The sequence below is a fragment of the Demequina sp. NBRC 110053 genome (genome assembly GCF_002090095.1).
Classification (GTDB): Bacteria; Actinomycetota; Actinomycetes; order Actinomycetales; family Demequinaceae; genus Demequina.
Genome location: NZ_BBRJ01000002.1, coordinates 1,231,380 through 1,287,730 on the forward strand (window position 1 = coordinate 1,231,380; position 56,351 = coordinate 1,287,730).

The 56,351-nt window shown below is 70.3% G+C and carries 53 protein-coding genes, 3 tRNA genes and 1 riboswitch (2 of these 57 cut by a window edge); of the genes, 26 read left to right on the forward strand and 30 right to left on the reverse strand.

The features are described from left to right. From B7K22_RS05845 to B7K22_RS05855, 3 genes are all read left to right on the forward strand, one after another. Positions 1-280 carry the 3' portion of a Fur family transcriptional regulator gene (locus B7K22_RS05845; RefSeq protein WP_084039818.1) on the forward strand. 143 nt of this gene lie to the left of the window's left edge, so 280 of the gene's 423 nt are visible here — the last part of the coding sequence; the start codon falls outside the window, past its left edge; it ends in the stop codon at positions 278-280. Then, positions 258-1,829 carry a catalase gene (locus tag B7K22_RS05850; protein ID WP_084039030.1) on the forward strand — a complete coding sequence of 524 codons (1,572 nt, stop codon included), beginning with the start codon at positions 258-260 and terminating at the stop codon, positions 1,827-1,829. The genes B7K22_RS05845 and B7K22_RS05850 overlap by 23 nt, the downstream gene beginning before the upstream one ends. Before the next feature lie 435 nt (positions 1,830-2,264). Continuing rightward, positions 2,265-3,818 carry a SulP family inorganic anion transporter gene (locus B7K22_RS05855; RefSeq protein WP_084039031.1) on the forward strand — a complete coding sequence of 518 codons (1,554 nt, stop codon included), beginning with the start codon at positions 2,265-2,267 and terminating at the stop codon, positions 3,816-3,818. A gap of 135 nt (positions 3,819-3,953) precedes the next feature. Here B7K22_RS05855 and B7K22_RS05860 read toward each other — a convergent pair whose 3' ends face one another. Then, positions 3,954-6,320 carry a bifunctional lysylphosphatidylglycerol flippase/synthetase MprF gene (locus B7K22_RS05860; protein WP_084039032.1) on the reverse strand — a complete coding sequence of 789 codons (2,367 nt, stop codon included), beginning with the start codon at positions 6,318-6,320 and terminating at the stop codon, positions 3,954-3,956. Between the two features lie 204 nt (positions 6,321-6,524). Here B7K22_RS05860 and B7K22_RS12210 point away from each other — a divergent pair, with 204 nt between their 5' ends. The 7 genes from B7K22_RS12210 to B7K22_RS05895 all read left to right on the forward strand — a co-directional run bounded on the left by B7K22_RS12210 (position 6,525) and on the right by B7K22_RS05895 (position 14,560). Beyond that, positions 6,525-7,457, forward strand: a complete 933-nt coding sequence (locus B7K22_RS12210; protein WP_234983329.1) for a DUF3566 domain-containing protein — start codon at positions 6,525-6,527, stop codon at positions 7,455-7,457. A gap of 88 nt (positions 7,458-7,545) precedes the next feature. Further along, a tRNA-Ile gene (locus tag B7K22_RS05870) sits at positions 7,546-7,619 on the forward strand. 151 nt (positions 7,620-7,770) lie between these two features. Beyond that, positions 7,771-7,846 (forward strand) — tRNA-Ala (locus B7K22_RS05875). A gap of 116 nt (positions 7,847-7,962) precedes the next feature. Further along, positions 7,963-9,114 carry a 3-oxoacyl-[acyl-carrier-protein] synthase III C-terminal domain-containing protein gene (locus B7K22_RS05880; protein WP_159448778.1) on the forward strand — a complete coding sequence of 384 codons (1,152 nt, stop codon included), beginning with the start codon at positions 7,963-7,965 and terminating at the stop codon, positions 9,112-9,114. 1 nt (position 9,115) lies between these two features. Further along, positions 9,116-9,784 carry an iron-containing redox enzyme family protein gene (locus B7K22_RS05885; RefSeq protein WP_084039034.1) on the forward strand — a complete coding sequence of 223 codons (669 nt, stop codon included), beginning with the start codon at positions 9,116-9,118 and terminating at the stop codon, positions 9,782-9,784. 1 nt (position 9,785) lies between these two features. Further along, positions 9,786-10,637 carry a hypothetical protein gene (locus tag B7K22_RS05890; protein ID WP_084039035.1) on the forward strand — a complete coding sequence of 284 codons (852 nt, stop codon included), beginning with the start codon at positions 9,786-9,788 and terminating at the stop codon, positions 10,635-10,637. Between the two features lie 236 nt (positions 10,638-10,873). Next, positions 10,874-14,560, forward strand: a complete 3,687-nt coding sequence (locus B7K22_RS05895; protein WP_084039036.1) for a metallophosphoesterase — start codon at positions 10,874-10,876, stop codon at positions 14,558-14,560. 93 nt (positions 14,561-14,653) lie between these two features. On the opposite strand, the gene B7K22_RS05900 is transcribed toward B7K22_RS05895, so the two are convergent. Then, positions 14,654-15,700 (reverse strand): hypothetical protein, encoded by a 1,047-nt coding sequence (locus B7K22_RS05900; RefSeq protein WP_084039037.1) that lies wholly within the window; start codon positions 15,698-15,700, stop codon positions 14,654-14,656. A 93-nt stretch (positions 15,701-15,793) separates the two neighbouring features. Here B7K22_RS05900 and B7K22_RS05905 point away from each other — a divergent pair, with 93 nt between their 5' ends. Then, on the forward strand, positions 15,794-16,330 hold the full coding sequence (locus tag B7K22_RS05905) for a peptidylprolyl isomerase (protein WP_084039822.1): 537 nt from the start codon (positions 15,794-15,796) through the stop codon (positions 16,328-16,330). A 130-nt stretch (positions 16,331-16,460) separates the two neighbouring features. After that, positions 16,461-17,168 (forward strand): rhomboid family intramembrane serine protease, encoded by a 708-nt coding sequence (locus tag B7K22_RS05910; protein ID WP_144276259.1) that lies wholly within the window; start codon positions 16,461-16,463, stop codon positions 17,166-17,168. Positions 17,169-17,471: 303 nt separating this feature from the next. Here B7K22_RS05910 and B7K22_RS05915 read toward each other — a convergent pair whose 3' ends face one another. Continuing rightward, the gene (locus B7K22_RS05915; protein WP_234983330.1) at positions 17,472-17,723 is read right to left on the reverse strand and encodes a cell division protein CrgA; all 252 of its coding nucleotides are present in this window, start codon (positions 17,721-17,723) and stop codon (positions 17,472-17,474) included. Between the two features lie 141 nt (positions 17,724-17,864). Here B7K22_RS05915 and B7K22_RS05920 point away from each other — a divergent pair, with 141 nt between their 5' ends. Genes B7K22_RS05920 through B7K22_RS05925 form a run of 3 tightly spaced genes read left to right on the forward strand, consistent with a single transcriptional unit; the run spans position 17,865 to position 19,437 of the window. Then, positions 17,865-18,653, forward strand: a complete 789-nt coding sequence (locus tag B7K22_RS05920; protein ID WP_084039040.1) for a class E sortase — start codon at positions 17,865-17,867, stop codon at positions 18,651-18,653. Next, positions 18,650-18,814 (forward strand): hypothetical protein, encoded by a 165-nt coding sequence (locus B7K22_RS12060; RefSeq protein WP_159448779.1) that lies wholly within the window; start codon positions 18,650-18,652, stop codon positions 18,812-18,814. The genes B7K22_RS05920 and B7K22_RS12060 overlap by 4 nt, the downstream gene beginning before the upstream one ends. Beyond that, positions 18,811-19,437 (forward strand): aminodeoxychorismate/anthranilate synthase component II, encoded by a 627-nt coding sequence (locus B7K22_RS05925; protein WP_084039041.1) that lies wholly within the window; start codon positions 18,811-18,813, stop codon positions 19,435-19,437. The genes B7K22_RS12060 and B7K22_RS05925 overlap by 4 nt, the downstream gene beginning before the upstream one ends. Positions 19,438-19,583: 146 nt before the next feature. On the opposite strand, the gene B7K22_RS05930 is transcribed toward B7K22_RS05925, so the two are convergent. From B7K22_RS05930 to B7K22_RS05950, 6 genes are read right to left on the reverse strand one after another with little or no spacing between them, the layout of a single operon-like run. Beyond that, entirely contained in the window at positions 19,584-20,462 is an 879-nt protein-coding gene (locus tag B7K22_RS05930; RefSeq protein WP_371327656.1) for a prenyltransferase, read from the reverse strand. After that, complete coding sequence (locus B7K22_RS12335) at positions 20,459-20,761, reverse strand: lycopene cyclase domain-containing protein (RefSeq protein WP_144276260.1); 303 nt, start codon at positions 20,759-20,761, stop codon at positions 20,459-20,461. The genes B7K22_RS05930 and B7K22_RS12335 overlap by 4 nt, the downstream gene beginning before the upstream one ends. Next, entirely contained in the window at positions 20,758-21,111 is a 354-nt protein-coding gene (locus B7K22_RS05935) for a lycopene cyclase domain-containing protein (protein WP_234983331.1), read from the reverse strand. Before B7K22_RS05935 ends, B7K22_RS12335 begins: the two co-directional genes overlap by 4 nt. Then, positions 21,108-22,763 (reverse strand): phytoene desaturase family protein, encoded by a 1,656-nt coding sequence (gene crtI, locus B7K22_RS05940; RefSeq protein ID WP_084039043.1) that lies wholly within the window; start codon positions 22,761-22,763, stop codon positions 21,108-21,110. The genes B7K22_RS05935 and crtI overlap by 4 nt, the downstream gene beginning before the upstream one ends. Continuing rightward, the gene (locus B7K22_RS05945) at positions 22,760-23,650 is read right to left on the reverse strand and encodes a phytoene/squalene synthase family protein (RefSeq protein WP_084039044.1); all 891 of its coding nucleotides are present in this window, start codon (positions 23,648-23,650) and stop codon (positions 22,760-22,762) included. Before B7K22_RS05945 ends, crtI begins: the two co-directional genes overlap by 4 nt. Next, positions 23,647-24,729 carry a polyprenyl synthetase family protein gene (locus tag B7K22_RS05950; protein ID WP_159448780.1) on the reverse strand — a complete coding sequence of 361 codons (1,083 nt, stop codon included), beginning with the start codon at positions 24,727-24,729 and terminating at the stop codon, positions 23,647-23,649. The genes B7K22_RS05945 and B7K22_RS05950 overlap by 4 nt, the downstream gene beginning before the upstream one ends. 337 nt (positions 24,730-25,066) lie before the next feature. On the opposite strand from B7K22_RS05950, the gene B7K22_RS05955 reads away from it, so the two are divergent. From B7K22_RS05955 to B7K22_RS05970, 4 genes are all read left to right on the forward strand, one after another. Then, entirely contained in the window at positions 25,067-25,879 is an 813-nt protein-coding gene (locus B7K22_RS05955; protein WP_084039046.1) for a DUF4397 domain-containing protein, read from the forward strand. A gap of 89 nt (positions 25,880-25,968) precedes the next feature. Beyond that, positions 25,969-26,643, forward strand: a complete 675-nt coding sequence (locus B7K22_RS05960; protein ID WP_084039047.1) for a class F sortase — start codon at positions 25,969-25,971, stop codon at positions 26,641-26,643. Between the two features lie 35 nt (positions 26,644-26,678). Then, a complete protein-coding gene (locus B7K22_RS05965) occupies positions 26,679-27,233 on the forward strand; it encodes an RNA polymerase sigma factor (protein ID WP_084039048.1) in 555 nt (184 codons plus the stop codon). Next, positions 27,220-28,017 carry an anti-sigma factor gene (locus B7K22_RS05970; RefSeq protein WP_084039049.1) on the forward strand — a complete coding sequence of 266 codons (798 nt, stop codon included), beginning with the start codon at positions 27,220-27,222 and terminating at the stop codon, positions 28,015-28,017. Before B7K22_RS05965 ends, B7K22_RS05970 begins: the two co-directional genes overlap by 14 nt. A gap of 180 nt (positions 28,018-28,197) precedes the next feature. Here B7K22_RS05970 and pknB read toward each other — a convergent pair whose 3' ends face one another. Genes pknB through B7K22_RS06005 form a run of 7 tightly spaced genes read right to left on the reverse strand, consistent with a single transcriptional unit; the run spans position 28,198 to position 36,664 of the window. Further along, a complete protein-coding gene (pknB, locus tag B7K22_RS05975) occupies positions 28,198-30,366 on the reverse strand; it encodes a Stk1 family PASTA domain-containing Ser/Thr kinase (protein ID WP_200807369.1) in 2,169 nt (722 codons plus the stop codon). A gap of 40 nt (positions 30,367-30,406) precedes the next feature. After that, complete coding sequence (locus B7K22_RS05980; protein ID WP_144276261.1) at positions 30,407-31,417, reverse strand: serine/threonine-protein kinase; 1,011 nt, start codon at positions 31,415-31,417, stop codon at positions 30,407-30,409. After that, the gene (locus tag B7K22_RS05985; RefSeq protein WP_084039050.1) at positions 31,414-32,880 is read right to left on the reverse strand and encodes a penicillin-binding protein 2; all 1,467 of its coding nucleotides are present in this window, start codon (positions 32,878-32,880) and stop codon (positions 31,414-31,416) included. Before B7K22_RS05985 ends, B7K22_RS05980 begins: the two co-directional genes overlap by 4 nt. Then, on the reverse strand, positions 32,877-34,226 hold the full coding sequence (locus B7K22_RS05990; protein WP_084039051.1) for an FtsW/RodA/SpoVE family cell cycle protein: 1,350 nt from the start codon (positions 34,224-34,226) through the stop codon (positions 32,877-32,879). Before B7K22_RS05990 ends, B7K22_RS05985 begins: the two co-directional genes overlap by 4 nt. Then, the gene (locus tag B7K22_RS05995) at positions 34,227-35,432 is read right to left on the reverse strand and encodes a PP2C family serine/threonine-protein phosphatase (protein ID WP_084039052.1); all 1,206 of its coding nucleotides are present in this window, start codon (positions 35,430-35,432) and stop codon (positions 34,227-34,229) included. 1 nt (position 35,433) lies between these two features. Beyond that, positions 35,434-35,952: an FHA domain-containing protein gene (locus tag B7K22_RS06000; RefSeq protein ID WP_084039053.1), complete on the reverse strand. Its 519-nt coding sequence runs from the start codon at positions 35,950-35,952 to the stop codon at positions 35,434-35,436. A gap of 4 nt (positions 35,953-35,956) precedes the next feature. Then, complete coding sequence (locus B7K22_RS06005) at positions 35,957-36,664, reverse strand: DUF3662 and FHA domain-containing protein (protein WP_084039054.1); 708 nt, start codon at positions 36,662-36,664, stop codon at positions 35,957-35,959. Positions 36,665-36,712: 48 nt separating this feature from the next. Between B7K22_RS06005 and B7K22_RS06010 the strand changes: the two genes are divergently transcribed. After that, positions 36,713-36,795: transfer RNA gene (locus tag B7K22_RS06010), tRNA-Leu, on the forward strand. 167 nt (positions 36,796-36,962) lie between these two features. On the opposite strand, the gene B7K22_RS06015 is transcribed toward B7K22_RS06010, so the two are convergent. After that, positions 36,963-37,496 (reverse strand): type 1 glutamine amidotransferase domain-containing protein, encoded by a 534-nt coding sequence (locus B7K22_RS06015; RefSeq protein WP_084039055.1) that lies wholly within the window; start codon positions 37,494-37,496, stop codon positions 36,963-36,965. A 150-nt stretch (positions 37,497-37,646) separates the two neighbouring features. Beyond that, positions 37,647-38,714 (reverse strand): LacI family DNA-binding transcriptional regulator, encoded by a 1,068-nt coding sequence (locus B7K22_RS06020; protein WP_144276262.1) that lies wholly within the window; start codon positions 38,712-38,714, stop codon positions 37,647-37,649. A gap of 193 nt (positions 38,715-38,907) precedes the next feature. Between B7K22_RS06020 and B7K22_RS06025 the strand changes: the two genes are divergently transcribed. Genes B7K22_RS06025 through gtfA form a run of 5 tightly spaced genes read left to right on the forward strand, consistent with a single transcriptional unit; the run spans position 38,908 to position 44,563 of the window. After that, positions 38,908-40,305: an ABC transporter substrate-binding protein gene (locus B7K22_RS06025; protein WP_084039056.1), complete on the forward strand. Its 1,398-nt coding sequence runs from the start codon at positions 38,908-38,910 to the stop codon at positions 40,303-40,305. 7 nt (positions 40,306-40,312) lie between these two features. Then, a complete protein-coding gene (locus tag B7K22_RS06030) occupies positions 40,313-41,281 on the forward strand; it encodes a carbohydrate ABC transporter permease (protein WP_084039057.1) in 969 nt (322 codons plus the stop codon). After that, positions 41,278-42,102, forward strand: a complete 825-nt coding sequence (locus B7K22_RS06035) for a carbohydrate ABC transporter permease (protein ID WP_084039058.1) — start codon at positions 41,278-41,280, stop codon at positions 42,100-42,102. The genes B7K22_RS06030 and B7K22_RS06035 overlap by 4 nt, the downstream gene beginning before the upstream one ends. Before the next feature lie 5 nt (positions 42,103-42,107). Further along, the gene (locus B7K22_RS06040; protein WP_234983332.1) at positions 42,108-43,058 is read left to right on the forward strand and encodes an alpha/beta hydrolase; all 951 of its coding nucleotides are present in this window, start codon (positions 42,108-42,110) and stop codon (positions 43,056-43,058) included. Between the two features lie 17 nt (positions 43,059-43,075). After that, on the forward strand, positions 43,076-44,563 hold the full coding sequence (gtfA, locus tag B7K22_RS06045) for a sucrose phosphorylase (protein ID WP_084039060.1): 1,488 nt from the start codon (positions 43,076-43,078) through the stop codon (positions 44,561-44,563). A 143-nt stretch (positions 44,564-44,706) separates the two neighbouring features. On the opposite strand, the gene B7K22_RS06050 is transcribed toward gtfA, so the two are convergent. From B7K22_RS06050 to B7K22_RS06070, 5 genes are read right to left on the reverse strand one after another with little or no spacing between them, the layout of a single operon-like run. Then, positions 44,707-44,943, reverse strand: coding sequence for a hypothetical protein (locus tag B7K22_RS06050; protein ID WP_084039061.1), 237 nt, complete (start codon positions 44,941-44,943; stop codon positions 44,707-44,709). 6 nt (positions 44,944-44,949) lie between these two features. After that, positions 44,950-46,299, reverse strand: a complete 1,350-nt coding sequence (locus B7K22_RS06055; RefSeq protein WP_084039062.1) for an inorganic phosphate transporter — start codon at positions 46,297-46,299, stop codon at positions 44,950-44,952. 49 nt (positions 46,300-46,348) lie between these two features. Continuing rightward, positions 46,349-46,729, reverse strand: a complete 381-nt coding sequence (locus B7K22_RS06060; protein WP_084039063.1) for a YchJ family protein — start codon at positions 46,727-46,729, stop codon at positions 46,349-46,351. A gap of 5 nt (positions 46,730-46,734) precedes the next feature. Further along, positions 46,735-47,835, reverse strand: a complete 1,101-nt coding sequence (locus B7K22_RS06065; RefSeq protein ID WP_084039830.1) for a low specificity L-threonine aldolase — start codon at positions 47,833-47,835, stop codon at positions 46,735-46,737. Between the two features lie 20 nt (positions 47,836-47,855). Beyond that, a complete protein-coding gene (locus tag B7K22_RS06070; protein WP_084039064.1) occupies positions 47,856-48,506 on the reverse strand; it encodes a hypothetical protein in 651 nt (216 codons plus the stop codon). 140 nt (positions 48,507-48,646) lie between these two features. Here B7K22_RS06070 and B7K22_RS06075 point away from each other — a divergent pair, with 140 nt between their 5' ends. Next, a complete protein-coding gene (locus B7K22_RS06075; protein WP_084039065.1) occupies positions 48,647-49,042 on the forward strand; it encodes an RNA-binding S4 domain-containing protein in 396 nt (131 codons plus the stop codon). A gap of 138 nt (positions 49,043-49,180) precedes the next feature. On the opposite strand, the gene B7K22_RS06080 is transcribed toward B7K22_RS06075, so the two are convergent. From B7K22_RS06080 to B7K22_RS06110, 7 genes are all read right to left on the reverse strand, one after another. Next, on the reverse strand, positions 49,181-50,017 hold the full coding sequence (locus B7K22_RS06080; RefSeq protein ID WP_084039066.1) for an ABC transporter ATP-binding protein: 837 nt from the start codon (positions 50,015-50,017) through the stop codon (positions 49,181-49,183). Then, positions 50,014-51,021: an ABC transporter substrate-binding protein gene (locus tag B7K22_RS06085; RefSeq protein WP_084039067.1), complete on the reverse strand. Its 1,008-nt coding sequence runs from the start codon at positions 51,019-51,021 to the stop codon at positions 50,014-50,016. Before B7K22_RS06085 ends, B7K22_RS06080 begins: the two co-directional genes overlap by 4 nt. A gap of 15 nt (positions 51,022-51,036) precedes the next feature. Beyond that, on the reverse strand, positions 51,037-51,810 hold the full coding sequence (locus tag B7K22_RS06090; protein WP_084039068.1) for an ABC transporter permease: 774 nt from the start codon (positions 51,808-51,810) through the stop codon (positions 51,037-51,039). Beyond that, a complete protein-coding gene (locus B7K22_RS06095; protein ID WP_084039069.1) occupies positions 51,807-52,100 on the reverse strand; it encodes a thiamine-binding protein in 294 nt (97 codons plus the stop codon). The genes B7K22_RS06090 and B7K22_RS06095 overlap by 4 nt, the downstream gene beginning before the upstream one ends. Before the next feature lie 144 nt (positions 52,101-52,244). Next, positions 52,245-52,337: riboswitch (TPP riboswitch) on the reverse strand. A gap of 156 nt (positions 52,338-52,493) precedes the next feature. Further along, positions 52,494-54,968: a glycogen/starch/alpha-glucan phosphorylase gene (locus tag B7K22_RS06100; protein ID WP_084039832.1), complete on the reverse strand. Its 2,475-nt coding sequence runs from the start codon at positions 54,966-54,968 to the stop codon at positions 52,494-52,496. Positions 54,969-55,131: 163 nt separating this feature from the next. Next, positions 55,132-56,166 carry a glycosyltransferase family 2 protein gene (locus B7K22_RS06105; RefSeq protein WP_084039070.1) on the reverse strand — a complete coding sequence of 345 codons (1,035 nt, stop codon included), beginning with the start codon at positions 56,164-56,166 and terminating at the stop codon, positions 55,132-55,134. A gap of 141 nt (positions 56,167-56,307) precedes the next feature. After that, positions 56,308-56,351, reverse strand: partial view of a hypothetical protein gene (locus tag B7K22_RS06110; protein ID WP_084039071.1) — the end only. It continues 229 nt past the right edge of the window; only the last 44 of its 273 coding nucleotides appear in the window; the start codon falls outside the window, past its right edge — the gene reads right to left on this strand; the stop codon is at positions 56,308-56,310.

A 56,351-nucleotide genomic window follows, 5' to 3' on the forward strand; every position in this document is an offset into this window, starting at 1 on the left:
CAACGTCCTGAACGACCTCGCCGCCGCTGGACTCGCCCGCCGCATCGAGCCGGCCGGCCAGCCCGGCCTCTATGAGCTTCGTGTGGGCGACAACCACCACCACATCGTGTGCCAGCGATGCGGTGCGGTCGCCGACATCGACTGCGTCACGGGCCACGCGCCCTGCCTGACGCCCAGCCAGACCAGTGGCTTCGACCTCCTCGAGGCGGAAGTCACCTTCTGGGGAGTCTGCTCCGACTGCAAGGCCCTCACGGCCGATGCGGTCGTCGCCGTTCCCTGATACGTCCCCTCTGTCAACCAAGGAGTTCGAAGTGACCGAGAAGTTCACCACCACCAACGCCGGCGCCCCCGTCGCGTCCGACCAGCACTCGCAGACGGTCGGCAACGACGGTGTCACCGCGCTGACCGACCACTACCTGGTCGAGAAGCTCGCGCAGTTCAACCGCGAGCGCGTGCCAGAGCGCGTGGTGCACGCCAAGGGCGGCGGAGCGTTCGGCACCTTCACGGTCACCAACCCCGACATCGCGAACTACACCCGCGCCGCGCTCTTCCAGCCTGGGGTCGAGACCGAGATGCTCGCGCGCTTCAGCTCGGTCGCCGGCGAGAACGGCTCCCCCGACACGTGGCGCGACCCCCGCGGCTTCGCCCTCAAGTTCTACACCTCCGAGGGCAACTATGACCTCGTGGGCAACAACACTCCCGTGTTCTTCATCCGCGACGGCATCAAGTTCCCCGACTTCATCCGCTCGCAGAAGCGCCTGCCGGGCACCCACCTGCGCGACAACGACATGCAGTGGGACTTCTGGACCCTCCAGCCCGAGTCCGCCCACCAGGTGACCTGGCTCATGGGAGAGCGTGGCCTGCCGCGCTCGTGGCGCGAGATGCAGGGCTACGGCTCGCACACCTACCAGTGGATCAACGCCGCCGGCGAGCGGTTCTGGGTCAAGTACCACTTCAAGAGCCAGCAGGGCGTGCACGGCCTGTCGATCGACGAGGCTGCTCAGCTCGCGGGCTCGGACGCCGACCACCACATCCGCGATCTCTACGAGCACATCGACGCGGGCGACTTCCCGCGCTGGGACCTCAAGGTGCAGATCATGCCCTACGAGGACGCGAAGACCTACCGCTTCAACCCGTTCGACCTCACCAAGGTATGGCCGCACGGCGACTACCCGCTGATCGACGTGGGCGTCATGGAGCTCAACAAGAACCCCGAGAACTACTTCGCGCAGATCGAGCAGGCGACGTTCGCCCCGTCGAACTTCGTCCCCGGCATCGGCGCGAGCCCGGACAAGATGCTGATGGCGCGCATCTTCTCCTACGCGGACGCGCACCGCTACCGCGTGGGCACCAACCACGCCGACCTGCCCGTCAACTCGCCGCACGCTGCGAGCGAGCACGGGCACTCGTACGCGAAGGATGGCGCGATGCGCTACTCGTTCGCGTCGGCGGACACCCCGGTGTACGCCCCCAACTCGCGCGGCGGCGCACACGCCGATGCCGAGCGGGCCGGCGATGCGGGCAACTGGGAGTCCGACGGCGAGATGGTGCGCGCGGCGGCCACGCTGCACGCCGAGGACGACGACTTCGGCCAGGCAGGCACGCTCTACCGCGAGGTGTTCGACGACCAGCAGAAGGCGCACATCCTCGAGCAGATCACCGGCCACGTGGGCGCGGTCAAGTCCGACGACATCCGCGAGCGCGCGATCCAGTACTGGACCAACGTGGACGCAGACCTGGGGGCCAGCCTGCGCGCCAACCTCGAGGCGGAGAACGCACCGGTCGAGGCAGGCGAGCCCGGCACCGGCTGGGAGCCCGCCAACGTCTGACGACATCTTGTCGCGATGAGGTCGCACGAGGCGCCGAGTCCTGGCACAATGTCTCCAGGACCTCGACGGCGCGTGCCGGCGAGCGACACATAAGCCACCGGCTGCCGCTCAGCGGCACCACCGGTCATCGACCATCGGCCGGGCCGCCCCACCCCCCTAGGACGGTCCGGCCGATGCATGTCCACCCCCGCCTTGTTGCGCGAATTGGGCCCAACTGGTGCACCTAAGCCCTTAGATGAGCGAGTTGGGCCCAACTCGCGCACGTGTGGTGCGCGGGGCGGGGCGGGGCGGGGCGGGGCGCCTGCAGATCGGCCAAGAGGGCCGATGCGCCGGTCGGCTACCCTGGACCGCGGCCGTCGACGGCCACTCACCACCTTCGCCTGACTCCGAGCCCGGGCAACCGCCCGGGCTCTCGCCATGCCTGCCGAGGACACCATGACTGACGCACAGACAACCGATTCCGCCCACGCATCGGCCGCCCGCACTGCCACGGGAGTCCCCGACGTCACCCACGGCGGCGAGCTGTGGCGACTGTCGTCGTGGCGGATGCCGCTCGCGCGCTATCGCACCGAGCTCATCTCGGGCCTGATGGTCGCGCTCGCCCTGATCCCCGAGGCGATCTCCTTCTCGATCATCGCGGGCGTGGACCCGCGCGTAGGCCTGTTCGCGTCCTTCACCATGGCCGTGGCCATCGCGTTCCTGGGCGGCCGTCCGGCGATGATCTCCGCGGCCACTGCCGCCGTCGCGCTGGTCGTGGCGCCGCTCGCCCGCGAGCACGGCCTGGACTACCTGATCGCGGCCGTGATCCTCGGTGGGATCCTTCAGGTGCTGCTCGCGGTGCTGGGGATCGCGAAGCTCATGCGGTTCATCCCCCGGTCGGTGATGATCGGCTTCGTCAATGCGCTCGCGATCCTCATCTTCATGGCGCAGTTGCCGCACCTGACGGACGTGCCATGGGTGGTGTACGCCCTGGTCGCGGCCGGCCTCACGATCATCGCGTTCCTGCCGCGCCTGACCCAGGTGGTGCCGGCGCCGCTGGTCGCGATCGTGCTGCTGACTCTCGTGACCGTGACGTTCGCAGTCGCCGTCCCCGACGTCGGCGACGAGGGCGCGCTCCCCGAGGGCCTGCCCACGCTGTTCTTCCCCGACGTGCCGCTGACCATGGAGACCCTGCGCATCGTCTTCCCGTACGCGCTCGGCGTCGCGCTGGTGGGCCTGCTCGAGTCGCTCATGACCGCCAAGCTCGTCGACGACATCACGGACACACACTCGGACAAGACCCGCGAGGCGTGGGGCCAGGGCGCGGCCAACCTCATCACCGGGTTCTTCGGCGGCATGGGCGGCTGCGCGATGATCGGCCAGACCATGATCAACGTGAAGGCCGGCCGTGCGCGCACTCGCCTGTCCACCCTGGCAGCGGGCATCTTCCTGCTGATCCTGATCCTCGCGCTCGGCGATGTGGTCGCCATGATCCCGATGGCGGCGCTCGTCGCGGTGATGATCTACGTGTCGTGGGCGACGTTCGACTGGCACTCGATCCGGCTGTCCACGCTGCGCAGGATGCCGCGCTCGGAGACCGCCGTGATGCTGACGACCGTCGCCGTCGTGGTCGCGACCCACAACCTCGCGTACGGCGTGGTCGCCGGCGTGCTGCTCGCGTCGGTGCTGTTCGCGCGTCGCGTGGCGCACCTCGCGACCGTGACGGGCGCCGAGCCCGTCGACGGCGAGCGCCGCTACCAGGTGTCGGGCGAGCTGTTCTTCGCCTCGTCGAACGACCTGTACTCACAGTTCGACTATGCCGGCGACCCCGAGCGTGTGGTGATCGACATGAGCGGCTCGCACGTGTGGGACGCCTCGACGGTCGCGGCTCTCGACTCCGTGGTCTTCAAGTACGCCCAGCACGGCAAGGAGGCCCGGATCGAGGGTCTCAACGAGGCGTCCGAGCAGTTCCATGGACGGATGTCGGGCCACCTGGGCGCGGGTCACTGAACTTCGCCGTGGCGGTCGATTCTCGTCGCTCAACGCCCCCAGACCAGCGAAATGGATCCCTTTCGGTGGTTGAAGGGCCTGGGGCAGCGACGATGAACCGCCAGGAGCGCCGATGGGCGTGCTGGGTGCTATGCGTCAGTCGCCCGGGTGCGCGGCGGCGCGGATGAGGTCCGTGACGGTCGCGTCCGGCAGGTAGGCACGCAGGATGGCGACGGTGATGGCTGGAAGGCGCGCCTCGTCGCGGTACAGGAGGAACATGGGCACGTGCTCGGGCTTGAACTTGGCCTTGAAGCGCTCGAGGCTCGTGAAGCCGTAGTAGGGCTCCATCCGGTCGGCCAGGATGTCGAGCATGCGCTCGACGCTCGACTCGACGTCGCCGGAGTACGACAGCGGCGCGCATGACAGCGAGATGAACTCGTAGCCCGCCTCCTTGAAGTCGAGAGCGGTCTGCGCGATCAGGAACTCCATCACTCCGCCCATGACGCCGTCATCGAGCCGGCGCTTCATGATGTCGATGGTCCACCCGACCACGTCGCCGTCGCGGTAGACCGGCATCCAGCTGGTCATCCCGTGCACGGTTCCGTCCTCGTCGACGGCGAGATGCATGACGACGTTGGGATCGGCGGCCTCCTCGAGGCCGCCGAGCGTGAACCCCATCTCGGGGAGTGACTTGTCGCCCGCCCACTGCGCCTCGATCGCCTCGAGCTGGTCCTTCAGGCCGCGGGGTGCCTGCGCGAGCGGGACCGCACGCATGGTGACCCCCTCGCGCTTGGCGCGATTGAGGGCAGAGCGCACGTCCTGCCACGACTTGCCCGTGAAGGCCAGGTCTGGCAGATGGATGACGGTGTCCTCGGCCACCTGGATCGACTTGTAGTCGAGCTCCGCCAGAGCGTCCCGCAGCGCCGGACCGATGGCGAAGTACGCCTCCCGCCACCCTCGCGCACGACAGTGCTCGGCGAACTCGGTCGCACGGGCCGCCACCGCATCGGTGCCGCCAGCGGGGTCTCCCAGCACCACCGCCGTGTTGCCGACGAGCTTGAAGCCCCACGCCGCCTCGCCGTCCTCGCTCACCCAGTGGGTGATCCCGGGCCAGCGAGCCATGTAGCCGATGCTCGTCATGCCGGCGCGGTCGTTCTGCAGCTCGATGAACCTGTCGCGGGCTTCGGCGGCATCGTCAGGGCGGCGCGAGGTCAGCAGCAGCCCGGCAACGGAGACCGCGATGATCGCGTACCAGAGGAGGCCGATGACCGTGAGGAGGACCCGCGCGGCCGTGGTCTCTGGCTGCAGGCCATCCTCCGAGTCGCCCAGGATGCGAAGGAAGGACGTGGAGAGGGCCTCGTGCCAGGTCGGTTGATGGTCGAACGACGAGCCGAGCGCCATGATCGCGGCGGTCGTGCCCACCATCACGGCCGCCGCCGCGACGCCGATGCGCCTCCAGATGCGCGCTCGCACGCCCCTGGCTCCGCGCACCGCGAAGTGGCGCCGCCCGGCCACGAGGATGACCAGGAGCGCGATGTCGAGCCCGTAGTCCACCCAGAAGCTCGCGCCGGGACGCTGACCGATCAGGAATGCTCCTGCGACCACGGCGACGCCATTCGTGATCATGACGAACCACCACGCGAGACGGCTGCCCCGATGCACCGCGAAGGCGACGATGAGCTGCAGGACGGCGATGCCGACCTCGCCCAGGATCGTCGCGTCGGAGCGCTCGGGGTGCCCGAACTCCAACAGCCCGCCCTCGCCCGGCCAGATGCGCGCGAGCAGCGCGTGGAGGGCGTTGAACACGAGGATGATCGCCGCGACGTCCCGCGTCTCCTGGCCACCCCAGTGAAGACGCGGCCGCTCATACGCGCGCCGCACCGCCCACGGGCCGACCGCGAGACCCACCGCGAACGACACCGCGTGGGTGAGGTCCCAGATCTCTCCGGCCCACAGGATCATCGCGATCGAGTAGAGGATGCCGATGAGCCTCAGGCGGCGCCGCCACAGCAGCGGCATGGCCGCGGTCATGGCGCCGATGGCCCCGAAGGCCATGTTCGAGGCGCCCACGTCCAGCACATCGCCAAGGTCCTGCGCCCACTCCAGTGAGGAGTCCTGGAGCGCCCAGAGGATCGCGGCGACGGTCAGCACGGCGACGACGTGACATCCGACGGTGACCGCGGCCATGCGCAGGAACCCGTATCGGCTCTCCAGGTACCCGGCGCCCACCACGAAAAGGACGATGATCAGCGGATACATCCACGGCGTGGGGCTGATCAGCACGCCGCCGAGGATGGTCCACCAACGCCCATCCTCGAACGCCGGAAGGCCCCAGCCCCAGGTGTCGAGCAGCCCGCTGGTCTCCGCTGGCGTCCACAGTGCGCCGGACACGATGCCGCCGACGAGGATGACCGCGGCGAGCGCGACGGTGCCCGGGGCGGAACGAATCAGCGTCCACGCTCGTCTAGGAACGGAGGGCCCGGTGTCAGCAGCGATGTCAGCGCCGGTCGAAGGCTTGTGCATACGGTCAACCTACTCACGTGAGGACCCGACGGTCGGGGTTTCGCGCATCGGCTGCCACGACTCTCGCGTTCCGCACGCGACTCGGGTACCGTTGTCCGAACCCTCGGCCTGCCCGGCACCAGTGCGCCCGGCGAACCCAGTTCACGGGCCTCAAGTACCCTGGACGCATTGTCCGCGCACGCGCGTGGGCGAGGAGGAGATGTCATGAACGCGGATCACCGCGCCCCGTCGGGCACGCGCCCGACCTTCGCGCCTCAGCACCCTGAAGGCGCCGCGCCCGCGGGCCGCCCCCAGCGCTCATCCCTGCGTCCGATCACCGGCGAGATGCCGGCGTCGGGACAGCAGCCCACCTCCCCTTACACGGCTCCCGCGTCAGGTCAGCAGGCCACCTCCGCGCGGCAGCCCACGTCGAGCCCGCAGCCGAGCGCCGCGGCCGCCCCCCAGGCCCGGGCACGGTCGCCCTTCGCGCCCGTCAACGAGCCCGCGCCCGCAGCTGCGCCGACCACCGGCTCCCAGCCGACGACGACGACTCCCCCGACCGCCGCGACACCCCCGACCACGGGCACCCAGCCGATCACCGCGACGTCCCCCACCACGGGCACCCAGCCGACCACGGGCACTCAGGCCTCGGGCGGCGAGCAGCACTCGTTCCTGGGTGGAGCATCGGTGGGCGCGACCGTGGGCGCCGGGTTCGACAAGCTCAAGGGCTTCGCCATCAAGGCCAAGGACGACCTCACCGCGGGCGACGACATCGCGGCGTCGAGCCGTAGCGGCGGCCCGCGCAGGGCGCGCGTGCTGGTGTCGCGCATCGACCCGTGGTCGGCCCTCAAGATGGGCTTCCTGCTCTCGGTCGCGCTGGGCATCATGCTCGTGGTCGCCGTGTACGTCATCTGGGAGACGATGGACAGCCTGCTGCTGTTCGCGCTCGCTCAGGACTGGGTCGACACCCTCTTCACCGGCGAGGCTCAGGTCGACATCATGCCGGCCTTCGAGCTCAACAAGTGGGTCGCGGGCGCGACTCTGGTCGCCGTCGTCAACGTGGTGCTCCTCACGGCGCTGGCCACGCTCGGCGCACTGCTGTACAACACGGTGTCGAAGGTCGTGGGCGGCGTGTACGTCACCCTCACCGACGACTGACCCCAGCCACTCGCTCACGGCGCATCCCCCGGTTTTGTCGCGTGTGCGCGCGTGGGGTATCGTAGGTCGCCGCGGCTTTCGCCGCACCGGGCCCATAGCTCAGGCGGTTAGAGCGCTTCGCTGATAACGAAGAGGTCGGAGGTTCAAGTCCTCCTGGGCCCACCGAGGTGGTCGAATGAAGAAGATCGTCATCCTTGCCGCAGTGGTCGCGGCGACCGTGCTCGTCTACGGCTCGCTCGCCCGTGACGCTCGGCGCGACATCTGGGATGATGTGCATCACGAGTTCTGACTCTCGAGCGCGGAATCCGCGCACGGGGCCTTGGCGCAATTGGTAGCGCACCTGCTTTGCAAGCAGGGGGTTAGGGGTTCGAGTCCCCTAGGCTCCACCACTGCACGACCCGCCTGCCTCCAGGTCGGGGTCGAACCCATCATGGCTCCGCGTCGTGAGCAGATCGAACTGTGGAGAACCCGGACGGCCCTCGGCGCCCCGGCTATGGTCATCACCATGAGCTCGCAGGCGACCGCATATCTCACCGGATTCGGCCGCTATCTCCCAGGTCCTCCGGTCGACAACGACGGCATCGCCCCGCGCCTGGGGGGCGACGACCGCGTCACCGACCGGATCCGTCGCCGCGTGCTCGAGGAGAACGGCATCCGCACGCGCCACTACGCGCTCGACGAGCATGGCGAGCCCACCGAGCTCAACGAGGAGCTCGCCGTCAAGGCGCTGCGCACGGCGCTCGACGATCGCGGCATCGATGCCGAGGACCTGCGGATGCTCGCGTGCGCGACGACCATGGGCGACGCGCTCGTGCCTGGCTTCGGATCCATGGTGCACGGCCGCCTCGGCGGCGGTCCCATGCAGGTGCTCACCGCGCAGGGCGTCTGCGCCTCGAGCCTCGCAGCGCTGGACGCCGCTGCGGCCAAGATCCGTCTGGGCGATCATCCGCGCGCCGCCGTCGTGGGCTCGGAGCTGCCGAGCCGCAGCCTGCGGCAGAGCCGGTTCGACGGCGCGAGCGCTCGCATGGACGCCCACTTCCTGCGATGGATGCTCTCGGACGGTGCCGGCGCCGTGGTGCTCGAGTTCCAGCCTCACCCGACCAAGCCCTCCCTGCGCCTCGACTGGGTGCAGCACGTGTCCCTGGCGCACGATCATCCGGTGGTGATGCGGTCGGGCATGGAGGGTCTCGACCCGGTGGTCGGTCGCACGTGGCAGGACGTCGACATCGCCACGGCCGCGGCGGAGGGAATGTTCGTCCTCCGCCAGGACATCTCCGTGCTCGACGCCCTCGCGGAGGCGGGCATCCGGCAGTTCGAGCACCTCGTGGACACGGGAATGATCGACATGAGGCGACTCGATCACGTGGTGTGCCACTACAGCACCAACCGGTTTCGCGACCTCGCGTTCGATGGCATCCGCAGGCGCATCCCGACCCTCGACACCGACCGCTGGTACTCGAACCTCGAGACCCGCGGCAACACGGGCACCGCGAGCATCTTCATCGCGCTCGAGGAGGCGTGGCACGACGGCCGCTTCGCGCCCGGGGAGACGGTGCTGCTCGCCGTGCCGGAGTCCGCGAGGTTCTCGTTCGCGTTCGCGCACCTCACCGTCGTCGCACCGCCGTCCATGCAAGCCACTCCTACCGAAGGATCGTGACGTGACCACAACCGAGCAAGCCACCCTCGCCGACCGCCTCGCCGCCGTGTGGGCCGACTTCGACGCGCGGCTCGAGCAGGTCCCTGTGCTCCACCGGCTGGCTCAGGGGACGGTGACGCTCGACGACTACAAGCGGCTGCTGTTCAACCTGCGTCAGCAGGTCGTCGACGGGTCGCCGTGGATCTCCCGCGCGGCCTCGAACTTCGACATCGCGCACTTCGAGCTGCGCACGGCAGCGATCAGCCACGCCCAGGAGGAGCACCGCGACTATCTGATGATCGAGCGCGACTACGTGGCCGTGGGCGGCACCCTCGAGGAGCTGCGCGCAGGCCGGAAGAACATCGGCTCCGAGGCGCTGTCGGGCTACATGTTCACGTACGCCGACCGCCCCAATCCCGTGGGGCTGCTGGGGGCGATGTTCATCATCGAGGGCCTGGGGGCGCAAAGAGCCGCCGGGTGGGCCAGGCGCTTCCAGGAGGTGCTGGGCCTCGCGGACAGCCAGGTGCGGTTCATGATCTACCACCAGGAGGCCGACGCCGAGCACACGGGCAACCTCGAGGCGATCCTGAGCTCAGGGCTCATCGACGAGGAGGCCGCGGACGAGATCGTGCGCTGCGCCGAGGTGGTGGCCCGCCTGTACGTGCTGCAGCTCGAGGAGCTGGATCGCTGACATGGCCCCGCCACCCCGCTCCGACCCGAGCATGTGGGACGCGATCCACGCCGATCCGTCGGTGCCGCTCGACAGGTCGGTCGTGCGCCAGATCATCGACGACCAGCGCCGACCGTCACGCCGCTGGCTCTATCCCGTGGTGCGCATCCTGTCCCGGGTCGCGATCGCGCTGATCTCCGTCGTCAAGCGCGTGCTGCCGTTCCGGTGGATGCCACTCAGGATGATGGACTGGCTGTGCGTGTGGTTCCTGCGCCGCGGCGTCTCGCCCGACGCCGTCGAGCTGCTCGTGCGCCACTTCGTGGTCGAGACCAACCTCGTGAACTTCATCATCCGCAACACCCCGGTCGCGATGGAGCCCGTGACGCTGCGACCCACGGCCCTCGCCGGCCTCGGCGACCAGGCCGTGGTGGAGCACGACGTCAACGTCTACGACGTGCTGATCGCGCTCGACCATGTGGAGCTCTCCCGGCCCTCGCGGCTCGACTTCGCTCAGCTCGACGTCCCGCCGCTCGACGCGGAACGCGGCCGGCGGCGACTGCTGCGCCTCGACATCCAGACCGCGCTGTGCCTCATGAACATCCCGTTCTCCATGGCGCTCACGCTCGAGGAGTACCGTCGCGCCGTGCACTCGATCCGGTTCGACGACTCATTCCTCGAGATCCTGTCGGTGGTGACGGGCGACAGCACCTTCCGCCACTGGAAGATGGGCGGGATGAGCCTGTGGATGGACTCCAACGTGGACGTCCCCCAGATGGTGTACCGCCACGCGCTCATCTGCGAGTACGCGCACGCCCATCTGGTGAAGCTGGCGGGTGGCTCCTACCCGCGCGAGACCGCGGTCGCATTCGACTGACCCCCCAGTCGTCGAGGAACGTGCGCGACCGCCTGCGACGAGCCCCCTCACCTGCGCGTGGCGTCGCTCACCACGGGTGAACGAGACCGCCCGTGCATGACCACCCGCTGAACGTCTCGTGAACCTTCCGCAGACGCGCCCCGCGGCGCATTGATCGGCGCCCGGCGTCACGCTGACATGGGACCGAACGGCGCCGGCAGAGACGCTGCCGGGGCCGCCGAGGAGCTGCTGCGACCGTGCCCCGTCTCATCGCCCGCCTGACGTCGACCGCCGCCATCACCGTCCTCGCCTGCGCAGGGGCGACCGTGCTCTCGGAGCCGGCCGGCGCATCGGCCCTTCCCCTGCGGCCCCTCGCCGAGCCGGAGCGGTACGCGCCCATCATCCAGGTCACCGAGATCGCGGCGGACAGCCCCAACATCGCCGGCACCGACGCCTACGAGTTCATCGAGGTGGTCAACGCCTCTGATGCGCCGCTCGCCTGGGACGACTTCGCCGTGCGATACGTGACTCCGCTCGCCAACCTGTCGACGCGCACGCACCACCATTGGCCCACCGTCGGGCCTGCGCCCGTTCTCGAGCCAGGCGACGCGCTCGTGCTGTGGGTGCGCACACCGGCGAACGCGCACCTCACCGTCGCGGACTTCAACGCGGCGTACGGCACCGCTCTCAAGGAGGGCGACACGCTCGTGCGCGTCGAGGGACCTGGCATGGCGAACGCGGCGATGCGCGGCATCGAGGTGGTCACGCAGGCGGGGCTGTCGGTGTCGAGGGCGTACTACAACGTCGACTCGGACAGGGATACGGGAAGCGGGCTTGGCATGCACTTTGGCCACACGGCCGATGCGCACGCGGCCCAGCCGCCGCGAGGACTCGGCGCGGCTTCCCCCGGCGTGGTGGAGTCAGCGCAGACCGGCCGGGTGGTCGCGGCGCCGGCAGCCGGCGACGCCCCCATGCTCGCGCACGAGCCGCGCTCCGCGTTCGTGCCGGGCAGGCCCGTCAACCTCGAGGTATGGGCGGAGGACGACGGGCTGCTGATGACGCTCGGCATCGAGTGGTGGAGCGATCGGGATCCCGAGCCCCGCGTGCGCCGCCTCGAGACGGACGAGCTGGGCCTCGCGCACGTGACCCTGGGCGCGACCGAGACGATCGCGCGCGAGCGGATCCACTACCGGATCGCTGCGACCGACGGGTTCTCCTCGACGGAGACCGACGTCCACACGATCACCAGCGCGGTCGCACCGGCGCCCGTCACGGTGCGCCACGTCGACTCGTCCCCGGTTGAGGCGGAGCCGTGGGTCGCCTCCGAAGCCCTGCAGCCCGTGGCTGTGCGTGATCCGTCGAGAGCGGGCGACGCCGTGACGGGCCAGACTCTCGTGGTCGCCGCGGCAGCTGACCAGGGCGACGTCGCGATCGCGATCGACGGAGAGCGCGCAGCGAGCCAGCCGTCGCTCGCGCACGAGCCCGTGCTCGCGTTCGAGGCGACGCTCACCGACGACTACTTCCGCAACGGCGTGATGCTCGGCGACCAGGTGCTCAGCGTGTTCGACGTCGGCACCTACGGGGACCAGGCGACCATCGAGACGCTCGTGCCCCTGAGGGCGGTGCGGCCCGGCGAACCGGTGACGCTGACCATCATGTCGGGCACGAAGGCCCTCACCGGGCCCGACCCGCAGGAGGGCAACGACGACTTCGCGGTGAGCGACGTGCGACTCGTGCTGCCCGACGGCTCCGCGCTGCGACCGTTGGAGGATCGCCACCCGGAGGCCTGGGCCGCGGTGGGTGACGGCGCCCGTGCGGCGGCAACGGTGGACGCGACGTTCGTCGTGCCGCCCGCGGCATTCACGGCGGCTGCCCACCGCTGGGACACGACGCGTGCCGGGGACGGCCCACACTCGGTCACGGCCACCGCATCCTCCGGCCGCGCCGAGGTGGAGCTGCTGGTCGACACCACCGCACCCCAGCTCACGCCAAGCATCGAGCCCGGCGCCGTCGTTCGCGGCGAGGTCACCGTCGATGTCGCGGCGACCGACGCTGGAGCGGGCGTGGCCGCGGTCGAGGCGACGCTTGACGGCCGCGCCGTCACGCTGCCCATCACCATGTCCTCGCTCGCCGATGCGCCAGGTGAGCGCCGCCTCGTCGTGACGGCGCGCGACCGCGAGGGCAACGCCAATACGGCCACCGTGCCGTTCATGATCCCGGACGAGCACCCGACCATCGAGGTCGGGGTCGACGGCGCAGACCTGCAGGCGACGGCACGCGATGGCGCGGGCGACGCGCTCGAGGTCACGATGGCGCTCGGAGCGTCCCTGGCGATCGGGTCAGACGTGTCCGTCGCGAGTGGCGCAACGAGTGACTCGGCGGCGGTCGATCGCGTCGACGCACGCCCGGCGAGCGCGAGCGAGAGCACGGCGCTGACGGCGATCGACGGCGACGTGGTCGCCGTCGAGCCGGGCGACGGACTGCCATACCAGCTGATCGAGGCGTCAATTCCCGAGGGAGCCGAGGACGCGAGCCTGCGGCTGAGATGGGATGGGGAGGCGAACGGCGATGCCAGGCTGATGCTGCGCGTGCTCTCCCCCGGACGGGGCGGCAGCGCCGATGCGTGGGTCGAGGTGGACTCCGTCGTGACCCCCTCTGGCGAGGGCGCGCACCCCGTCGCGCTCGACGCCGTCGTCCCCGTCGAGCAGTACGCCGTCGACGGCATCATGACGGCGCTCGTGCAGCACACCGACGGGTACGCGGGCGAGGACCTCTCCACGCGCGCGAGCACGGTGGCACCGCACCACCCGGACGACACGCCGCGCCCCGAGTACGACTTCACGATCGCGTGGGAGTCCGATACGCAGTACTACAACGCGCGGCCCGACATCCATGACCGGCAGCTGTCGATCCACGACTTCCTGCTGAGCCGGCGCGAGCAGCTGAACCTGCAGTACGTGGTCCACACCGGAGACATCGTCGACCTGTCCTCCGACGAGCCGCAGTGGCTGCGCGCCGAGGAGGCATACGCCGCCTTCGACCGTGCAAACCTGCCCTATGGAGTGCTGGCCGGCAACCACGACGTGGATCAGCAGTCCGGCGACTACTCCGACTTCTCCCGATGGTTCGGCGACCAACGATTCCAGCACCGCCCCTGGTACGGCGGGAATCACGAGGGCAATCGCGGGCACTACGACCTCATCACCGTCGGCGGCGTCGACCTGATGTTCGTGTACATGGGCTGGGGCGCGGGCGACGAGCAGATCGCCTGGCTGAATGAGGTGCTCGCCCGGCATCCTGAGCGTGTGGCGGTGCTCGCGCTGCACGAGTACATGCTCACCACGGGCGGCCTCGGGATCGTCCCCCAGCGCATCCACGACGAGGTGGTCGCGACCAACCCCAATGTGCGCATGGTGATGAGCGGTCACTATCACGACGCGTTCACGAGGACCGATCGGTTCGACGATGACGGCGACGGCACGGACGACCGCACCGTCACGTCCATGCTGTTCGACTATCAGGACCTGCCGAACGGCGGCGAGGGCTACCTGCGCCTGCTCCACTTCGATCACGACGGTGGCCGCATCCTGGTGCGCACCTACTCGGACTTCCTCGCCGACTACTCGGCGGTCCACCCGTCGCTGTCCGATGAGCACCAGGAGTTCGAGATCTCGTACGCCGACGCGGGCATCGCCGTGGAGCCCACCTTGCTGCGCGCGGACGCGGTGCGCGCGGACATCCTGACCGACTCGGTGATCGCGCGGTTCGATGAGGTGACGTCAGGTGAATCGGTCACCGCCCGCCGCCAGGACTCATCCTGGTACGCCCGCGCGGTCGACCCTCACGGCGCTGTCGCGATCAGCGACGTCGTCGCTGGCGATGAATCGGAGGCGCCGCCCGCACTGCGCGCGCTGCGGGCCGCCAGCGCACACGGGTCCTCCTGAGCCCCAGCCCAACGGCCGAGCGGACGACGAACCTCTCCGCGACGCACGAACGCCCCGCGCCGCATGTGGCCGGGGCGTTCGTGGTGAGTCGGTCTACTTCTTGGCGCTGCCGCCCGTCCTCTTGGTGGCCGACGACGCGGTCGACTTCGCGGCGGACTTGGCGGTGCCCGTCGTCTTCTTGGCCTCGGTCGCGGTGGTCTTCGCGGCCTCGCTCGCGGCCTCCTGCGCGTCCTCCCAGACGTCCTCGGCGTCATCGATGGTGCTGGTGGCTGCGGCGGAGGCGCGCTCGCGAGCCTCGTCGACCGAGCCGCGCAGCTTCGCCACCTCGCTGTTCGCCGAGTCGCGCACCTTCGAGGCGGATGAGCCAGCCTGGTCGGCGAGCCTCTTGCCCTGCTCGACGGCGGTGTCCTTGACGCGCTCGTAGGCGGGCCCGGCCTGCTCCTTCACCTTGTCGACGTAGGGTCCGGCCTGGTCCTTGACCTTGTCGTACGTGGGACCGGCCTGCTCCTTGACGGCCGCGGCCGCGGTCGCCGCCGCGCCACCCGCCTTCTTGGCGGCCTCGACCGCTGCATCCGTCGCCTTGTTGACGTTGTCGCGCAGCTGCTGCTTGAAGTCACCCTCGCCGGTGAGCTCCCACTCGTCGTCCTCGCCCGCCCACTCATCTCGGCCGGGGTCGCGGCGCGCCCACACCACGAGCGCGGCGGCGGCGGCGCCAGCGAGCACGATCGGGATGAGCACCTTGCCGACCGAGCGGCCCTTGGGCTCGTCCTCGTGCGCGGCGTTCTCGACCGCTCCGATGGCAGCGGGGATCGCCGCGCCCACGATGGCGGCGTGAGCGATGTCCACCCACTGGGTCGCCTTGTCGCCGGCCTTGCGCACGTACGGCTCCGCCTTGAGCGCGCCTTGGTGGTAGGCCCGCTTGGCGCGAGGCTTGGCCCACGCCTTGGCCTTGTCGTACTGAGGCCCCGCCCAGTCCTTGGCCTTGTCGTACTGGGGGCCGGCCCAGGCCTGCGCCTTCGCTGCGGCGTCCTTGGCGTGGTGCGCGGCCTGCTCGGCGGCGGCCTTGGCACTTGCGGCGGCCTCCTCGGCCTGCGCGCGGTACTTGTCGACGTCCTTGCTCAGGTCCTTCTTCCGTCCCACTGGTCTACCTCCATCGGTGTGCACGGGCGTTCCTGATCCTTCATCTTGTCACCTACGAGGTAGGAACACCACTGGCGTGGGAGAATGTTCCGCATGATCGCAACAGTAGAGACCACCGCAGGCGAAATCCGCATCGAACTGCTCCCGAACGACGCCCCCGCCACCGTCAAGAACTTCGTCGGTCTCGCGACCGGCGAGAAGGAGTGGACGGACCCCGAGACCGGCGAGAAGAGCACGGAGCCCTTCTACAACGGCCTGGTGTTCCACCGCGTGATCGCGGGCTTTATGATCCAGGGCGGCTGCCCCGAGGGCACCGGCACCGGCGGCCCCGGCTACACCTTCGACGACGAGATCCACCCCAACAACCAGTTCTCCGAGCCCTACCTGCTCGCTATGGCCAATGCGGGGAAGCGCCTCAACCCCATCACCGGGAAGCCCGGCGGCACCAACGGCTCGCAGTTCTTCATCACTGTCGCTCAGACGCCCCACCTGAACCAGGGCCACACAATCTTCGGCAAGGTCGCTGACGACGAGTCCAAGGCCGTGGTCGACAAGATCGCCTCCACGCCGGTCGACGGCCGCGACCGTCCGCTCGAGGACGTCATGATCACGGGCGTCACCGTCTCCTGAGGCTCGTGTGACCGATCAGCCGGGGGCGCCCGCCGCCCCCACGTGCCCGCGCCACCCCGACCGCGTCTCCTACGTACGGTGCCAGCGCTGCGAGCGCCCCGCGTGTCCGGAGTGCCAGCGGCCGGCGGCGGTGGGAGTGCTGTGCGTCGACTGCCTCAAGCAGGCGCAGTCGCAGGCTCGCCCGGTGCGCTCCCGGCTGGGCTTCACGGCGACGGCCGGCCCGCCGCTGGCTACGTACGCGCTGATCGCGATCAACGTGGCGGTGTACCTGCTGGGTCCGGTCCTGCTCGGGGATGCGTTCCCCGGCTCGTGGGCGCTCTGGCCGGACGCGACGCAGATGGACGCCGCGCGCTACATCGACGTGGGCACGGAGTGGTACCGGTGGGTCACCGCCGGCTTCATCCACTTCAGCCTGCTGCACATCGGCATGAACATGCTCGCGCTGTGGCAGCTGGGCCAGGTTCTCGAGCCAGCGCTCGGCCGGTGGCGGTTCGTGGGCCTGTACGCGGGCTCCCTGCTGGGCAGCTCAGCGGCGGTCGAGATCATCGGCACCGGCGGGACGCTGACGGCTGTCGGGGGCGCTTCGGGCGCGATCTTCGGCCTGCTCGCGGCCTACGGCATCATCCTCAAGCGCCTGCGCCTGCCCTACACGCAGATCCTGGTGATCGCCGCGATCTTCATCGGCGCCCCGCTCGTCTCCGACCTCATCCCCGGATTCGGGTTCTTCGCGGGCCTGTCCTGGCAGGGGCACCTGGGCGGCGCCATCGCGGGCGCCATCATCATGCTGGTGATGTTCCGCGGCGTCGACCGCCGCGAGAAGGCCGCACCACCTAGCTGACACGGCCGCGTTCACCCCGCCCGCGCATCGGCGCTGCGCTCCTCATTCCGCGCTGCCCCGTACCGCTCAACACACACCCGTGAATGAAGTGCCGGGAGCGACGGGTGCGCTTGCCCACCCGTCACGGCTGCCCCACCCGTCACCGCTGTGTGTTGAGCGGTACGCCGCCGAGGGCCCAATCGGCCGATGCGGTCGCGGCGCTGTCCCCAGCGTCATCCCCACTGTGAATGACACGGGTGTAGTTATCCCCAGCGCTGTCCACAACGGGGGATAACTACAGGGGTGTAACTCCGGGGCGGCGCGCTACTTCCAGCGCGTGAACAGCACCATCGCGGCGGCCATGAACGCGAATCCCACGAGGAGGTTCGCGTCGCCGATGGGCGCCGGCCACTGGCCCTTCGAGATGTAGTAGACGACGATCCACACGGGGCCGATGACCAGCAGCGTCACCGCCGTCGGCAGCAGCCACCTGGGGTTGTCCGACTCAGGCTTGCCCACGTTGCGGGGTGCCTTGTAGGCCTGATTGTCGTCGTCACGCTTCTTCTTGAGGGCCACGCTGCTGCTCCATGCTCTGCCGATGCCCGTCGCGCGGGCCTTCCTGGTGACCAGCGTACCTATGCGGGCCCATGGATCGTCGCAGTGGCGCACCGCGGCCGACCACTGTGCTCATGCGTGCTCGCGTACGCTTGAGACACCATGAGCGCCTCGACCGCGACCCCCGCGCCCGCCGACGAGCGGCCCCCCGCGCGCGCTCGCGTGAGCGTGGTGGGAGTGCTGGGCGAGCTGCTCATCCTCGCCGGCGTGCTGCTGGGGTTGTTCGTGGTGTGGCAGCTGTTCTATACGGACGTGCAAGGCGAACGCGCCCAGCGCGAGGTGGTCGAGAGCCTCGAGTGGGCTGACTCCGACGTGGTCGACGGCATCTCTGCGGCCGAGGCGAGCGACCAGGAGACCATTCCGGACGACCTGAAGCGCACCGACGATCCGCCTGCGATGGACTACCCCGCGTTCACCGAGACGTTCGCGACCATGATGGTCCCCCGGTGGGGCGAGGACTACGTGAAGCCGGTGTCGGAGGGCACGACGCGCGCGGACGTGCTCGACCCGCTGGGGATCGGGCACTATACGGATACGGCGCTGCCCGGAGAGATCGGCAACTTCGCCATCTCGGGCCACCGCACCACGTACGGCAAGCCCTTCGCCGACGTCTCGGAGCTCGAGGCCGGCGATTCGCTGATCTTCCAGACAGAGGACGCCTGGTTCGTGTATCACGTGGAGTCGTGGGAGATCGTGCAGCCCACGCAGGTCGAGGTCATCGCCCCCACGCCGAACGAGCCCGGGGTCGCGCCCACCGAACGGTCGATCACCATGACGACCTGCCACCCCAAGTTCTCCGCGGCGCAGCGGTGGGTCGTGCACGGCTCTTTCGACTACTGGGCGCCCGTGGGCCACGGCGTCCCCGAGGAGCTGCTGGAGGTGCCCGCATGATCTCGTCGTGGCTCTGGAACTCTCTGCCGGGGCCAGCGCTCGTGAGGCTGCTGATCCTGCTGGTGGTGATCGCCGCCGTGGTGCTGGCACTGTTCGAGTACGTCTTCCCCTGGGTCTCCGAGGCCCTCGGCGTGCAGGAGACCACCGTGGAGGAGTCATGACGCGCATTCTGGTGATCGACAACTACGACTCGTTCGTCTACACGATCGTCGGGTACCTGCGGCAGATGGGCGCGGAGACCGTGGTGGTCCGCAACGACGCGGTGGCGGACGCCGGCGACATCGATGAATACGACGGCGTGCTGGTGTCTCCTGGACCGGGCACGCCCGCGGAGGCGGGATCGTCGAACGACGTCATCCGCGAGTGCGCGCGCACGGGCACGCCGATGCTCGGCATCTGCCTGGGCCACCAGGCGCTCGCGGAGGTCTACGGCGGGGTCGTCTCCCACGCGCCCGAGCTGATGCACGGCAAGACCTCGACGGTGTCCCACGAGGGTGACTCCGTGCTGGCGGGCCTGCCCTCGCCCTTCACCGCGACGCGGTATCACTCGCTGGCCGTCGAGGAGGGAACGGTGCCGGCAGAGCTCGAGGTCACCGCCACCACGGCCAACGGCATCATCATGGGGCTCAAGCACCGCGACCTGCCGCTGCATGGCGTGCAGTTCCACCCCGAGTCCGTCCTCACCGAAGGCGGGCACCGGCTGCTCGCCAACTGGCTCGAGGTGTGCGGCATGCCTGACGCGGAGGGCCGCTCGGCAGGACTGTCGCCGCTCGTGCGTCAGTAGGGGGCTCAAGCTCAAAGCCGGCCCGCGCATCGGCCAGGGGCACTTCGCTTGAGGTTGACGAGGGTGTGCGACCGGCTGGCCCTCGGCATGCCACGTGCGGGCGCTCCCGCGGGGCCGGCGTCAGGCTCGCCCTCGGGAAGGCTCGCCTAGAGCCACCCGTTCCACTCCACGATCAGCAGCACGGTGACCAGGAACCCCACCGGCTGATTGAGCCACAGGAACGTGCGCCAGCCGCGGTTCGCGTCCTCGCAGGTCGCGTCCGTGACGTTCCAGAACCGTGCGGCCGATGCGGCGTACGCGAGCGGCAGTGCGGCGGCGAGCAGGCTCGGCCACGGCAGGAGCAGCAGCAGCGCCGATGCGCCCAGGTAGAGGCCGACGGACAGCCGGGCGGTCGCCCGCGCGCCGACGACGGTCGCCACCGAGCCGATGCCGCCAGCCCGGTCGGCCCGCACATCCTGCACGGCGCCGAACGCGTGGGAGGCCATGCCCCACAGGATGAACGCCGCCCAGATGGGCCACACGTCGGCGTCGACGAGCGAGACCCCAGCGAGCACCAGCGCGTACAGGAGCGGTCCCACGAAGTGCAGCGCGGACGTGAGGGAGTCGAGGAACGGTCTCTCCTTGAACCGCAGCCCTGGAGCGGAGTACGCCACCACCCCGAAGATGACGAGCGCGAGCGTGACGCCCGCCGCGAACGAGCCCTGGAGCAGCAGCCACGCGGCCAGCGGCACCACCGTCGCGCCGCTGGCGACGAGGATCCCGCGATGGATGCGCCCGGCGGCCTCCCGGTCGCGGACCACGTCCCCCTCGACGCCACCCTTGCGAGGGTTGGCGAGGTCGGACTCGTAGTCGAACACGTCGTTCACGCCGTACATCAGCAGGTTGTACGGGATGAGGAAGAACAGCGTGCCGACAATGAGGACGGCATCGACCTCGCGCGTGGCCATGAGATAGCCCGCCGCGAATGGATACGCGGTGTTGATCCACGAGATGGGACGCGACGCGCGCAGGATCGCGCCGATCACGTCGGTTCCTCGGCCCGTCGCCGCCCCAGCAGCTCCCACAGCGTGGGCACGAGCATGACCGCGCCGAGCGTGTAGGCGAGATCCTCGATGGGAGCGACGGGCATCAGCACGCCGGAGATGAGCGACTCGTCGTAGTCGACGATTCCGAGTCCCACGATGAGGTTGTCGAACACCACCGTGAGCGCGATCAGGCACAGCGCCGTGAGCGCCAGGGGTCGGAAGGGGAGGCGGCGCAGGACGGGCGCGCATGCGAGGGCGAGCAGCGCGAGGACGGCCACGGACAGCACGACGTAGGTCATGGCGCCTCCGTGGTTGGCATGCCGCGAACGGTGCGGCGGCGCTCGCGGCGGCGGGACAGTGCGAGCCACACCAGCAGCGTGTTGTACGTGAGCAGGGTGAGGAACGCGACCTCCTCGACCGGCACCTCAGGCGCGACCGTCCAGCCCGTCAGATAGGGCGCGTCTCCGATGAAGAAGATCCCGAGGCCCACCCCGATGAGGTCCCACACCAGGAAGATCGCGACCGCGACCGCGACGGTGAGGAGGGTGCGCCGGGCGTCCGCGAACAGCGCGAGGCGGTACCGCCAGTCGAGCGTGCCGAGACCCAGCAGGCTGACCATGAGGGCGATCAGGTAGAGGGAGGAGGTCACGTCCCCGGCTCCCGGGCATGGGCCGATGCGCGGGCTGGCTCGGGCGGCGCCGCGAGGGTTCGCGCGAGGTCGCCCAGGTGGTCGCGCCGGCGGCTGCGAGCCAGGAAGTCCTGGGGCAGCGGGGCGGGAAGCGGCTTGACGCCGCTAGCGCCGAGCAGGCGCTTGGCGACCAGCTCGGCGGAGATGAGGCAGATGGGGACGCCGATCCCCGGCGCCGTCGACGCCCCTGCGTAGAGGAGGTTGTGGACCTTGCCGGAGACGTTCCGCGGCCGGAACATCGCGGACTGTCGGAGGGTGTGCTCGAGCCCGAGCGCGCCGCCCTGGAACGCCGACAGCGAGGTGGCGAAGTGCGAGGGGGTGAGCATGGCCTTCACGGTGGTGCGCTCCCGCAGGCGCGGCACGCCTGCCCACGCCCCGACCTGGTCCAGGTAGCGCGCCGCGTGGTGCTCGAGGTCGGCGCGCGACGTCGCCGTGCCGCCGAGCGTCGGGTCCGCCGGGAAGGGCACGAGCATGACGAGGTTCTCGTGGCCGGCCGGAGCCGTGGACGGATCGGTCGCGGAGGTGCGCGAGACATACACCGACGCGGGGTGCGGGACGCTCTGGTCGGTCATGATCGCGCGGAAGTTGGCATCCCAGTCGCGTGTGAAGAACAGTGAATGGTGGGCGAGCTCGGATAGCTCCCCTTCGACGCCGGCCATCACCAGCAGCGCGCTCACGCCGGGTCGCATGCGCGCCCAGGAGCGGTCGGGCCGGCTCTGCCAGCGCGGGTCGAGCAGCGCGGTCTCCGTGTGGTGCAGGTCCGCGCTCGAGACCACGGCGTCCGCCTCGACGGTGACGCCCGAGCGCAGCCGCACGCCTGTGGCGCGGCCGCGGTCGACGACGATGCGGGTGGCGTCGGCACCGGTGACGATCCGCACCCCCTCGGAGCGCGCCGCGCGCTCGAGCGCCTCCACGACGGCGTAGAGGCCACCACGCGGGTACCGCACGCCATCGACGAGGTCCAGGTGGCTCATGAGCTGGAACAGCGATGGGACCCGGTCGGGAGAGGATCCGAGGAACACGGCGTGATAGCCCAGGAGCTGGCGCAGGCGCGGATCGCGCACCTTCGCGGCGATGCTGGAGCCGAGCGAGCGGGCGAGGAGGGGGGCGAGAGCGGGCAGTCGCCTCGCGAGGGCGCTGTCGGCCAGAGACAGGGGGTTCTCGAAGGTCGTGTAGAGGAAGCGATCGAGCGCGAGGCGGTAGAGCTCGCTTGCGTCACGGGCATAGTCAGCGACCGCGCTACCATCGCCGGGGCTCATGGCTTCGAACGCCGCCCAGTTGTCCTCCGGCGAGGAGGTGACGTCGAGCGATTCGGCCTTGTGCGCATCGGCCGTCTCGAAGAAGATCCGGTAGCGCGGGTCGAGGTCGATGAGGTCGAGCTCGTCCTCCACCCTGCGTCCCAGCAGCGAGAAGAAGTGCTCGAAGGCCTCCGGCATGAGGTACCACGAGGGACCGGTGTCGAAGGTGAACCCGTCCGCCTCAAGGCGGCCTGCACGCCCGCCCACCCGCGCGTGGCGTTCGAGCAGCGTGACCGCTGCGCCGCCGCGAGCGAGCAGGGCGGCCGTGGCGAGCCCGCTGACGCCACCGCCGATCACGACCACGCGGTCGCTCATGCGCCCGCCCGCCCGGCGATGAGATTGCGCGCAGCGAGCACCAGCTTGGTCTGGTTGGGGACCCGAATCCGGCGGTCGCCGAGCGAGCGAGCGGGCGTGGCGGCGATCCGCTCCAGGAGCCGCTCGTAGATGTCGAGCGTGGTGCGCACGGCCACCTGCGCACGGCGCGGCAGAGCAGCCATCGGTCCCCGTGCGGCGTCGAGGTCACGCCGGCACTCGGCGACGAGCGCGGCGAGCTGCTCGTCGTCCAGGTTCTCGGCCGTGACCCCGGGGAAGTAGCTGCGGCCCAGCGAGCGGCTGTCCGCGCCGAGGTCCCGCAGGAAGTTCACCTTCTGGTACGCCGCGCCCAGCCGCCGGGCGCCCTCGCGGAGCTCCGGGTCGACTGGTCGCGGCCCTTCGTCCGTGTTGACGAACACGGCGAGGCACATCTCGCCGACCACCTCGGCCGAGCCGTGGATGTAGCGCGCGAGCGATGCCTGGTCGTGCTCGGTGCGCTCCAGGTCCATGCGCATGGACGCGAAGAAGGGATCGACGAGCTCACGGTCGATCCCTACCGCGCGCGCCGTCATGCCGAACGCGTGCGCGATGAGGTTGGTCGAGAAAGCGCCGCCCATCGCCGCATGCACCTCGGACTCGAATCCGTCGAGCAGAGTTCCCGCATCCGGGCCACCATAGGTGTCCGCGATCTCGTCGGCGACGCGCACCATGCCGTAGACGCATTCGACGTGCTGGCGTTGGCGACGCGGCAGCAACCGTGCGCCGAGCGTGAAGGACGTCGAGTAGGCGCCGAGAACGTCGGCGGCAGCGGCCCTGGCCGCCCGGTCGTAGAGCTCGAGATCAGGGTGCCTCCCGCGGTCGTCAGGTCCCGGAAGTGGGTCACCCTTCATGACGCGCGGCCGTCGAGCCAGTCGACCAGATCGAGCAGGTAGCCACTGAGGGGAGCGGGCACGCGCTCGCGGGCGATGCGCGAGGCCTGGCGGGCGTGGCGGCGCGCGATCGCGAGGGTACGGCCGCGCGCGCCTGACTCCTCGAGAATCTCGCGTACGGCGGCGGCGCCGTCGTCGTCCAGATCCGCGTCGCCCACGTGGCGGTCGAGGACGCCGAGCTGGGCCGGAGTCGCGGCCGCGTACGCCTGACGCATCAGCTCGGTGCGCTTGCCCGCGCGCAGGTCCGACAGGTTGGACTTGCCGGTCACGTCGGGGTCGCCGAACACGCCCAGGTCGTCGTCGACGAGCTGAAAGCTGAGGCCCAGAGAGGTGCCGATGCGCTCCAGGTGCCCGATCATCGTCGGGTCGGCGCCCGCGATGGTCGCGCCTGCGAGCAGCGGCACCACGCACGAGTATGTGGCCGTCTTCAGCTCGGCGACGTTGAGGGCATCGGCCTCGCCGATGGGCGTCAGGTCGCCGCTCATGTCCAGCAGCTCGCCCGCGATGGTCGCGCGGATGCCGCGCGTGAGCAGGTTGAGGCATGCGAGGCGATGGTGAGCGGGCAGGGCTGACCGAGCGATCAGGTCGTAGGCGCTCGACAGCGCCAGGTCGCCGCTCAGGAGGGCGGCCGTGAGCACGTGATCGTCCGTGCGGTCGCGAGGCAGGCGCTCCTGCGCGAGCTCTGCGCGACGGGCGCCCGCGATGTTGGGCCTGCCCCGGCGCACCTCGTCGTGGTCCAGGATGTCGTCATGCACGAGCATGGCCGTGTGCATCATCTCCATGGCCGCGGCCACGGGCACGACCGCCTCGGTGTCCTCGCCACTGAGGCCGAAGTACGCGGCGAGGGTGAGGGCGGGCCTCAGATTCTTGCCTCCCACGAACTGCTCGCCGATGCGCTGCCACATCCTCCTGTACTCCGACCCCGCGTTGGGAAGCTCGTGGGGCGTGCCCGTGACGTGCTCCCTCAGCGCGGCCTCGACGAGCGGCAGGCGTGCGTCGACGGAGGCCTGAAGGTCCTGAGAGGTCATCAGCGGCGTCATGATGCCTCCGTCAACAGGGAGGCGCGCAGCGAGCATTCCGCTGGCGCCCGGGTAGTGCGGTGAGTTGCGTTCACGCCAATCCTGTCAGGGTGCTCGACGGTGCCGCCCCCATGGCGGTCCTGGCTCGACTCTCGCACAGATGCGCTCCTTCACGGTATCTCGGCGCGCTGGTCGCCACGCCCCTCACCCGTTACTTCTCTGCGAGCACCCCGTTTGGATGCACTCGAATCCACGGAAGAAAATCTGCCGCGCGGTGCATCCGTGCAGCGAGCCCGGCCGGAAGTAGGGGTGAAGGGCATCGCAGCCAGTGAGGCCCCGAACCGCTAGGAGAAGGATCATGCGCAAGTCAGCAATCGCCGGCGCAGCAGCCGGAACCCTCATCGCCGCGGGCATCGCCGCCCCCGCCCTCGCCGTCGAGGACGGCATGGCCGAGCTGTCGGTCCTGCACGGCATCCCGGACACGCCCGTCGACGTCTACGTCAACGGCGAGAACACCGTGGACGACTTCCAGCCTGGCGACCTCGCCGGCCCGCTCGATCTCGCGCCGGGGACCTACTCGGTCGCGCTGACCGCGGCCGACGCGGAGGACGACTCGGCGCCCGTGCTCGGGCCGATCGACCTCACCCTCGAGGAGGGCACGAGCTATACCGCGGTGGCCCACCTCGACGCCGACGGCGAGCCGACCGCCAACCTCTTCACCAACGACATCTCGGAGACCGCCGCCGGCGAGGGCAGGCTGACCGTCCGTCACACGGCCGCGGCGCCGGCGGTCGACGTGTGGGTCGACGGCGACGTGCTGTTCGAGAACCTCTCCAACCCTGACGAGGTCATGGGCGACGTGCCCGCCGGAACCTACGAGGCCGCCGTGTCGCTGACCGGCGAGACCGACCCGGTGATCGGCCCCACGGACGTGGAGATCTCCGACGGCGTCAACACCATCGTGTACGCGTGGGGCTCGGCCGAGGCCGGCAACCTCGCCGTCGCGGTGCAGACCGTCGACACCCACGCCTCGAGCCCGTCCGGCGTCCAGGCCGGAACCCAGGGCTTCGCGGCCGACAATGGCACCTCGACCGTCGCGATCGCCGCGGTCATCGCCGCCTTCGGTCTCGTGCTCGCCACGGGTACCGTGATCGCGGTGCGACGCCGCTGACCCCACCCCACACGAGGCGGGGCCCGGATCGCAGCCCGGGCCCCGCCTTCCCATCGCCCGACTTCGCCGTGACCGAGAGGAGACCGACCATGCGAGCCCTCATCGCCGCCTCCGTCCTGCTCCTCGCGACGTCATGCGCGGCGCCGGAGCCCGCGAACGGCGACACCGCCGCCGACCGGGCTCCCGCATCGGCCCCCCGAACCCAGCAGCCCGAGGACGGTGACCGGGTCGGGCAGGTGCGAGCGCCGGTCGTGGTGGGCGACGTGCCGATCTCCTCGACCGACCCCGAGGCCATCGCCGCGCTCCGCTCCGAGCCGCCCCAGCGGCTGCTCATCGAGGCGCTCGGTCTCGACATGGAGGTGACCGACGTGGGGCTCGCTGATGACGGATCCATGGAGATCCCCGAGGCGGCCGCGGTCGCCGGCTGGTACCGGTTCGGCCCCGCGCCGGGCGCGGACCGGGGCAACGCGGTGCTGGCGGCGCATGTCGACGACCCGAAGGGTGTCGGTCCCTTCGCAGCGCTGAAGGAGCTCGGTGCAGGCGCACCCGTCCAGGTCGTCGACGCCGCAGGGGACATCCACGCGTTCGTGGTCGACCGCGTCGAGCAGAACGACAAGCGCGAGGTCGACATGAGCCTGGTGTTCGACAGGGACTCGCCCGGCCAGCTGGTGCTGGTGACGTGTGGTGGACTGTTCGACTGGGATACGCGACACTATGAGGACAACGTCGTGGTGTACGCGACGCCGGTCGAGAATGCGCCGTGATGACTGCGGTGGCGGTACAGGAGGAGCGGGCGCCGATGGCACTCCCCTCTGACGCGCCTCCCGAGCCGACGCTCGCCCACGACTTCGTCGCAGGCGTCGACGGCGCGCTCGAGGAGCTCTATCGCGACCTCTCTCCCCTGGTGTACTCGATGGCGGTGCGGGCGCTCGGGTCGACGGCGGACGCCGAGGACGTGACCCAGCAGACCTTCGTGAGCGCGTGGCGGTCCCGCGAGGGCTTCGACCCCGACAAGGGCGAGCTGCGGGGATGGGTGGTCGGCATCGCTCGGCGTCGGATCGCCGATGCGCTCGAGTCCCGGACCCGTGAACGTCGCCGCCTCCAGGCGGTCGCCGACGTAGCGCCGGCGGAAGAGTCCGGCCCTGACGACGCCGAGTCCGTGCTGCTCGCCTACGAGGTGAACGCCCTCGGAGATCCCAGGCGGACCATCGTCGCGCTCGCCTACTTCGAGGGTGCGACACACGAGCAGATCTCCGAGCGGCTGAACATGCCGCTCGGGACCGTGAAGAGCCATATCCGCAGAGCACTGATCACACTGCGCGACCGATGGGAGGTGTCCGATGTCGCATCCTGACGACGAGTTCCTCGCCGAGCTCGCGCTGAACGGCGCCGACCCCTCGGACCCCGCGCTCGCGGAGGCGACGCCCGAGCAGCGCGCCCGGTTCGACGCACTGCGTGCGATGGCGGCAAGGCTCGAGAACGCTGATAGCCCGGCGGAGCCGCTCCTCACCCCGCCGGCACGGGTGTGGGACGCGATCGTGGCGGAGCTCGAGGCGGATGACTCAACTGACACATCGGGCGACGAGGCTCGCGCCTCGGTGGGGGCGGCGGCTCCTGCCGAGCCCGGCACCGCACAGCCCAGCACCGCACAGCCTCCTCGTGCGACGGGCGCCGACGAGCTCGCCGCGCGGCGCTCGCGCCGCCAGCCGTGGTGGACCGTCGGCGCTGCCGCCGCTGCTGGCGTGGTGATCGGCGGGGTAGGCGTGGGGGCGGTGCTGATGAGCTCGGAGGACGACGCCGATCTGCGGGTGGTCGCCCAGACCACCCTCACCGACCTCGCCTCGGAGGCCGGCGCTGGAGAGGCGATCCTCGAGGCTCGGCCCGACGGCACGCAGGTGCTCGTGATCGACACGGAGTTCGAGGAGCTCGACGACGCCTACCTCGAGGTGTGGCTGATCGATGAGTCGATCGAGGGCATGGTGAGCCTGGGCCACCTCACGAGCACCACCAACGAGTTCGTGATCCCTGCCGGCTTCGACGTCGCGGCGTTCCCCATCGTCGACATCTCGGTGGAGCCGCTCGACGGCGTCCCCACGCACAGCGGCGCCTCCGTCACTCGAGGAGTCCTCGAGCTCTGACGCCCGCGCGGCTCCCCGAGACCGCATCGGCCCTACCGACGTCCCACCAGACGAGCGAATGGGGCCCCACTCGCTCATCTACGCGCCTAAGTGAGCGAATGGGGCCCCACTCGCGCGCCAGGTGCGCGCGCTCGCGCCGCGCGCCTCAGGGGGCGGGCGACGGGCCGATGCGCGGGCCGGCTAGGGCCCCGATGTCGGCTCGGTCGTGGGATCGGGCTGGGGCTCCGGGCCCTGCGACAGTACGAGAGTGACCTGCGTCCCCGGCGCCACCTCGGTGCCGCCATTGGGGTTCTGCGAGATCACCGAGCCGGCGGGGACATCATCGTTGTACTGCTCCGGGCCGTAGGTGAAGGTGAGGTCCTGGGTGCCGAGCTGGCGCTCGGCCTCCGCCTGGCCCAGCCCGGTGACGTCGGGCACCGTGACCGTCGACGGCGCCACCGCGACCTCCATCGCCACCGTCGAGCGCTGGGGGACCGTGCCAGGGCTGGGGCTCTGGGTCAGCACGGTGCCCGGAGCCTGCTCCTCGGTCTCGACGTCGGTGAAGTCCGGGATGAGTCCGAGGTCGTTGAGCGCGGCGCGCGCGGCGTCCTCGTCCATCCCCACCAGGTCGGGAAGCTCGACCTCGCCGCTCGAGACGTAGAGGATGACCGCAGAGCCAGCCGGCACCTCGGTGCCCTCCTCGGGGTCCGTGCGCGTCACGCGGTCCGCCTCGAAGTCGGGGTCGTCCTCGGTCTCGACGCGCGATACGGTCAGTCCCGCGGCCTCGATCCGCTCGCGCGCGGTCTCCTGCTCGAGGCTGCGCACGGAGGGCACCTCGACGGCGTCGGGCCCGGCGGAGACGAACAGCGTGATGGTGGGCGGGCCGTCGGAGGGCGCTGTAGCGGTGACGCCCGATGCGATCGCCTGCGCCTCCCCCTCGACTGTCCAGGTGAGCTCCTCGCCCTCGGGCGGATCCGTGCGGATGGCCACGCCGGGCTCGACCTCGGTGCTCGCCTCCTGCTGGGTGTCGACCAGGAACCCGAGGTCCTCGAGTGCCGCGATGGCCTCGGCCTCCTGCATGCCCGCGACGGTCGGCACGGTCTGCGTCACCGTCGTCTGCTCTGGCTCGCCGTCACCGCGCATGAACAGCCACACGATCAGGATGATCGCGATGAGGGCGGCCGCGCCCAGGGAGATCCACAGGATCATCTTGCGGCGGCGCGCATCCTCGTCATCGACCAGGTCCTGCTCGTCGGTCACGCCCACCATCGACGACTGCGGGGGCGGGACGGAGCCCGCCCCAGCGGCGCCGACGGCGGCCCACGGGGCGCCCGCGGACGTCATGACCTGGGTCTCGCCGGTGACGGGGCCGTCCTGGGCTGGCATCGCCTGGGTGGGCTGGTCGACCTGGGGGTTCTCGCCCGTGTTCGCGCTGGCTGCGGCCACCCCGGCCACGCCCGCGCCGAACGCCGCCGAGCCCACGGCGATCGCGCCGGTCGACGGGCTCAGGGGCGCGCCGCCCATGACGGCGCGCAGGTCACCCAGGAACTCCTGGGCGGTCGCGTAGCGCTGGTTACGGTCCTTGGCGAGCGACCGCAGCACCACCTGGTCGAGCTCGGCGGGGACGTCCGAGGCGAAGGAGGACGGCTTGGGCGCCTCCTCGCGGACGTGCTGATAGGCGACGGACACCGGTGAGTCGCCCACGAACGGCGGGCGGCCCGTGAGGAGCTCGAACAGCAGGCAGCCCACGGAGTACAGGTCGGAGCGCGCGTCCACCGTCTCGCCGCGTGCCTGCTCGGGTGAGAGGTACTGCGCGGTGCCCACGACGGCCTGGGTCTGCGTCATGGTGTTGCCGGCGTCGGCGAGGGCACGTGCGATGCCGAAGTCCATGACCTTGACGGCCCCGGTGGGCGTGAGCATGACGTTGGCGGGCTTGATGTCGCGGTGGACCAGGCCAGCGTGGTGGGCGTAGTCGAGCGCGGTGAGCACGCCCGTCGCGATCTCCACGGCCTCATCGATGGGGGCGGCGACGTCCCCCTTGAGGATGTCGCGCACGGTGTGGCCCTCGACGTACTCCATGACGATGAAGGGCACGGCCTGCGGGGCGCCGCTCGGCCCGACGCTGGTCTCCTCGCCGGTGTCGTACACCGCGACGATCGCGGGGTGGTTGAGGCCCGCAGCGGACTGCGCCTCGCGGCGGAAGCGCGTCTGGAAGGACGGGTCGCGCGCGAGGTCGGCGCGCAGGATCTTGATGGCGACCGTGCGACCCAAGCGGGTGTCGTAGCCGATGTGCACCTCGGCCATGCCGCCGCGGCCGATGAGCTCGCCGACCTCGTAGCGGCCGGCCAGGATCTTCGCGTCGTCAGTCATCAGTCCTTCAGTCTCCCCAGGTCTGGGCGGTCTTCGGTGGTCATTGTCCCACTGATCGCCCCGAGCGCTCGCGAGGCGGGCCGTCGGGGCGTGGGCGATACTCGCGTGGCGCGATGCTCGGCGGCATGGTGCGCCCGCCGCGGCCGCGGGTGCGGGCGCCGTCGGATGGCGCCGATGCGCTCGCTGGGCTGTCGTTCGATGGCGCGGTCGGAGGGGGTGGGGTGGCGCCGGGCTCGCGCAGCGTGAGCGAGTCGAGCCGAGCGAGCAGGTCCGCCGCCGTGCGCGGCCGCTTCTTGGGGTTCTTCTCGAGCAGGTCACCGATGAGGCGCGCGAGGTCGGGAGACACCGTGCCGGGCAGCGGCGGCACCGGGTCGTTCACGTGCGCGATGGCGATGTCGACGGCCGTCGCCGCGGTGAACGGCCGCTTGCCGTTGACGGACTCGAACGCGATGATGCCCAAGGCGTAGAGGTCGGACGCCGGGGTCGCGGGCTTGCCGAGCGCGAGCTCGGGGGCCAGGTACTGCGCGGTGCCCATCACCATCCCCGTCTGCGTGAGGGTGGTCTGGTCCGTGCTGCGCGAGACGCCGAAGTCGGTGATCCGCACCACGTCGCCCTCGGCGATCAGCAGGTTGCCTGGCTTGATGTCGCGATGCATGACGCCGGCAGCGTGGGCGGCTGCCAGGCCGCGCGCGGTGCCCGCCATGATGCGCACCAGTCGATCCTCCGCCAGCGTGCGCTCGCGCTCGATGATGGTCGACAGCGGCTCGCCCTCGACCAGCTCCATCACCAGGTACGCGGTGCCGTCCTGGTCGCCGTAGTCGAGGACCTGAGCGATGTTCTCGTGGGCGAGCCCGGCCGCGTTCTTCGCCTCGTTGCGAAAGCGCTTGAGGAAGGTCTCATTGGCGGCCGCGCCGTCCTTGAGCACCTTCACCGCGACGGGTCGGTCCAGCTCCGAGTCGGTGCCCCGCCACACCTCGCCCATGCCGCCCACGGCGAGCAGGCTGGTCAGCACGTAGCGGCCGCCGAGGGTGGTGCCGGAGGAGATGCTCACAGGTCCCCCTCCGCATCGAGGCGCAGCGCCTCCTCCATGACCGCCTTCGCCACGGGCGCCGCGATGGTTCCGCCCGTCGACCCGGACTGGCCCGCGCTCTCCTCGATGATGACGGCGATCGCGATCGCAGGATCATCGGCCGGGGCGAAGGACACGAACCACGCGTGCGGCGGGGTGTCGCGACCCGTCTCCGCGGTGCCCGTCTTGCCGGCGACCTCGACGCCGGCGATCTGCGCTCCGCGCCCGGAACCGTTGTTCACCACCTCGACCATCATGTCCGTGAGGTCGTCCGAGTCCGCCCGCGTCATGGACTCCCGCATGACCTCGGGCTCCGTGGTGGACACCACCTGCAGGTCGGGAGCGCGCACGGTGTCGACCAGGTAGGGCCGCATGAGCGTGCCGTCGTTGCCGATCGCGGCGGCGACCATCGCCATCTGCAAGGGCGTCGCGCGAACGTTGTACTGGCCGATCGAGCTCATCGCGACCTGCGACTCGTTCGGGTCCTCGGGAAGCCGCGATGCGGTGACGGGCAGTGGGATGTCGAGCTCCTCGCCCCATCCGAAGTCCGTGGCCTTGCGCTCGAGGACGCCCCAGCCGAGCGACATGCCGAGGTCCGCGAAGGCCGTGTTGCAGCTGATCCGCAGGGCGTCCTGGAGCGACATGTAGTCGTCGGGGGAGCACACCTCGCCCAGGTAGTTGCCGATGGTCGCACTCGTGCCGGGCAGCTCGAGCTCCTCCGGCGCGTACAGCTCGGTCTCGGGGGTGTAGCCGGACTCGAGCGCGGCCGCGGACACCACGAGCTTGAAGGTCGAGCCTGGGGGGTAGGTGTCGCCGGCGATCGCGCGGTTGACGAGCGGGCCGTCCTCCTGGTTGACCAGCTCCTCGTAGGCCGAGTTCACCTCTGCTGTGGAATGGCTGGCGAGCACGGCGGGGTCGTAGGTGGGGCTCGTGACCATCGCGAGGATCTCGCCCGTGCTCGGCTCCAGGGCGACAACGGCGCCCGGACGGTCGCCCAGCTGGTCGGCCGCGACCCGCTGCAGAGTTCCGTTGAGGGTGGTCTCGACGGACGCTCCTTGCTGCTGCTCTCCGGCGAAGAGGTTCCCCAGACGCGTCCAGAACAGCGCATCGGCCGTCCCGCTGAGCAGCTCGTTCTCCGACTGCTCCAGACCCGACCGTCCGTAGACGATCGAGTAGAAGCCCGTGGCCGACGCATACAGCGGGCCGTCGGCGTAGGTGCGCTGGAAGTTGAACGGGTCGTCGACGGGGTCCGACCACACGACGGCCTCGCCATCGACCACGATGGGGCCGCGGAAGTTGCCGTACTCGCGGTACAGGGTGCGGACGTTGCGCGGATCCTGGTTGAGCTCCTCGGCGTCCAGGACCTGGATCCACGACGCGGATCCCATGAGCGCGAGGAACAGCAGCAGCACGATCACGCTGAGCCGACGGGCGGGCTCGTTCATGGACCCACCTCCTGCGCGGAGCGGCGGGCCTGGTCCGAGATGCGCAGCAGGAGTCCCACCACGATCCAGTTGGCGAGCATGCTCGAGCCGCCGTAGGCGAGCCATGGCGTGGTGAGGCCGGTGAGGGGGATGACCCGCGTGACGCCGCCCACCACGATGAAGACCTGCAGCGCGAGGGCGAAGCCCAGGCCGGCGGCGAGCAGCTTGCCGAACCCGTCGCGGACGCCGATCGACATGCGGAATGCCCGCTGGACGATGATCAGGTACAGCGCGAGGATCGCCATCAGCCCGGTGAGCCCCAGCTCCTCGCCCAGGGAGGCGATGATGAAGTCGGACTCGGCGTAGGGCACCAGGTCGGGGCGGCCCTCGCCCAGCCCGGTGCCGAACAGGCCGCCGCTGGCCATCCCGAACATGCCGCCCACGAGCTGATAGGACGTGCCGGACGAGTAGACGTCAGCGTCGAGGGCGTGCAGCCACCCGTCGTAGCGCGCGCGGACGTGGGGGAACACGATGCCCGCCACGACGGCGCCGAAGGCGAACAGCGCGAGTCCGGTGATCACCCAGCTGATCCGCTGCGTCGCGACGTAGAGCATGCCCAGGAAGATGCCGAAGAACAGCAGCGACGCCCCCAGGTCGCGCTCGTAGACCATCAGCAGCAGCGCCGCCGCCCACACCACGAGCAGCGGGCCCATGTCGCGCGGCCGCGGGAACCGCAGTCCCAGGAACTTGGGGCCGGCGAGTGTGAGCGTGTCGCGGTTGGTCACCAGGTACCCCGCGAAGAACACCACCATCGCGATCTTTGCGAACTCGCCGGGCTGCAGAGAGCGGCCCAGGACCGAGATCCAGATGCGCGCGCCGTTGATCTCGACGCCCAGCCCGGGCACGAGCGGGAGCAGGTAGAGGACCAGTCCCACGATGCCGGCGGTGTAGGTGAAGCGGCGCAGCTTGCGGTGGTCGCGCAGGAGGAAGATCACGGACATCGCGAGCGCGACTCCCGCGATGGACCATCCGATCTGGGTGGTGCCGAAGGAGGTGTCCCTGCCCTCGTACTGGGCGTAGGCGAAGTCGAGCCGGCGGATCATCGCGAGCCCCACGCCGTTGAGGGCGAAGACCGCGGGCAGCAGGACGGGGTCAGCGTTCGCCGCATATCGGCGCATCAGCAGGTGGGCGCCGCCCATCAGCGCACCCGTGGCGAGGGCGTACCAGCCCAGCTCCGCGAGCACCAGGACGTCCGCGTGGTAGTCCACGAGCGCGCGTGCCAGCACGATGATCGCCCACGACACGGCGAGCAGCCCCAGCTCGGCCCGCCGGCCCGCGCGGACCTGCAGCTCTGCGACGGTGGCCACTTAGGCGTCCGCCTCGAGCGCGTCCACCACGCCGTCCGCGTCCTGCAGGCTGGTCGCCCGGATGGTCGCCTCGATGCGCGACTGCTGGTAGGGCGGGAGGCTTGCGAGCGGGATGTCGGTGCGCTCGATCAGGGTCTGCAGGTCGACGATCGGCAGCTCCTGCGGGATGCCGCGGTAGATGGCGACGTTGCCGTCAGCCTCACCCACGTAGTACTGAGTCTGCGTCCACGCGTAGGCGCCCCACGCGCCGCCGGCGACCACGAGCAAGGCGACCAGCGGCAGCACCCACGGGCGCAGCCGGGGCCACAGCCGATCCCATCGGGAGGGCTCCTCGTCGTCGTCGGCCTCGGCCGGGGCGGACAGGCGTGCCGCCTTCGCCGCGGCGCTCGAGCCGCCGGCGGAGGGGCGGTTGCGGTCGCGGGCCGCGGCGCCCACGATCTGCGAGCTCGTCGGCGGCCCCACGCCGTCGGGTGACGTGTCGATGTCCACCACGTCCGCGACCACGCAGGTGACGTTGTCGGGAGCCCCGCCTGCCAATGCCAGGGCGACCAGCGCATCGGCGCAATCGCCGGGATCCTCGACCTCGCGCAGCGTCTCGTGAAGGGTGTCACGGCTGACCACACCCGACAGGCCGTCGGAGCACAGCATCCACCGGTCGCCGGGGCGCGTCTCACGCACCGAGATGTCGACGGGCACATCCGTGTCGACGTCTCCGAGGACGCGCAGCAGCATCGAGCGCTTGGGATGGTGCTCGGCGTCGGCCGCGCTGATGCGGCCGGTGTCCACCAGGTGCTGCACGAACGAGTGGTCGGTCGTGACCTGGTCGAGCGCGCCGTCGCGCAGCAGATAGGCGCGCGAGTCGCCGATGTGCGCCATCGACAGGGTCGAGCCGGCCCGCAGCAGCGCGGTCACCGTGGTGCCCAGGCCCGACAGCTCGGGGTCGTTCTGCGCGCGGCCAACGATGTCGGAGTGCGCATCGGCGATGGCGACCTTGAGCTCGTCGAGCGCCTCATCGGGGCCGTGGGACTCGCCGTCGAGGGCCGCGAGCCTGCCCACGGCGATGGAGGAGGCGATGTCGCCGCCAGCGGCGCCGCCCATGCCGTCCGCGACTACCAGCAGGTGCGGTCCGGCGTATGCGGAATCCTGGTTGTTGGACCTGATCAGGCCCACGTCGGAGCGCGCGGCGAAGTGGAAGCCCAGGAACACGTCAGCCCCTCAGCTCGACGGTCGTGGCACCCAGGCGAAGCTTGTCGCCGCGCTTGAACGGCATGGGGTCGTCCACGCGTTGGTTGTCGAGGAACGTCCCGTTGGTGGAGCCCAGGTCCTCGACCATCCACCCGCCGTCCTCCGGGAAGATCCGGCAGTGCTTCGCGGAGCAGTAGTCGTCGTCGATGACGAGCGTGCACGTCGGGGAGCGGCCCACCAGGATGGGAGCGCTGCCGAGCGGGATGGTGGTGCCCTTGAGGCTGCCTGTCGTGACGGCGAGGTGGGCGGCCGTCTTGTCGCGCGTCGAGATGGATCCCGTGCGGATGCCCGTCGCCGACCGCGACGGTGAGGCGACCTTGTCGCCGCGCGCGTCCGAGCGCCGCGCCTCGCGCCCGCGGCCGCGCGTGGTGACCCGGGTGCCGTACAGGTCCGCGCGCAGTACCGCGATGGCCGCGAGCACGAGCGCCCACAGGAGTATCAGGAACCCGAACCGCAGCAGGGTGATCGAGATCTCACTCATGCGGTTACAGGTCCTCGTCCACCGGGAGGCCATCCCAGTACATGATCGTGGTGCGGCCCACCTGGACGGCGTTGCCGTCGACGAGCGTGACCTCGGTGACGCGCTGGCCCTCGACGAGGGTGCCGTTGGTGGAGCCCAGGTCGGTGAGGATGGTGCCCTGGTCGGTGGCCTCGAAGCGGCAGTGCTGGCGGGACACTCCCGTGTCGTCGACCACGATGTCCGCCTCCGAGCCGCGACCCACGACGGTCATCTGGCCCGTGAGGTAGTAGCGCTCGCCGTCGATGTCGAGCAGCGGGTAGCGGGAGTTGTGATCCTTGCTGGTGACGGGCGCGACGGGGCCGCGGGTGGAGCGGCTGCGGACCGCCAGGCGGCCGGTCGACAGCGACTCGTCCAGCTCGAACTCGACCTTGACGGCGCCTACGAACGAGTAGCGCTGGCGCTCTGCGTGGTCGCGCAGGGCATCCTCGAGCTCGTGGGCCAGCACGTCCGAGCCCCACTGCTCGATGCTGTCGTGGTCGGCGGGGCTGAGATACACGGAGTACTCGTTGGGCGCGACGGTGCGGCTGCGGTCCACCGCGGCGGCGCGCGCATCGCACTCGCGCCTGACCGCGCTCGCGATCTCGACCGGCTTGACGCCTGACTTGAAGGTCTTGGCGAACGCGCCTTGCATCACGTTCTCCACGCCCTTCTCGAACCGATCGAGGACTCCCATACGTGGAATCGTAACGGGCGCCGCTCCCGTGCTAAAGTTGCTCGGCGCGCGCGAGTGGCGGAACGGCAGACGCGCTGGCTTCAGGTGCCAGTGTCCGAAAGGGCGTGGGGGTTCAAATCCCCCCTCGCGCACGAGTGACGAAGGCCCCGCTCCGGATCTCCGGAGCGGGGCCTTTCGCGTGCCTCGGCTCTTACCTGCGGTCCGGCCGAATCCGGCCACAGTGGCCACTGAGCACCTGCTCGGGCGGTCCGCGGAGGGCCGACGCGCGAGCTGGGCGAGCCGCAGCGTCGCGAGCGGCCTAGCGCGCCGCCTCGACGACTGCGGGAACGAAGGCGTCGAGGTCGTCGGGGTTGCGGCTGCTGATCAGGGTGAATCCCTCCTCCTCGCAGCGCTTCAGCTCCTCGTCCACCCACGTGGCGCCTGCATTGCGCAGGTCCGTCGCGAGCGAGGGGTACGACGTCAGCGTCTTGCCGCCGGCAATGTCGGCCTCGGCGATCAGCCAGGGGCCGTGGCAGATGGCGGCGACGGTGCGCCCGGCCTTCGCGAACTGCTGAACCAGCGACACTGCCGACTTGTCGGTTCGAAGGTTGTCAGCGTTGATGGTGCCGCCAGGGATGACGAGCACGTCGTAGTCTCCGAGCTCCACGTCTGCGAGCAGCGCGTCGGGCTCGAAGGTCTCGCCTGGATCCTTGTCGCCCACCAGGGACTCGATGGGAGCGACCTCGACGGCCGCCAGGGTGACGGGCACTCCGGCCTCGCGCAGCCCCTCGAGCGGCTTCTTCAGCTCGTCCTGCTCGACGCCGTAGTTGGTGGTGATGATCAGTGCGCTCATGGTGCATCCTCCAGAGGGCCGATGCGGTGGCCGGCTCTCGGCCACGACTACCGTCAACGACGACTCCGGGTGCACGCATTCCGGCCGCCCTGCCGACATGCCGCCGTCCGCGACGCAGCCGCGCCAGCGGCGTCCGGCGGCTCCGCTGCGTCAGTCGCGGCCGGGACGCGCGCGGATCGAGTCGCGTTCGCGGAGCGGCATCGGAACGAGGTGCACGCCCGTCGGACCCGGCTCGTCCGGATGTGCGCGATCGTGCTCGATCGCGTCGACCAGGAGGTCCGCCGCCCTCTTGCCCATCACGCGGTGCGGCAGGGCGACGGTGGTGAGTCCAGGTCGCATCCACGCGGCGATCGAGGAGTCGTCGAAGGACACCACGGAGACGTCATCAGGGATGCTCAGCCCGCGGCTCTGGATCGCCTGGTAGACGCCCATCGCGAGGCGGTCGTTGAAGCAGACGATCGCCTCCGGGGTGCCGGAGGCGAGAATGGCGTCCGCGGCGCGAAAGCCCTCCGGCGGAAGCCACTGGTTGATGGCCCGACCCGAGGCAGGGGCCAGCCCATGCGCGCTCAGAACCTCGAGGATGCCCTGGAGTCGCAGGTGAGCCGCGGTGGAGATGGTGCGGACGTCGCGCAGGCCGGGGCCGGCGCCGATGAGGTGGATGTCCGTCAGTCCGGCGCTCACGAGGGCCGTCGCGGCATCCCGGCCCGCCTGCAGCTCGTCGGGCACCACCACGGGGATGCCTGGGTCGCCGTCGATCGAGATGTTGAGCAGGACCGCCGGTGTCGAGTCGAGTCCCGTCGGCAGCGAGCGGCCGTGGGTGAGCATCGAGGCGAGGATGATGCCGTCCACCTGGCGATCGACCATCGCATCGAGGAGCTGGCGCTCGAGCGTGACATTTCCCCCCGTCTCGCCGACGAACACCATGTATCCCCGATCGCGGGCGGCCTCGATGGCGCCCTTGATCATCTCGCCGGCGAGGCGAGATGAGGCGACGGAGTCCGACACGAAGGCGAGGGTGCTGGTGCTGCCCTTGCGCAAGCCGACCGACACGGCGTTCGGGCGATAGCCGAGCCGAGCGGCGGCGTCGCGGACGCGGGCCTGCGCCTTCTCGGAGATGCGCATGTCGGTCCCCCGGCCGGACAGCACGAGGGACGCCGTCGACACGGCGACCTCGGCCTCGGCGGCGACCTGCGCGAGCGTCACGCGCTTGCGCGCCATCCGGTCACCTCCTTGGGATTGCTGCTGGTTGAACGTGCCAAGGATGTCATGCGCCAACAATAACGATTTAGCCACCGCGGCCCGCCGTGAGTTGACATTGGCCCAGGGGATCCGTCAACCTAGCGCGTGCTAGTTCGTTTTAGCACCGTGACCCGCACCGTGCGGGCGGCACAACGAATGGAAGGGGACAACGATGTCTCAGACATCTGTCAACCACAGGGCGGCCGGGCGGCGCGTGGTGTCGTCCGTCGCACTCGGACTCGCCGGGGCGCTGGCTCTCGCCGCATGCTCTCCCCCGGGGGGCGAGGCCGAGCCCACCGCCGAGCCCGACGCGACGAGCACCGGCGGCGCGACCGCCGCTCCCGTCGGCGATGTCTCGTGCCCGGCCGAGGACACCACCATCAAGGCGTATGTCGAGACCGGATTCCCGATCTTCGCCGAGCTCGCGGCCGAGTTCGAGAACCAGTACCCGAACGTCACCTTCGACATCCGCGAGGACCAGTTCGCGGTCATCACCCAGAACGCCCCGCGCACGCTCGCCGACTCGGACACCGACATCATGCGCCTGCCGCAGATGTCCGATCTCGCGAGCCAGGGCCTGCTGCTCGACCTCGACGAGTACGCAGCCGCCTTTGGCTGGGACCAGTGGCCGTCGTCCCAGCTCGAGCAGCTGCGGGTCGACGTCGAGGGTCGCCGCGGTGACGGTCCCCTCTATGGCATGGGCCTCAACTTCTCCATGACCGGTGTGTTCTACAACAAGGCGCTCGCGGAGCAGATCGGCATGACGGAGCCGCCCGCCACGCTCGCCGAGTTCGACGAGTACCTGCAGGTCGCGAAGGACGCCGGGCTCACCCCGATCAACCAGTTCAACGGCGGCGCCACTGGCGGCCTCGCCTTCCCGCTGCAGGGCCTCATGGCGTCTTACGGTCCTCCCAGCGACATCAACTCCTGGATCTACCTCCAGGACGGCGCAACCATCGACACGGACACCAACCTGCAGGCGGCCGAGCACCTCGCCGGTTGGATCGACTCCGGCTACTTCGCCGAGGACATCAACTCGATCGACTACTCCCAGATGATGAGCCGCTTCATCGGCGGCGAGTCGGTGTTCATCTTCAACGGCGACTGGGAGTCCGGCAACCTCGACACCCAGATGCCGGGCGAGGTCGGTTTCTTCCTGATGCCCCCGCTCGAGGAGGGTGGCCAGCTGGGCGCCATGTCGGCCCCGCTGACCTACGGCATCTCCGCCAACGCCGGCAACCCTGACTGCGCCGCGTTCTTCCTGGACTGGGTCGCGACGGATGAGACCGCGCGCACCATCACGGTCGAGGTCGGTGGCTCGCACCCCATGGGCCCGGTCGACGCCTTCATGCCCGAGGTCGACCCGAGCTCGGTGACGGCGCAGACGCTCGCGGCTGGCGCGACGGTGGGCGAGAACAACGGCTCGATGGACTTCATCGCGAACGCCACGGGCGAGATCTACGCCAAGAGCTGGACGCCCAACCTGCAGAAGATGGTCGCGGGCGAGCAGACCGCGGCCGGGATGCTGGAGTCGGTCCAGGCCGACTACCTCGAGCAGATCGGCGGCTGACCCCACCATGGCAAGCACCTGGCGCACCTCCACCGGCACCACCGTGCCCGCCGAGGAGTCGTCAGGCGACATCCGCAGCAGGCGCCGCGCCGACAGGGCGCGGCGCCTGCGAGCGGGACTGCCCGGACTCGCGCTCGTGGCTCCGGCGCTGTTCTTCTACGCGGTGTTCGTCCTGCGCCCCCTCGCCGCGACCGTGCAGTACTCCTTCTACGAGTGGGACGGCATCGGCCCGTCGACCTGGGTGGGCGTGGACAACTACGTGCGGCTGTTCACGGATCCCGAGCTCATCGGGCCCATCGTGAACGCCTTCCAGCTGATCCTGTACTTCTCGATCATCCCGGTCATCTTCGGCGTGATCTCCGCGGCGATCATCCGCAAGTTCGGGTCCAGCAAGCTCGCGCTCGCATCGCGCACCGTGCTGTTCCTCCCGCAGGTCATCCCGCTGGTCGCGGCGGGCATCATGTGGACCTGGATCATGGCCACGAACGGCGTGCTCAACCAGGGGCTCGCGCTGGTGGGTCTCGACGGAGTCACCCGCGCGTGGCTCGGCGACTTCGACACGGCCCTTCCGGCCGTCGGCGTGATCGGCGCGTGGGTCAACGTGGGCCTGTGCATGCTGCTGATGCTCGCCGGCATGACCAAGATCGACCCGGCGCTGTACGAGGCGGCTCGCCTCGACGGCGCGGGCGCGATCCGGGAGTTCGTCTCCGTGACCCTGCCGGCGGTGCGTCAGGAGCTCGGCGTCGCGATCATCATCACGGTGATCAGCGCCCTGCGCAGCTTCGACATCATCTTCATCTCCACCCAGGGCGGGCCGGGCAACTCGACGCTCGTGCCGGGCCTGGAGATCTACTACCTCGCGTTCTTCTCGCGGGAGATCGGGCAGGCCTCCGCGCTCGCGGTCGCGCTGACGGCGCTCGTGCTCATCGTGGTGCTGCCCCTCAACCGCCTGACGCGGACGGAGAGCACCTCATGAGCCCTTCCAAGCGCGAGCTCCTGCTCGGCCGCGCGATCCTCATCTTCGTCATGCTCATCACGCTCGTGCCGTTCGTGACGCTGTTCGTGACAGCCCTGCACCCGCCGGGCACCTATCCGGACGGCATCTCGCTGCCGGAGGAGTACCACTGGGACAACTTCATCCTCGCCTTCGAGTCCGCGAACATGTCGACGATGCTCACCTCGAGCCTGCTGATCGAACTGGGCGTCGTGCCGATATCGCTGCTCGTCGCGACCCTCGCAGGCTTCGCTCTCGGACATCTCCAGGTGCCGTTCAGGCGCACCCTGTTCGTGGTGTTCATCCTCGGGCTCACCCTGCCCTTCGAGGGCATCATCGTGCCGCTGTACTACCAGATCCGCGACTACGGCTTCCTCAACACCCAATTGGCGATCATCCTCCCTCTCATCGGGCTGTTCATGCCCTTCGCGGTGATGTGGATGCGAGCGCACTTCGTCAACATGCCGCACGACCTCACCGAGGCGGCGAAGGTCGACGGCGCGAGCACCTGGCAGCTGTTCTGGCGCGTGCACGTCCCCCTGTCGCGGCCGGCGATCGCCTCCCTCGCGATCCTGCTGTTTTTGTGGACGTGGAACCAGTTCCTGCTCGCGATCGTGCTGGTGGACGATCCGACCAAGCGCACCATGGCCGGCGCGCTGGGCGCCTTCCAGGGCCAGTGGGGAACGGACATCCCGTTGCTATGCGCCGGCTCGCTGCTGATCCTCACTCCCGTCCTCGTCGTCTTCCTCGTGTTCCAACGCCAGTTCGTGGCCGCGCTGCTCCAGGGCGCGGTGAAGGGATGACCGACATGCCGACCCCGCCGCCGTTCGACGCTGAGATCGAGAGGGCGCTCGAGCGCCGCCGGGACATCGTCGTGACGTCCATGTCGAGGGAGGACATCCCTCGAGTGCGTGCGCTGGGGGGCGACGTCGCCTCGCTGGCTCCCACCACGCACTGGGGCTTCGACCGTGTCGACGTCGTCGCTCCCGGTGCCGACGGGCACCCCGACGTCCCGCTCGTCATCCTGGCGCCGCCCCACGGCCATGGCCCGGTCCCGGTGCTGGTGTTCCTGCACGGCGGGGGCCTCATCGCGGGCACCGCCGAGGCCGACCTGGACCTCATGGCGGAACTCGCGCACGAGGTGGGCTGCGCCGTCGCGTCGGTGGAGTACCGCCTGGCGCCGGAGCACCCGTACCCCGCTGCGCTCGAGGACGTCGTCACCGCCGTGGGCTGGCTGCGCGCGGGCCATGGCCCGGACCGGCTCGATCCCGAGCGCATGGTGCTCGTCGGCATCTCCGCTGGAGGCGGCCTGGCCGCATCGGCGGGCCTGGCCCTGCGCGACGCGGCCGCGCCCGCACCCGCCGGGCTCCTGCTCATGTGCCCGATGCTCGACCACCGCTCCGACTCGTGCTCGGCCCGCCAGATGGTCGGACTCGGATCATGGGACGCGACCGCCAACGCGACAGCGTGGGAGGCGTACCTGGCCGGAGCCGATCCGACCGCCCACGCATCGGCCGCCGTCGCCGAGGACCTCGGCGGCCTCCCTCCGGTGTTCATCGACGTCGGCTCCGCTGAGACGTTCCGCGACGAGTGCGTCGACTTCGCCTCACGCATCTGGGCCAGGGGCGGCGACGCCGAGCTGCACGTGTGGCCAGGCGGCGCGCACGCCTTCGACGTCCTCGCTCCGTGGGCTCGCATGTCGCGCGACGCGCGGCGACCGCGCGTCGCCTGGTTGCGACGACTCCTCGACCGATTGTGACCACCGCAAGGACCACCATGACGCCTTCCCCGACCCCCGGGCCGCAGCTCATCACCTACGTCGACCGACTCGCCGGCACTCTGACGGGGCTCGAGGCGCTCCTCTCGGGCCCGCTCGAGGGCGTCTTCGATGGCGTGCACCTCCTGCCGTACTTCACCCCCTTCGACGGCGCCGATGCGGGCTTCGACCCTGAGGACCACGCGGCGGTCGATCCGCGGCTGGGGACGTGGGAGGACGTGGCGCGGCTGTCACGGTCCCATGCCCTCATGAGCGACGTCATCGTCAACCACGTCTCGGCGGGCTCGGAGCGCTATCGCGACGTCCTGGAGCGCGGCGCCGCCTCGCCGTGGGCGCCCATGTTCCTCACCCTCGGCTCGGTGTTCCCCGACGGCGCGACCGAGGCGGATCTCGCGCGCGTGTACCGGCCGCGGCCCGGCCTGCCGTTCACGCCCATGGAGTGGGCCGGCGAGCGCCGCCTCGTGTGGACCACGTTCACGCCCGAGCAGGTGGACATCGACCTGCGCTCCGACGAGGCGTGGGAGTACCTCACCAGCGTCATCGACGCGCTGACGGGCGCCGGAGTGACGCTGCTGCGCCTCGATGCCGTGGGGTACACCGGCAAGGAGGCGGGGACGGACTGCTTCATGACGGATGCGGCGGCCCGCTACACCGATCGCGTCTCTGCCCTCGCCCACGACCGCGGCGCGAAGGTGCTGCTCGAGGTGCACGGTCACCACACTCAGCAGATCGCGATCGCGCGCACCGTCGACTTCGTCTACGACTTCGCGCTGCCACCTCTCGTACTCCACGCGCTCCACGCTCGCGACCTTGACCCCTTGGCGCAGTGGTTGCGGATCCGCCCCCGGAACTGCTTCACCGTCCTCGACACCCACGACGGGATCGGGATCGTCGACGTGGGCGAGTCCGACCTCGCGCCTGGAGAGCCTGGGCTGCTCGCGCCGGATCAGATCGATGCGCTGGTCGAGTCCATCCACGACGCTAGCGGCGGCACGAGCCGCATGGCGACGGGCGCTGCCGCCTCCAACCTCGACCTCTACCAGGTGAACTGCACGTTCTACGACGCGCTCGGGCGCGATGATGCAGGATACCTGCTGGCGCGGTTGATTCAGCTCATGATGCCGGGCGTCCCGCAGGTGTACTACGCGGGACTGCTCGCGGGCGTGAATGACATGGAGCTGCTCGCACGCTCCGGCGTGGGCCGGGACGTGAACCGGCACCACTACTCACCGGGCGAGATCGAGACCGCGCTCGCGTCGCGCCTGGTGAGGGCTCAGCTCACGGCGCTGCGGCTGCGGCGCACGCACCCCGCGTTCGAGGGGACGTTCTCCAGCGCGTTGGCGGCGTCGTCGGGAACCTTCTCGTGGGTCTCCGACGGTGCGGAGGTGAGGCTCGAGTTCGATGTCGCTTCAGGCGAGTTCACTCTCACCGCGACGGGAGACGGCGACGCCTCTCCGGTGCTGTCGCAGCTGGACCTCGCGGGCTGAGCTCCGCGCGCGAAATCCCGCCAACGGCTCACCTCATCGACCCACGCCCCTCGTGCGCGAGTTGGGCCCCATTCGCTCATCTCAGCGCGTAGGCGCACCAGTGGGGCCCAATTCGCGCATGAATGCGACAGGGGGAGGCGGGGCTAGTGGCCACCCGACGCGAGGAAGTAGATGGCTCCGGCGACGGCGGCGATCACCACTCCGAAGCACGCCCACGCGCCCACGAGGCGAGCGGTCGACACCTTGCCGGCCTCGTTGCGCGCTCCGGGCGCGGCGAGAATGCGCACTCCGAGGGCGAACAGCGCGGGCAGGCCCGCCCCCACGAGGATCCCGACGATGAGGACGTTGGCGAGAGCGCCCCACTCGATGTACTCGTTCATGAGTCCTTACCTCCCGGAGTCCTTGCGGGGCGCTCGCTGGCCCTCCGGCTCGAGCGGCTCGTGGAGGGAGCGCTCCGCCTCGAGCCGCGCCTGCTCCTCGAGCCTCGCCAGCTCGGCCGCCTCGCGCTTGGCCGCGCGACGCTTGGAGCGCTTGAGCTCTTTGCGCTTGACCTTCATCTTCTCGGGACGGTGCACCGACACGGACTCGGCGATGTAGGCCTCCTTGTCCTCCACCGGGTCCCACTCGTCGTTGACGTTCGCGTGGTTGACGGGCTTGCGCCGCGACGCCAGGTAGATGAGGCCCGACACGAGCACGAGCAGGCCGAACACCACGTACGAGCCGAGCGTGCCGCCCCCGAACGCGTCATCGATCCAGAACGCCACCGCTCCGACGAGCGCCGCCGACGGCACCGTGATGAGCCACGCCGCGAACATCCGGCCCGCGACGGACCAGCGCACCGAGGCGCCCTTCATGCCCACGCCGGAGCCCAGGATCGATCCCGTCGCGACGTGCGTGGTCGACAGCGAGTAGCCAAAGTGGCTCGACAGCAGGATGACCGCCGCCGAGGACGTCTCCGCGGCCATGCCCTGGCGGCTCGACAGCTCGACCAGGCCCTTGCCGAGCGTGCGGATCACGCGCCAGCCGCCCATGTACGTGCCGAGCGCCATCGCGAGCGCGCACGAGAAGATGACCCAGAACGGCACGCCCGAGTCGGCGGGCACCGCCCCCGCGGCGATGAGTGCGAGCAGGATGATGCCCATCGACTTCTGGGCGTCGTTGGTGCCGTGCGCGAGCGACACGAGCGACGCGGAGCCGATCTGGCCCCACCGGAACATCCGGTCGTTGTCCTTCTCGGGGACGTCCTTCGTGAAGCGCGTCACCAGCGCCGTGCCGATCGAGGCGACGATGATCGCGACGACGGGGGCGACGAGCGCGGGGATGAGCACCTTCGCCGTGAGGCCGGTCCACAGCACTCCCGACGTGCCGGCCGCGGCGAGCACCGCACCGACGACGCCGCCCACGAGCGCGTGCGACGAGCTGGAGGGGATGCCGAAGAGCCACGTGATGAGGTTCCAGGTGATGCCGCCGGCGAGACCGGCGAGCACGACCTCGAGGGTGACGATGTTCGCGTCGACGATGCCCGTGGCGATGGTCGCGGCCACGGTGAGCGACAGGAACGCGCCCACCATGTTGAGCACGGCCGAGAGGATCACGGCCTGCTTGGGCTTGAGAGCACGGGTCGCGATGGACGTGGCCATGGCGTTGCCGGTGTCGTGGAACCCGTTGGTGAAGTCGAAGGCGAGAGCCGTCGCGATGACGATGCCGAGGAGGACTGGTTCGGTCACGCCGACCATTGTGACGGAAAGTTGAACATCAGGTGACGGGACCTTCGCCCCGGCGCCGTCAGGACACCTCGCCGTCCACGTAGAGCCAGTTCCCCGCTTCCTTAAGGAACCGACTGGTCTCCCGCATCGATCCAGGTAAACCCGCATCGTCCCGCCACTGAGCGGTGAACGTGACCGTCGCGTGGTCGGGATCTCGCGGATCGACTGTGACGTCGCGCACGTCGAGCCCGATCCACGTGCGTCCGCCAAGGCCGAGCGCCGCCGGCCGAGTCGAGGGGTGCCAGGTGCGCAGCAGGTAGGGCTCGGCCTGTCGCACGTAGGCGGTGTAGCGGGACCGCATGAGGGCCGATGCGTCCGGCGCCTCCCGCTCACCCATCAGGTAGGGGCGGCAGCAGGCGCGGTAGGTCTCCTCCGACCCGCACGGGCACGCGAGCGCCATCAGCGCTACGGACCGTTGGTCACGTCGTGCACGCCCCCGATGCCACGGGCGAGCTCGCCGAGCCGCTCGACATCGCCCGGCTGGGTGTCCCACGAGCACATGAGCCGCACCTCGACGGTCTCGGGCGTCGAGCCCGGCATCCAGTCGTAGAAGCGGAACGTCTGGCGCAACTCGTCGGCCAAGGTGCGCGGCATCTCGACGAACACGGCATTGGCCTCGGTGGGCTGCGTGAACGCCACCGCGCCGGCGGCCGCCAAGGGCTCGAGCTCCGCGCGCAGCTCGGCCGCCATCGCGTTCGCGTGGCGCGCGTTGCGCAGCCACAGCGGATCGCCGGCATCGTCGACCGAGGTCAGCAGCGCGGCGAGCTGCGCGGAGGCGTACCGCATCTTCGACCCCAGCTGCATGGTCGCCTTGCGCAGGTGAGGGAGGTCCGCTGCCATCCGCTCCCGCAGGTCGGCGGCGAGCACCACCACGGCCTCGGCCCCCATGGCGCCGTTCTTGGTGCCGCCCAGCGACACCATGTCCGCTCCGCCGCACGCCTCCGCGAGCGACACTCCGAGCGCGGCGGCGGCATTGGCGATGCGCGCGCCGTCGAGGTGGACACGCATCCCGGCTTCGTGCGCGGCGTCGATGAGGGCGCGGAGCGAGTCGAGCGAGTAGACCGTCCCCAGCTCCGTGGACTGAGTCACCGACAGCACGAGCGGCTGCGCCCGGTGCTCGTCGCCCAGATCGCCCTGCCACCTGGACAGAGAGGCGGGCGTCACCCGGCCGTCCGGCGCGGCGACCGGGAGCACCTTGAGGCCGCCCACCCGCTCGGGCGCCCCGTTCTCATCCACGTTGATGTGGGCGTGCTCGGAGGCGACCACCCCGCCCCACCGGGGCGACAGCGCCATGAGCGACACCACGTTCGCTCCGGTGCCGTTGAAGACGGGGAAGGCCAGCGCATCGGCCCCGAATACGGAGGCGACCGCCTCGTCGAAGGCCGCGGTGACCGCATCGGCTCCGTACGCGGGCTCGTGCCCTCCGTTGGCCGCCGCGATCGCGGCGAGGACCTCGGGGTGGACCGAGGCGTAGTTGTCGGAGGCGAAGTGACGGGTCTGGCTCACCTCACGAGTCTGCCACGCTGTCACGCCGCGACCGCGCGCACCATCCTGTCCCCGTCGGGCGCGAACCCCACGCGGGCGAGGTAGTCGCGATCCGTGCGCGCGTGCGGCTGGACCTCGAGACGGTCGAAGCCCGCCTGCGACAGCTCATGCGACTCGCGGTAGACGAACTCGCCTGGTGTGAAGTCGCGGAAGCGCTCCTTGACCCAGTCGAGCTCGACCAGGCCCGTGCCGCCGCCCAGGTCGCGCACCGCCACGACGCCGACGGCTTCGTCGCCGCGGACCACCAGGAACGTGTGGCGCGTGCCGCCGGAGGCCGTGCCCGCATCGGCGTCGATGTCGAAGGCGGGCTCGTGCGCGGCGATGTCCTCCGAGTGCTCGGCGAGCACGTGGCGCAGGAACGCGTTGTCAGCGTCGACCGCGAGCACCTTGTAGATCGCGGCGTCGTGGGCCTCGTGATAGAGCCGCCACAGCCAGTAGATGTCGATCACCGTGATCGCGAGGTTCATGAACGCGAACGGCCACACGCCGATGATCGCGTTGTACACCGTCGCCGTCGCCGCGCCCGCGAGGTTCATCCACCGGAAGCGCAGCACTCGCGCCTGCATGAGCGACCACACGATCAGGATCGACCCGATCCACCCGATCGCCTCGAGCACCACCTGAGTCTCCATGCCTCTCAGGCTATGCCCGCACGCAGGGCCGATGCGCACGCGGGTTCGCGGACGCCGTCCCCTGGGCGGGGCAGGCACGCCGGGACGGGACGAGATCGAGTGGCGCTCACCGCCTCCGGTGAGCCTCGTAGGCTGACGGGGTGGAACGATCGAGCGCACGGGCGGACGTCTGGGTGTGGGCGGTGCGCCTGTCCAAGACGCGCTCGCAGGCGACGGCAGCGTGCAAGGCCGGGCACGTGCGGGTGAACGGCGACCGCGCGAAGCCGTCCACGCCAGTACGCGTGGGCGACCGCGTCGAGGTGACCCTCGTGCATCCCCACGGCCCGGCGCAGGTGCGCATCGCCGAGGTGCGCCAGCTGCTCGTCAAGCGCGTGGGCGCCGCGGTGGCCGCCGAGGCCTACATCGACCACTCGCCGCCGCCCCCGCCCCGCGAGGAGCGTCCGGCGGCGATCGGCGTGCGCGACCGGGGCGCCGGCCGGCCTACCAAGCGCGAGCGGCGGCAGCTGGACCGGCTGCGGGGCCGCGGCTCCCGCTGACTCCCGCCCTGCGCGCCAGCCCAGCTCGCGGATCGGCGCCTCCCAACGCGCCCTAGCAGGTCCTCAGTGCCCGGAAACGCTCAGTCTGAGCACTCAGGACCTGCCAGGGAGCGTGCGAGAGAGCCCGAGCGCTGAGCGTCAGCCGTCGAGGGCTGCCAGCAGGCGCTCGCGGTCGTAGCGGCCCGTGCCGGTGGCATGAGCCTCGTGGACGATGCGCCCTGGGCGCTCGGACATCACGACGATCCGGTCGGCGAGCGCGATGGCCTCGTCGACGTCGTGCGTCACCAGCACGACTGCCCGATCGCTGGATCCGGCGAGGTCCAGGGTCGCGAGCCACGCGTTCATCCGCCGGCGCGTCACTGGGTCGAGTGCCCCGAAGGGCTCATCGAGCAGCAGCACGGGACGCTCGGCGAGGCACGTGCGCAGCAGCGCGAGCCGTTGCCGCATGCCGCCGGACAGCTCGTGCGGCCACGCGTCCTCGAAGCCCGACAGCCCGAACTCCTCGAACAGCTCCCGCGCTCGCGGCAGCGCGCGCTCGCGGGGCACACCCGCCGCGATCGCGCCGACCATCGCATTCGACAGCGCCCGACGCCAAGGCAGCAGCCCGTCGCGCTGCGGCATCCATGCGGTGGCCCGATGACCGTCGCCGTCGCGCGGCACCACCCCGTCGCCGGTCACTTCGGCACGGGGATCGAGCAGCCCTCCGAGCGCGCGCAGCAGCGTCGACTTCCCGCAGCCCGACGGCCCCAGCACCGCGACGAACTCGCCCGGTGCGACGGCGACCGACAGGCTGTCGAGCACCTTGACCGAGCCGCTGCCGCGCCCCCGCGCTCCGGTGCCGGGGAACGCGACGCTCAGGTGCCGGGCCTCCAGCACCGGCCCGGCGTCGCCCGCGATCTCCACACCACCGCCACCGGCAGCCGATGCGCGGGAGCCAGCCCGCGCATCGGCCCTCCTCGTGGCGAAGCTCGTCATGACGACTCCGGCAGGAATTCGTTGGTCCACGCCTCGTCGACGCGCGGGTCGCCCTCGAGGATGGCCTCCTCCGCGAGCCACGTCGCGAACTCGTCCCACACAGCGGCGTCCTGCACGCCCCACGCCGCCGAGGACGCGGCGTACTCGACGGCGAGCCACTCGGCGCTCAGCCGCACGAGCTCCTCGTCGAGCTCGGGTGCCGCCGCCATCAGCGCGTCGGCCGCCGCGGAGGGATCCTCCATCGCCTCGCCGTAGCCCCGCGCGGTGGTCGACACGAACGCCTCGACCACCTCGGGGGTGTCCTCGATCGCGGTGGCCGAGGTCGCGAGCAGCGGCGTGTACCAGTCCGGGATGCACTCGAACCAGTCGCGGAACGCGAGGGTGTTCACGTCCAGCCCGTCCACGGAGCCCAACCGGATCGTGTCCCACGCGTCGAACACCCACGCGGTATCGAACTGGTCCTCCGTGAGGCCGATCCGGAAGTCGTCGCTCACCAGAGGCGTGTGCTCCACGAGCGCGGGGTCGCCGCCGTCGCACGCGACCAGCGCGGAGATGATCGCCGTCTCGAGCTGCGAGCCGTACGACCCGTAGCGCTTGCCCTCGAGGTCGCGCGGGCGCTCGATGCCGTCGGTCGCGAGCGACAGGAGCGAGGACGTGTTGTGCTCGATCACGGTCGCGACGGACACCAGGTCCGCCCCGGCGGCGCGGGCGGGCAGCAGGCCCTCCGCGACGGTGTAGGCGAAGTCGGCCTGTCCGGTGGCGACCAGCTGGGAGCCAGACGTCTCGCCCGGCTCGAGCACCGTCACGTCGAGGCCAGCCTCCTCGTACCAGCCGTTCTCAAGCGCGAGATACAGGCCGGAGTGGTTGGTGTTGGGCGTCCAGTCGAGCACGACCGTCACTGGCGTGAGCTCGGCGTCATCGGCGGCAGCGGTGTCGCTCGCGCAGCCGGCGAGCAGGGCCGTGGTGATGAGCGCCGATGCGCCGGCAAGGATGTGCGTGTCCATGGGTTCTCCTGTCGTTCAGGGGGTCGAGGCGGCGGCCATGGCGGCCTGCCAGGGGGTGAGGGATCGTCGCAGCGCGACGATGGCGAGGACCATCAGGCCCGAGAGGATCGCGATGAGCGCGATCCCCACGAAGATCTGGTCGACGGCGTAGGCCTTGCGGGAGCGCTGGATGTACACGCCCAGGCCCGACTGGCCGGCGAGATACTCGGAGACCACCGCGGCCCCGATCGCGTACGTCGCGGCGATGCGCAGCCCGGCCAGCGCACCCGGCACGGACGCCGGAAGGCGCACGAGCCACAGCTGGTGGCGGCGCGTGCCGCCCAGTCCTGCGACCATGTCCGCGTGCTCGGCGTCCACGTCACGAATCGCCGCGGACGCAGCGATCAGCACCGGGAAGAACACCGTGAGGGCGACCAGGATCACCTTCGACGTGAGCCCGAAGCCGGCCCACAGGGTCATCAGCGGGGCGAGCACGATGGTGGGCACGGTCTGGCTCAGGAGCACCACCGGATGAGCCGCGTGCCCCGTGACCGGCACCGTCGCGGTCAGCACGGCGAGCAACCACCCGACGACGGCACCGAGCGCGAGCCCCAGCACCGCCTCCAGCGACGTCGTCGCAACGTGCGGTCCCAGCAGCGACGCCTGCTCGACGGCAGTCACGAGCACCTGCGACGGCGCGGGCAGGATGAACGGCGCGACGTCGCCCACCCGCACGGCGGTCTCCCACGCCGCGACCAGGACCGCGACGGTGGTGAGGCTCACGAGCGCGGCGCGGGCGCGTGTGCTCACGGCCGGTGCTTGCCGACGAGATCCTGGATCGCCGGCCCGGTGTCGCCTGCGGCGCCCGAGACCTTGATGACGGACAGGCAGCCCTCGGCGCCTGAGGCGATGGTGGCCTCATGGACGGCGCGCAGCAGGGCCCACACCTCGTTGGGCGAGCCCTCGAAGGTGGTGCCCATGCCGCCCACCTCGTAGGTGAGTCCCGACTGGGCGATGGCCGCGATGGCGGCGTCGACGTGGGCGTAGCGGTCGTCGGGGGTTCCGACGGGGCGGGGCAGGACTTGGATCTCGGCGATCACGGTGGCTCCTCGGGTTCGCGACCCGAGGTCAGACTGCGCGGCACGCCCAGGCGGGGGCGCTGGCATGCGCCCACCACATCCACGCTGCGGAACGCCGATGCGCGGGCGCCGGGGCGACCGTGCTCAACGCCCGCGCCTCGTGGCACGTCCCTACGCTGGCATTACCCAGGTCAGGTTCTCGGGTCGACGGCGCGTGACGGCCGTCCTCTCAGCTCGGCTGACCCGAGCTCCCCGCGTTGGCACCTGCCACCCTAGCGCCGTCCCAGCCGTGCGTGAAGGGGCGCGACACAGCGCAACCTAGCCCGCGCATCGGCGCTGTGGGGTGCGTCCCAGCAGGTCCTCAGTGCTCGCTGTGGGCAGCGAACGGGCACTGAGGACCTTCCAGGGCGCAGGTCAGGCGTTCTGCTTGACGGGCCGCGCGCCCCAGATGCGACCCAGGTAGTCGCGGATGGACCGGTCGGAGCTGAAGAACCCGGTGCGGGCGACGTTGAGCACCGCCGAGCGCGACCAGGCCTCGTAGTCCGCATACGCCTCCTCGACACGATCCTGAGCGTCCACGTAGGAGCGAAAGTCTGCAAGTGCCATGAAGCGGTCGCGCTCGGTGAGCGAGGCGAACAGCGAGGCCACGGCGCCGCCGCGGTCGCCGTCGGTGAAGGCACCCGATGCGATCAGGTCGAGCGCGGCCTTGAGCTGCGGGTCGGACTCGTACACGGCGCCGGGATCGTAGCCGCGATCCTGCAGGGCCGCGGCGGCCGGCTCGTCCATGCCGAACAGGAAGAAGTGGTCGTCGCCCACCAGCTCGCGGATCTCCACGTTCGCGCCATCGTCCGTGCCGATGGTCAGAGCGCCGTTGAGGGCGAACTTCATGTTGCCCGTGCCGGATGCCTCCTTGCCGGCGAGCGAGATCTGCTCGGACAGGTCGGCGGCCGGGATGAGCGTTTCCGCGAGCGTCACGTTGTAGTTGGCGGGGAAGGCGACCTTGAGGCGGCCCTCGAGAGAGGCGTCCGCGTTGATGGTCGCGCCCACGGCGTTGATGAGCTCGATGGTCTCCTTGGCGCGCACGTACCCCGGCGCGGCCTTGGCGCCGAACACGAACGTGCGCGGCGTCACGTCGGCGAGCGGGATGCGTCCCGACTGAATGCCCTCATAGAGGCTCACGATGTGCAGCAGCTTGAGCGACTGGCGCTTGTACTCGTGCAGGCGCTTGACCATCGCGTCCACCATGGCGTCACCGGCGATCGCGATGCCGTCGCGCGCCTCCAGCACCGACGCGAGCCGCTCCTTGTTCGCGGCCTTGACCTCACGGAAGCGGCGCCGGAACTCGGCGTCCTCAGCGAGCGGCTCGAGCTCGCGCAGTCGCTCGAGATCGGTGACCCAGCCGTCGCCGATCGCCTCGGTGACGAGCTCGGACAGCCCAGGGTTGGCCATGCGGACGAACCGGCGCGGCGTCACGCCATTGGTGACATTGGTGAACTTGTCCGGCCACATTTCGGCGAAGTCGTGCAGCACCTTGTCGGCGAGCAGCTGCGAGTGCAGTGCCGCGACGCCGTTGACCCGGAAGCCGGCGACGGTGGCAAGGTGCGCCATGCGGACCGCTCGCTCGGGGTTCTCGGCGATGATCGACATGCGGCGCACGCGCAGCTCGTCGCCGGGGAACGCCGCGCGGACCTCCTCGATGAACTCCTCGTTGATGCGGTAGATGATCTCGAGATGGCGCGGCAGCAAGCGGCCCAGCAGCTCGACGGACCACACCTCGAGCGCCTCGGGCAGCAGGGTGTGGCACGTGTACGCGAACACCTTCTGGGTGACGGCCCAGGCGCTGTCCCATGACCAGCCGCGCTCGTCGACCAGCAGCCGCATGAGCTCGGGCACCGCGATGACGGGGTGGGTGTCGTTGAGCTGCCAGGTGATGCGCTCGGGCAGGCGGGCGAGGTCGAAGTCGTCGGGCAGCACGTTCTCGATGAAGTCGCGCAGCGAGGCGGCGACGAAGAAGTACTGCTGCTGGAGGCGCAGCTCCTTGCCCTGCGGCGTGGAGTCCTCGGGGTAGAGCACCTTGGAGATGTTCTCCGCGAAGGTGCGCGCGCGGACGGCCTCGACGTAGTCGCCCGCGTTGAACTCCTGCAGGTTGAAGCCCTCGATCGCCCGCGCTGACCACAGCCGCAGGGTGTTCACGCGACCGTTGCGGTAGCCGGGGACCATGTAGTTGTACGGCACCGCGCTCACGCGCCACTCGGGGGTCCAGGTGCGGGCTCCGTCGACATTCGCGATATCCCCGGCGGGCGCGGAGGTCGCACCCCCGAACCACACCTCGACCGCGTTCTCGGGGTGCGGCAGCTCCCACGGCGATCCCATCTGGAGCCACTGGTCAGGCTTCTCGACCTGCTTGCCGTCGACGAAGGTCTGGCGGAAGATCCCGTACTCGTAGCGGATGCCGTAGCCGATCGACGGCACGTCGAGCGTCGCGAGCGAGTCGATGAAGCACGCCGCCAGGCGACCCAGGCCGCCGTTGCCGAGTCCCGGCTCGACCTCGAGGCGGCACAGCTCCGCCACGTCGAGGCCCAGCGCCTCGAGAGACTCCCGTGCCACGTCGTCGAGGTCGGCCGCGAGCATCGCGTTCTCGAGCTGCGGTCCCAGCAGGAACTCCGCGGACAGGTAGGCGACGGTCTTGGCCTGGTCGCGATACTGGTTGCGCAGTGTCTCGAGCCACCGCGTCATCAGGTAGTGGCGCACGGTGCGCGCGAGGGCGAGGTGCTTGTCGTTGTCGGAGGCGCGGTCCAGGTCCACGCCCTGGCCGAAGTTCAGCTCGCGCAGGAAGGCGCGCGTGAAGCTCTCGACGGTGCGTTCGGGGGCGGCGACGGGAGGGGTCATGTCGTTCACGGTCTCAATGTAGGCGGTCGCGCGCGACCCCGGAACGCCGTTCGTCAGGGTTTCACCTGCCGGAAACATCGTGCGCGCTCGCGGGGTCCGGGAGGGCCGATGCGCGGGCGGGGTCGCGCCGGTTCGCGTCGACGTTCGGCGGGCCGCGGTGGCGCTACGCGCTGTCCCGCGTCGCGGGGGCCGATGCGCGTGCTGGGCTTTCCTCGGCGGGTGCGGTGTTCGGTGCCGAGGCGTGTGTCGCGGGCGACGGGGCGGGCCCGTACTGATGCTCCTTGAGGCGCTCGAGCATCTGCTCGGTGAGGATGCGGTTGGTCTTCATGAGGTCGGACAGCACGCCGAGCGCGACCGACAGACCGGCCCCTACGAGCATGATCGTGCCGAAGATCAGCGACTGGATGTGGTTGCCGTCGTTGCCCGTGGCGCGCAGCAGTGCGAACCGCACGAACGGCACCATGCCGATCACGCCGAAGATGAGCGCGAGCGCCGAGAACACCATCCACGGCCGGTACATGATCGAGGCCCGCATGATGGCTTGGGCGGACTTGAGCATGTGCTCGAACATGTTGGTGAACAGCCGAGACTCGCGGGTCTTCGCATTGGTGACGACGGGGATCGACACGATCGCGAGGCGCTTGTCGCCCGCCTGGATGATGGTCTCCATGGTGTAGCTGAACCGGGTGACGACGTTGAGCCGGTAGAGCGCGTAGCGGGAGTAGGCGCGAAAGCCCGAGGCCGCATCGGGCAGCCGGGTCCGCGCCGCCTTGTTCACGACCCAGGAGCCGAACCGCTGCATCGTCTTCTTGAAGGGGCTGAAGTGCTCGATGGTGTGGGTCTGCCGGTCGCCGATCGCGATGTCGGCCTCGCCGCGCACCAGCGGTGCGATGAGGTCCGGGATGCGCTCCTGCGGGTACTGATTGTCGCCGTCGGTGTTCACCACGATGTCCGCACCGTTCGCGAGCGCGTAGTCCACGCCGTCGCGGAAGGCCTGGGCGAGGCCCATGGTCCTGGAGTGGTGGATCACGTGGGCGCCGTGCTCGCGCGCGATGGAGGCTGTCGCGTCCGTCGACCCATCGTCGATCACGACGAGCCTGATCTCATCGATGCCGTCGATGCGCGTCGGGATGGACGCGAGCACGGTGGCAAGCGTGGCCTCCTCGTCGAGGCACGGGATCTGGACGAACAGCTTCACGATGTCAGCGTAGCGACCGCCTCACCACCCCCGTACGTGCGCTAGTTGGGCCCAACTCGCGCACGCAACGCGTGAGGTGAACGAGTTGGGCCCAACTCGCGCATGAGCGGTGATGGCGGAGCGCCGATGCGCTTGCCGGGCTCAGGCCCGGCGTGCCAGATAGGCGCGCAGCTGGACCACGCCGA

Bases quoted from the DNA above. Each gene is read 5' to 3' on its own strand.
- B7K22_RS06005 (WP_084039054.1), bottom strand. From the start codon at position 36,664: ATGGGAGTCCTCGATCGGTTCGAGAAGGGCGTGGAGAACGTGATGCAA.
- B7K22_RS06050 (WP_084039061.1), bottom strand. From the start codon at position 44,943: ATGAACGAGTACATCGAGTGGGGCGCTCTCGCCAACGTCCTCATCGTC.
- B7K22_RS06055 (WP_084039062.1), bottom strand. From the start codon at position 46,299: ATGGTCGGCGTGACCGAACCAGTCCTCCTCGGCATCGTCATCGCGACG.
- B7K22_RS06085 (WP_084039067.1), bottom strand. From the start codon at position 51,021: ATGGACACGCACATCCTTGCCGGCGCATCGGCGCTCATCACCACGGCC.
- B7K22_RS05855 (WP_084039031.1), top strand. From the start codon at position 2,265: ATGACTGACGCACAGACAACCGATTCCGCCCACGCATCGGCCGCCCGC.
- B7K22_RS12210 (WP_234983329.1), top strand. From the start codon at position 6,525: ATGAACGCGGATCACCGCGCCCCGTCGGGCACGCGCCCGACCTTCGCG.
- B7K22_RS05880 (WP_159448778.1), top strand. From the start codon at position 7,963: ATGAGCTCGCAGGCGACCGCATATCTCACCGGATTCGGCCGCTATCTC.
- B7K22_RS06060 (WP_084039063.1), bottom strand. From the start codon at position 46,729: ATGGCGCTCGCGTGCCCGTGCGGGTCGGAGGAGACCTACCGCGCCTGC.
- B7K22_RS06025 (WP_084039056.1), top strand. From the start codon at position 38,908: ATGTCTCAGACATCTGTCAACCACAGGGCGGCCGGGCGGCGCGTGGTG.
- B7K22_RS05965 (WP_084039048.1), top strand. From the start codon at position 26,679: ATGGCACTCCCCTCTGACGCGCCTCCCGAGCCGACGCTCGCCCACGAC.
- pknB (WP_200807369.1), bottom strand. From the start codon at position 30,366: ATGACTGACGACGCGAAGATCCTGGCCGGCCGCTACGAGGTCGGCGAG.
- B7K22_RS05960 (WP_084039047.1), top strand. From the start codon at position 25,969: ATGCGAGCCCTCATCGCCGCCTCCGTCCTGCTCCTCGCGACGTCATGC.
- B7K22_RS06070 (WP_084039064.1), bottom strand. From the start codon at position 48,506: ATGGAGACTCAGGTGGTGCTCGAGGCGATCGGGTGGATCGGGTCGATC.
- B7K22_RS05925 (WP_084039041.1), top strand. From the start codon at position 18,811: ATGACGCGCATTCTGGTGATCGACAACTACGACTCGTTCGTCTACACG.
- B7K22_RS06030 (WP_084039057.1), top strand. From the start codon at position 40,313: ATGGCAAGCACCTGGCGCACCTCCACCGGCACCACCGTGCCCGCCGAG.
- B7K22_RS05955 (WP_084039046.1), top strand. From the start codon at position 25,067: ATGCGCAAGTCAGCAATCGCCGGCGCAGCAGCCGGAACCCTCATCGCC.
- B7K22_RS05860 (WP_084039032.1), bottom strand. From the start codon at position 6,320: ATGCACAAGCCTTCGACCGGCGCTGACATCGCTGCTGACACCGGGCCC.
- B7K22_RS05985 (WP_084039050.1), bottom strand. From the start codon at position 32,880: ATGAACGAGCCCGCCCGTCGGCTCAGCGTGATCGTGCTGCTGCTGTTC.
- B7K22_RS05905 (WP_084039822.1), top strand. From the start codon at position 15,794: ATGATCGCAACAGTAGAGACCACCGCAGGCGAAATCCGCATCGAACTG.
- B7K22_RS12335 (WP_144276260.1), bottom strand. From the start codon at position 20,761: ATGACCTACGTCGTGCTGTCCGTGGCCGTCCTCGCGCTGCTCGCCCTC.
- crtI (WP_084039043.1), bottom strand. From the start codon at position 22,763: ATGAGCGACCGCGTGGTCGTGATCGGCGGTGGCGTCAGCGGGCTCGCC.
- B7K22_RS05850 (WP_084039030.1), top strand. From the start codon at position 258: ATGCGGTCGTCGCCGTTCCCTGATACGTCCCCTCTGTCAACCAAGGAG.
- B7K22_RS05945 (WP_084039044.1), bottom strand. From the start codon at position 23,650: ATGAAGGGTGACCCACTTCCGGGACCTGACGACCGCGGGAGGCACCCT.
- B7K22_RS06000 (WP_084039053.1), bottom strand. From the start codon at position 35,952: ATGAGTGAGATCTCGATCACCCTGCTGCGGTTCGGGTTCCTGATACTC.
- B7K22_RS06035 (WP_084039058.1), top strand. From the start codon at position 41,278: ATGAGCCCTTCCAAGCGCGAGCTCCTGCTCGGCCGCGCGATCCTCATC.
- B7K22_RS06080 (WP_084039066.1), bottom strand. From the start codon at position 50,017: ATGACGAGCTTCGCCACGAGGAGGGCCGATGCGCGGGCTGGCTCCCGC.
- B7K22_RS06040 (WP_234983332.1), top strand. From the start codon at position 42,108: ATGCCGACCCCGCCGCCGTTCGACGCTGAGATCGAGAGGGCGCTCGAG.
- B7K22_RS05950 (WP_159448780.1), bottom strand. From the start codon at position 24,729: ATGACGCCGCTGATGACCTCTCAGGACCTTCAGGCCTCCGTCGACGCA.
- B7K22_RS05890 (WP_084039035.1), top strand. From the start codon at position 9,786: ATGGCCCCGCCACCCCGCTCCGACCCGAGCATGTGGGACGCGATCCAC.
- B7K22_RS06100 (WP_084039832.1), bottom strand. From the start codon at position 54,968: ATGACCCCTCCCGTCGCCGCCCCCGAACGCACCGTCGAGAGCTTCACG.
- B7K22_RS06015 (WP_084039055.1), bottom strand. From the start codon at position 37,496: ATGAGCGCACTGATCATCACCACCAACTACGGCGTCGAGCAGGACGAG.
- B7K22_RS12060 (WP_159448779.1), top strand. From the start codon at position 18,650: ATGATCTCGTCGTGGCTCTGGAACTCTCTGCCGGGGCCAGCGCTCGTG.
- gtfA (WP_084039060.1), top strand. From the start codon at position 43,076: ATGACGCCTTCCCCGACCCCCGGGCCGCAGCTCATCACCTACGTCGAC.
- B7K22_RS06020 (WP_144276262.1), bottom strand. From the start codon at position 38,714: ATGGCGCGCAAGCGCGTGACGCTCGCGCAGGTCGCCGCCGAGGCCGAG.
- B7K22_RS05920 (WP_084039040.1), top strand. From the start codon at position 17,865: ATGAGCGCCTCGACCGCGACCCCCGCGCCCGCCGACGAGCGGCCCCCC.
- B7K22_RS05970 (WP_084039049.1), top strand. From the start codon at position 27,220: ATGTCGCATCCTGACGACGAGTTCCTCGCCGAGCTCGCGCTGAACGGC.